At 73.3% G+C, this 55,963-nt stretch carries 52 protein-coding genes (1 of these 52 cut by a window edge); 34 read left to right on the plus strand and 18 right to left on the minus strand.

What is annotated here, in order from left to right:
- The first annotated feature begins 544 nt into the window (after positions 1-544).
- The 3 genes from repA (at position 545) to ACW9J6_RS12355 (ending at position 3,301) form a co-directional block, all read left to right on the plus strand.
- Positions 545-1,789, plus strand: coding sequence for a plasmid partitioning protein RepA (gene repA / locus ACW9J6_RS12345; RefSeq protein WP_457116775.1), 1,245 nt, complete (start codon positions 545-547; stop codon positions 1,787-1,789).
- A complete protein-coding gene (gene repB, locus ACW9J6_RS12350) occupies positions 1,786-2,814 on the plus strand; it encodes a plasmid partitioning protein RepB (RefSeq protein ID WP_457116776.1) in 1,029 nt (342 codons plus the stop codon). The genes repA and repB overlap by 4 nt, the downstream gene beginning before the upstream one ends.
- Positions 2,815-3,016: 202 nt before the next feature.
- Entirely contained in the window at positions 3,017-3,301 is a 285-nt protein-coding gene (locus ACW9J6_RS12355; protein WP_457116777.1) for a hypothetical protein, read from the plus strand.
- Positions 3,302-3,317: 16 nt separating this feature from the next.
- On the opposite strand, the gene ACW9J6_RS12360 is transcribed toward ACW9J6_RS12355, so the two are convergent.
- Positions 3,318-4,691, minus strand: coding sequence for an aminotransferase-like domain-containing protein (locus tag ACW9J6_RS12360; RefSeq protein ID WP_457116778.1), 1,374 nt, complete (start codon positions 4,689-4,691; stop codon positions 3,318-3,320).
- 316 nt (positions 4,692-5,007) lie between these two features.
- Here ACW9J6_RS12360 and ACW9J6_RS12365 point away from each other — a divergent pair, with 316 nt between their 5' ends.
- The 10 genes from ACW9J6_RS12365 to ACW9J6_RS12410 all read left to right on the plus strand — a co-directional run bounded on the left by ACW9J6_RS12365 (position 5,008) and on the right by ACW9J6_RS12410 (position 14,508).
- Positions 5,008-5,490, plus strand: coding sequence for an MSMEG_0572/Sll0783 family nitrogen starvation response protein (locus ACW9J6_RS12365; protein ID WP_457116779.1), 483 nt, complete (start codon positions 5,008-5,010; stop codon positions 5,488-5,490).
- A 7-nt stretch (positions 5,491-5,497) separates the two neighbouring features.
- A complete protein-coding gene (locus tag ACW9J6_RS12370) occupies positions 5,498-6,529 on the plus strand; it encodes a Nit6803 family nitrilase (RefSeq protein WP_457116780.1) in 1,032 nt (343 codons plus the stop codon).
- Positions 6,474-7,562, plus strand: coding sequence for an MSMEG_0568 family radical SAM protein (locus ACW9J6_RS12375; RefSeq protein ID WP_457116983.1), 1,089 nt, complete (start codon positions 6,474-6,476; stop codon positions 7,560-7,562). Before ACW9J6_RS12370 ends, ACW9J6_RS12375 begins: the two co-directional genes overlap by 56 nt.
- An 11-nt stretch (positions 7,563-7,573) precedes the next feature.
- Complete coding sequence (locus ACW9J6_RS12380) at positions 7,574-8,110, plus strand: MSMEG_0567/Sll0786 family nitrogen starvation N-acetyltransferase (protein WP_457116781.1); 537 nt, start codon at positions 7,574-7,576, stop codon at positions 8,108-8,110.
- Positions 8,107-9,072, plus strand: a complete 966-nt coding sequence (locus ACW9J6_RS12385; RefSeq protein ID WP_457116782.1) for a sll0787 family AIR synthase-like protein — start codon at positions 8,107-8,109, stop codon at positions 9,070-9,072. The genes ACW9J6_RS12380 and ACW9J6_RS12385 overlap by 4 nt, the downstream gene beginning before the upstream one ends.
- Complete coding sequence (locus ACW9J6_RS12390) at positions 9,069-10,241, plus strand: MSMEG_0565 family glycosyltransferase (RefSeq protein WP_457116783.1); 1,173 nt, start codon at positions 9,069-9,071, stop codon at positions 10,239-10,241. Before ACW9J6_RS12385 ends, ACW9J6_RS12390 begins: the two co-directional genes overlap by 4 nt.
- Complete coding sequence (locus tag ACW9J6_RS12395; protein WP_457116784.1) at positions 10,234-10,521, plus strand: MSMEG_0570 family nitrogen starvation response protein; 288 nt, start codon at positions 10,234-10,236, stop codon at positions 10,519-10,521. The genes ACW9J6_RS12390 and ACW9J6_RS12395 overlap by 8 nt, the downstream gene beginning before the upstream one ends.
- A gap of 77 nt (positions 10,522-10,598) precedes the next feature.
- Positions 10,599-11,846 (plus strand): MSMEG_0569 family flavin-dependent oxidoreductase, encoded by a 1,248-nt coding sequence (locus ACW9J6_RS12400; protein ID WP_457116785.1) that lies wholly within the window; start codon positions 10,599-10,601, stop codon positions 11,844-11,846.
- Positions 11,847-11,918: 72 nt separating this feature from the next.
- Positions 11,919-12,338 carry a large conductance mechanosensitive channel protein MscL gene (gene mscL, locus ACW9J6_RS12405; protein ID WP_457116786.1) on the plus strand — a complete coding sequence of 140 codons (420 nt, stop codon included), beginning with the start codon at positions 11,919-11,921 and terminating at the stop codon, positions 12,336-12,338.
- A gap of 169 nt (positions 12,339-12,507) precedes the next feature.
- Positions 12,508-14,508: a DUF4139 domain-containing protein gene (locus ACW9J6_RS12410; protein WP_457116787.1), complete on the plus strand. Its 2,001-nt coding sequence runs from the start codon at positions 12,508-12,510 to the stop codon at positions 14,506-14,508.
- A gap of 274 nt (positions 14,509-14,782) precedes the next feature.
- On the opposite strand, the gene ACW9J6_RS12415 is transcribed toward ACW9J6_RS12410, so the two are convergent.
- Both ACW9J6_RS12415 and ACW9J6_RS12420 read right to left on the minus strand, forming a co-directional pair.
- On the minus strand, positions 14,783-15,016 hold the full coding sequence (locus ACW9J6_RS12415; protein ID WP_457116788.1) for a hypothetical protein: 234 nt from the start codon (positions 15,014-15,016) through the stop codon (positions 14,783-14,785).
- 120 nt (positions 15,017-15,136) lie between these two features.
- The gene (locus ACW9J6_RS12420; protein ID WP_457116789.1) at positions 15,137-16,330 is read right to left on the minus strand and encodes a GNAT family N-acetyltransferase; all 1,194 of its coding nucleotides are present in this window, start codon (positions 16,328-16,330) and stop codon (positions 15,137-15,139) included.
- Positions 16,331-16,453: 123 nt separating this feature from the next.
- Between ACW9J6_RS12420 and ACW9J6_RS12425 the strand changes: the two genes are divergently transcribed.
- Positions 16,454-17,509 carry a polysaccharide deacetylase family protein gene (locus ACW9J6_RS12425; protein WP_457116790.1) on the plus strand — a complete coding sequence of 352 codons (1,056 nt, stop codon included), beginning with the start codon at positions 16,454-16,456 and terminating at the stop codon, positions 17,507-17,509.
- Here the strand turns inward: ACW9J6_RS12425 and ACW9J6_RS12430 are convergent, their stop codons facing one another.
- Both ACW9J6_RS12430 and ACW9J6_RS12435 read right to left on the minus strand, forming a co-directional pair.
- Positions 17,510-17,848, minus strand: coding sequence for a hypothetical protein (locus ACW9J6_RS12430; protein ID WP_457116791.1), 339 nt, complete (start codon positions 17,846-17,848; stop codon positions 17,510-17,512).
- A 109-nt stretch (positions 17,849-17,957) separates the two neighbouring features.
- A complete protein-coding gene (locus ACW9J6_RS12435) occupies positions 17,958-18,167 on the minus strand; it encodes a DUF2842 domain-containing protein (protein WP_457116792.1) in 210 nt (69 codons plus the stop codon).
- Positions 18,168-18,301: 134 nt separating this feature from the next.
- Between ACW9J6_RS12435 and ACW9J6_RS12440 the strand changes: the two genes are divergently transcribed.
- Together ACW9J6_RS12440 and trhA are read left to right on the plus strand one after the other, a co-directional pair.
- Positions 18,302-19,411, plus strand: a complete 1,110-nt coding sequence (locus tag ACW9J6_RS12440; RefSeq protein ID WP_457116793.1) for a COX15/CtaA family protein — start codon at positions 18,302-18,304, stop codon at positions 19,409-19,411.
- 68 nt (positions 19,412-19,479) lie between these two features.
- Positions 19,480-20,169 (plus strand): PAQR family membrane homeostasis protein TrhA, encoded by a 690-nt coding sequence (gene trhA, locus ACW9J6_RS12445; RefSeq protein ID WP_457116794.1) that lies wholly within the window; start codon positions 19,480-19,482, stop codon positions 20,167-20,169.
- Between the two features lie 283 nt (positions 20,170-20,452).
- Here the strand turns inward: trhA and ACW9J6_RS12450 are convergent, their stop codons facing one another.
- Genes ACW9J6_RS12450 through ACW9J6_RS12465 form a run of 4 tightly spaced genes read right to left on the minus strand, consistent with a single transcriptional unit; the run spans position 20,453 to position 24,449 of the window.
- The gene (locus ACW9J6_RS12450) at positions 20,453-21,319 is read right to left on the minus strand and encodes a PCC domain-containing protein (protein WP_457116795.1); all 867 of its coding nucleotides are present in this window, start codon (positions 21,317-21,319) and stop codon (positions 20,453-20,455) included.
- Positions 21,309-22,919 (minus strand): acyl-CoA synthetase, encoded by a 1,611-nt coding sequence (locus ACW9J6_RS12455; RefSeq protein ID WP_457116796.1) that lies wholly within the window; start codon positions 22,917-22,919, stop codon positions 21,309-21,311. Before ACW9J6_RS12455 ends, ACW9J6_RS12450 begins: the two co-directional genes overlap by 11 nt.
- Before the next feature lie 55 nt (positions 22,920-22,974).
- Positions 22,975-23,604, minus strand: coding sequence for a ribonuclease HII (locus ACW9J6_RS12460; protein WP_457116797.1), 630 nt, complete (start codon positions 23,602-23,604; stop codon positions 22,975-22,977).
- Positions 23,601-24,449 (minus strand): glycoside hydrolase family 25 protein, encoded by an 849-nt coding sequence (locus ACW9J6_RS12465; RefSeq protein ID WP_457116798.1) that lies wholly within the window; start codon positions 24,447-24,449, stop codon positions 23,601-23,603. The genes ACW9J6_RS12460 and ACW9J6_RS12465 overlap by 4 nt, the downstream gene beginning before the upstream one ends.
- Positions 24,450-24,626: 177 nt before the next feature.
- On the opposite strand from ACW9J6_RS12465, the gene ACW9J6_RS12470 reads away from it, so the two are divergent.
- On the plus strand, positions 24,627-25,070 hold the full coding sequence (locus ACW9J6_RS12470) for a DUF488 domain-containing protein (protein WP_457116799.1): 444 nt from the start codon (positions 24,627-24,629) through the stop codon (positions 25,068-25,070).
- A 7-nt stretch (positions 25,071-25,077) separates the two neighbouring features.
- Here the strand turns inward: ACW9J6_RS12470 and ACW9J6_RS12475 are convergent, their stop codons facing one another.
- Positions 25,078-25,425 carry a DUF6481 family protein gene (locus ACW9J6_RS12475; RefSeq protein WP_457116800.1) on the minus strand — a complete coding sequence of 116 codons (348 nt, stop codon included), beginning with the start codon at positions 25,423-25,425 and terminating at the stop codon, positions 25,078-25,080.
- A 205-nt stretch (positions 25,426-25,630) separates the two neighbouring features.
- Here ACW9J6_RS12475 and ACW9J6_RS12480 point away from each other — a divergent pair, with 205 nt between their 5' ends.
- The 13 genes from ACW9J6_RS12480 to ACW9J6_RS12540 all read left to right on the plus strand — a co-directional run bounded on the left by ACW9J6_RS12480 (position 25,631) and on the right by ACW9J6_RS12540 (position 39,791).
- Positions 25,631-26,677 (plus strand): HD-GYP domain-containing protein, encoded by a 1,047-nt coding sequence (locus ACW9J6_RS12480; RefSeq protein ID WP_457116801.1) that lies wholly within the window; start codon positions 25,631-25,633, stop codon positions 26,675-26,677.
- Entirely contained in the window at positions 26,623-29,448 is a 2,826-nt protein-coding gene (locus tag ACW9J6_RS12485; protein ID WP_457116802.1) for an ATP-binding protein, read from the plus strand. Before ACW9J6_RS12480 ends, ACW9J6_RS12485 begins: the two co-directional genes overlap by 55 nt.
- Before the next feature lie 160 nt (positions 29,449-29,608).
- Positions 29,609-30,028: a preprotein translocase subunit SecG gene (gene secG / locus ACW9J6_RS12490; RefSeq protein WP_457116803.1), complete on the plus strand. Its 420-nt coding sequence runs from the start codon at positions 29,609-29,611 to the stop codon at positions 30,026-30,028.
- A gap of 155 nt (positions 30,029-30,183) precedes the next feature.
- The gene (locus ACW9J6_RS12495; protein ID WP_457116804.1) at positions 30,184-31,812 is read left to right on the plus strand and encodes a CTP synthase; all 1,629 of its coding nucleotides are present in this window, start codon (positions 30,184-30,186) and stop codon (positions 31,810-31,812) included.
- Positions 31,813-31,871: 59 nt separating this feature from the next.
- On the plus strand, positions 31,872-32,273 hold the full coding sequence (locus ACW9J6_RS12500; RefSeq protein WP_457116805.1) for a DUF350 domain-containing protein: 402 nt from the start codon (positions 31,872-31,874) through the stop codon (positions 32,271-32,273).
- Position 32,274: 1 nt separating this feature from the next.
- Positions 32,275-32,889 carry a DUF1190 domain-containing protein gene (locus ACW9J6_RS12505; protein ID WP_457116806.1) on the plus strand — a complete coding sequence of 205 codons (615 nt, stop codon included), beginning with the start codon at positions 32,275-32,277 and terminating at the stop codon, positions 32,887-32,889.
- Positions 32,889-34,043 carry a glutathionylspermidine synthase family protein gene (locus tag ACW9J6_RS12510; RefSeq protein WP_457116807.1) on the plus strand — a complete coding sequence of 385 codons (1,155 nt, stop codon included), beginning with the start codon at positions 32,889-32,891 and terminating at the stop codon, positions 34,041-34,043. The genes ACW9J6_RS12505 and ACW9J6_RS12510 overlap by 1 nt, the downstream gene beginning before the upstream one ends.
- A 31-nt stretch (positions 34,044-34,074) precedes the next feature.
- Positions 34,075-34,527 carry a DNA polymerase III subunit chi gene (locus tag ACW9J6_RS12515; protein WP_457116808.1) on the plus strand — a complete coding sequence of 151 codons (453 nt, stop codon included), beginning with the start codon at positions 34,075-34,077 and terminating at the stop codon, positions 34,525-34,527.
- 22 nt (positions 34,528-34,549) lie between these two features.
- Positions 34,550-36,085 carry a S10 family peptidase gene (locus tag ACW9J6_RS12520; protein ID WP_457116809.1) on the plus strand — a complete coding sequence of 512 codons (1,536 nt, stop codon included), beginning with the start codon at positions 34,550-34,552 and terminating at the stop codon, positions 36,083-36,085.
- Positions 36,082-36,441, plus strand: coding sequence for a hypothetical protein (locus ACW9J6_RS12525; protein ID WP_457116810.1), 360 nt, complete (start codon positions 36,082-36,084; stop codon positions 36,439-36,441). Before ACW9J6_RS12520 ends, ACW9J6_RS12525 begins: the two co-directional genes overlap by 4 nt.
- Positions 36,442-36,530: 89 nt before the next feature.
- A complete protein-coding gene (locus ACW9J6_RS12530; RefSeq protein ID WP_457116811.1) occupies positions 36,531-37,631 on the plus strand; it encodes an OpgC family protein in 1,101 nt (366 codons plus the stop codon).
- Positions 37,592-38,458 carry an SGNH/GDSL hydrolase family protein gene (locus ACW9J6_RS12535; protein WP_457116812.1) on the plus strand — a complete coding sequence of 289 codons (867 nt, stop codon included), beginning with the start codon at positions 37,592-37,594 and terminating at the stop codon, positions 38,456-38,458. The genes ACW9J6_RS12530 and ACW9J6_RS12535 overlap by 40 nt, the downstream gene beginning before the upstream one ends.
- Before the next feature lie 202 nt (positions 38,459-38,660).
- Positions 38,661-39,791: a glycosyltransferase family 4 protein gene (locus ACW9J6_RS12540; protein WP_457116813.1), complete on the plus strand. Its 1,131-nt coding sequence runs from the start codon at positions 38,661-38,663 to the stop codon at positions 39,789-39,791.
- 172 nt (positions 39,792-39,963) lie between these two features.
- Here the strand turns inward: ACW9J6_RS12540 and ACW9J6_RS12545 are convergent, their stop codons facing one another.
- Positions 39,964-40,236, minus strand: a complete 273-nt coding sequence (locus ACW9J6_RS12545; protein WP_457116814.1) for a hypothetical protein — start codon at positions 40,234-40,236, stop codon at positions 39,964-39,966.
- 96 nt (positions 40,237-40,332) lie between these two features.
- Between ACW9J6_RS12545 and ACW9J6_RS12550 the strand changes: the two genes are divergently transcribed.
- The 4 genes from ACW9J6_RS12550 to ACW9J6_RS12565 all read left to right on the plus strand — a co-directional run bounded on the left by ACW9J6_RS12550 (position 40,333) and on the right by ACW9J6_RS12565 (position 45,866).
- The gene (locus tag ACW9J6_RS12550) at positions 40,333-41,022 is read left to right on the plus strand and encodes a 4-hydroxythreonine-4-phosphate dehydrogenase (RefSeq protein WP_457116815.1); all 690 of its coding nucleotides are present in this window, start codon (positions 40,333-40,335) and stop codon (positions 41,020-41,022) included.
- 147 nt (positions 41,023-41,169) lie between these two features.
- Positions 41,170-43,464, plus strand: a complete 2,295-nt coding sequence (locus ACW9J6_RS12555; protein ID WP_457116816.1) for an amylo-alpha-1,6-glucosidase — start codon at positions 41,170-41,172, stop codon at positions 43,462-43,464.
- Positions 43,461-43,949: a tRNA (N6-threonylcarbamoyladenosine(37)-N6)-methyltransferase TrmO gene (tsaA, locus tag ACW9J6_RS12560; protein WP_457116817.1), complete on the plus strand. Its 489-nt coding sequence runs from the start codon at positions 43,461-43,463 to the stop codon at positions 43,947-43,949. The genes ACW9J6_RS12555 and tsaA overlap by 4 nt, the downstream gene beginning before the upstream one ends.
- Positions 43,950-44,195: 246 nt before the next feature.
- Positions 44,196-45,866 (plus strand): methyl-accepting chemotaxis protein, encoded by a 1,671-nt coding sequence (locus tag ACW9J6_RS12565; RefSeq protein ID WP_457116818.1) that lies wholly within the window; start codon positions 44,196-44,198, stop codon positions 45,864-45,866.
- 732 nt (positions 45,867-46,598) lie between these two features.
- Here the strand turns inward: ACW9J6_RS12565 and ACW9J6_RS12570 are convergent.
- The 7 genes from ACW9J6_RS12570 to ACW9J6_RS12600 form a co-directional block, all read right to left on the minus strand.
- Positions 46,599-47,744, minus strand: a complete 1,146-nt coding sequence (locus ACW9J6_RS12570) for a GNAT family N-acetyltransferase (protein WP_457116819.1) — start codon at positions 47,742-47,744, stop codon at positions 46,599-46,601.
- Positions 47,741-49,066: a lipopolysaccharide biosynthesis protein gene (locus tag ACW9J6_RS12575; protein ID WP_457116820.1), complete on the minus strand. Its 1,326-nt coding sequence runs from the start codon at positions 49,064-49,066 to the stop codon at positions 47,741-47,743. The genes ACW9J6_RS12570 and ACW9J6_RS12575 overlap by 4 nt, the downstream gene beginning before the upstream one ends.
- A 455-nt stretch (positions 49,067-49,521) precedes the next feature.
- Positions 49,522-49,740 (minus strand): hypothetical protein, encoded by a 219-nt coding sequence (locus ACW9J6_RS12580; RefSeq protein ID WP_457116821.1) that lies wholly within the window; start codon positions 49,738-49,740, stop codon positions 49,522-49,524.
- 82 nt (positions 49,741-49,822) lie between these two features.
- A complete protein-coding gene (locus tag ACW9J6_RS12585; protein ID WP_457116822.1) occupies positions 49,823-50,671 on the minus strand; it encodes a 23S rRNA (adenine(2030)-N(6))-methyltransferase RlmJ in 849 nt (282 codons plus the stop codon).
- Between the two features lie 10 nt (positions 50,672-50,681).
- A complete protein-coding gene (locus ACW9J6_RS12590; protein WP_457116823.1) occupies positions 50,682-51,953 on the minus strand; it encodes a 2-oxo acid dehydrogenase subunit E2 in 1,272 nt (423 codons plus the stop codon).
- A 248-nt stretch (positions 51,954-52,201) separates the two neighbouring features.
- Complete coding sequence (gene mdeB / locus ACW9J6_RS12595; RefSeq protein WP_457116824.1) at positions 52,202-54,895, minus strand: alpha-ketoglutarate dehydrogenase; 2,694 nt, start codon at positions 54,893-54,895, stop codon at positions 52,202-52,204.
- A gap of 82 nt (positions 54,896-54,977) precedes the next feature.
- Positions 54,978-55,963, minus strand: the 3' portion of a protein-coding gene (locus tag ACW9J6_RS12600; RefSeq protein WP_457116825.1) for a patatin-like phospholipase family protein. The gene runs 202 nt beyond the window's last position; 986 of the gene's 1,188 nt are visible here — the last part of the coding sequence; its start codon lies off the right edge, out of view; its stop codon occupies positions 54,978-54,980.

Here is a 55,963-nt window from a genome sequence, read left to right on the forward strand (position 1 = left end):
TCAAGTTGAAGAGTTGATCATGCGCTCGATCACAACATTGACAGGGCACACTCAGATCAGGTTTCCCCGACCCGGTGAGCTCCTGAGAAACGTCGGATCAAACGCTATCCTTCTCCGCCAGGGCATCACGCCCCAGCCGCAAGGACAACGCCGTCCACGCTTCTCTTTCTCCGATGAACTTGTCAAAGAGCCTGTTCAACGGACGACCGAGCGATCCCGGGTAACCCACCCGGAGCCAGACCCGCAGTCTGTCCGAAAGAAGCAGAAGCGCCCGGGCCGCTGAAATGCAACGGCCGGCGCCGATGGGTGGTCGTATACGCCCCGCTCCCAGACCCGTCAACACCCCCTGCGAAGTTTTTGCGACAGCCCCCCTCCCCTCCCGGGAAGTGCCGTCGCGACGGCACGCGGCGGCCGTTGCGCAGGTGCAACGGCCGCCGCGCACGCGCGCCGTCGCGGGGGCGCGGGCCGGTTTCCCTTTGCGCGGCGACAGCGTGGCCGGCATTCTGTTACGGCCAGACCACGATTCGGCGCCTGGAAACCGTAAATGCCTGAAACACCGCAGGACGCGCCCCGCGCCGCCGAGGCGCCGCGGGCCTCGATCACCGGCCAGATCGCCGCCGATGGAGGCGCCCTCTCGGCGGAACTCAACGCGCTGCGCCGGACGCTCTTCCCGCCCGCCTCCGCCAAGGTGCTGCGTTCCTTCACGTCGGGCGAGGCGGCGCGGCTGATCGGCGTGGCGGACGGTTACCTCCGGCAGCTCTCGCTCGCCGGCAAGGGGCCGGAGCCGGAGGTGGGCCCGGGCGGGCGGCGCTCCTACACCCTCGACCAGATCAACGAGCTACGCCGCCTCCTCGACGACGGGCCGAAGGGCAACGGGCCCAAGGGAAAGGGCGCGGCCCGGGGCTACGTGCCCCATCGCGCCGAGGAGGAGCATTGCCAGGTGCTCGCGGTCGTCAACTTCAAGGGCGGGTCCGGCAAGACCACCACGGCGGCGCACCTCGCGCAGTACCTTGCCCTCAAGGGCTACCGGGTGCTCGCCGTCGACCTCGACCCGCAGGCCTCGATGACGGCCCTGCACGGCTACCAGCCGGAATTCGACGTCGACGCCAACCAGACCCTCTACGCGGCAATCCGCTACGACGAGGCCCGCCGCCCCCTCGCGGAGGTGGTGCGTCGGACCTACTTCGCCGGGCTCGACCTCGTACCGGCGAACCTCGAACTGATGGAGTTCGAGCACGACACGCCGAAGGCCCTCGCCGATCCCGGGGCTGAGCCGTTCTTCGGCCGCATCGCCACCGTGCTCGGCACCGTCGCAGAGTCCTACGACGTGATGATCCTCGACTGCCCGCCCCAGCTCGGCTTCCTCACCCTCGGGGCGCTCTGCGCCGCCACCGCGATGCTGGTGACGGTCCACCCGCAGATGCTCGACGTGATGTCGATGTGCCAGTTCCTGCTGATGGCCTCCGACCTCCTCGGCGTGGTGCAGGAAGCCGGGGCCGATCTCGACTACGACTTCCTGCGCTACGTGGTGACCCGCTACGAGCCTTCCGACGGGCCGCAGACCCAGATGGTGGCCTTCATGCGCTCCCTCTTCCGCGAGCGGGTCCTCACCCACACGATGCTCAAGTCGACGGCCGTGTCGGATGCCGGCCTGTCGAAGCAGACGCTCTACGAGATCGGCCGCGAGAGCTTCTCCCGCACCACCTACGATCGCGCCATCGAGGCACTGGACGGGGTCAACGGCGAGATCCTCGGCCTGATGCACCGCGCCTGGGGACGCCCCGCATGACGACCCGCAAGGACACGCTCCGCGCCGCCCTCACGGCCCGGGCCCGCGAGTTGCCACCTGACAACGCCGCCGAGGCCCCTCCCCCGCCGGACCTGCCCGAGCCGGCGCGCAACGCCGTGCGCTCCGGCGCGGTCGGGGCCATGGGCCGGGCGCTGGGCCGCATCGCCTCGGCGGCCGAGGAGGCCCGCGCCCTGGTGGCCGCCGGGGACAAGGTGGTCGAACTCGACCCCGCGCTGATCGACCCCTCCTTCGTGGCCGACCGGCTGGGCGTCTCCGACGAGGAGCACGCGTCGCTCACGGAGCAGATCCGGACCCACGGCCAGCAGGTGCCGATCCTGGTGCGGCCGCATCCGGGCCAGGCCGGCCGCTTCCAGGTCGCCTACGGCCACCGCCGCCTGCGGGCGGCGCGGGACCTCGGGCGGCCGGTCCGCGCGGTGGTGAAGGCGCTCTCCGACGAGGATCTCGTCGTCGCCCAGGGCCAGGAGAATTCCGCCCGCACCGACCTCAGCTACATCGAGCGCGCCGCCTTCGCGGTCACCCTGGAGGATCGCGGCTTCCCGCGCGCCACCATCATGGCCGCTCTGTCCATGGAGAAGACGCAGCTCTCGCGCCTCATCGCCATCGGCCGCAGCGTGCCGCAGGCGGTCATCGCCGCGATCGGGCCGGCCCCGCGGACCGGCCGCCCGCGCTGGGCGGCCCTCGCCGACGCGCTGGTCCGCCAGGACGCCGAGGCGGTGATCGCCCGAACGCTGGCGGACCCCGCCTTCGCGCGCGCCGACAGCGACGCCCGCTTCGCGCTCATCCTGGCCGCCCTCACCCGTCGTGACGCGGCCCCCGGCGCCGCGACCACCACCTCCTGGACGAACCCGGCCGGGCGCGCCGTCGTGCGGATCGAGCGCACGCCCCGCCGCACCCAGCTCACGGTGGACGAACTCGTCGAGCCGGATTTCGGGGCCTACCTCGTCGAGGCGCTGCCGGATCTCTACGCGGCTTTCCGGGTCCGGCGCGCGGGAGAAAAAGCGTGACTTTCATGCGTCGCGCTCCGATTCGGTTTACGTCGCGCAACGTTTCGGATTGTCAGATCTGAATCAATCGCTCTACCATTCGACTTAAGCCGGGGCGGCGGTCGCCCCGAGGTGCTGCGCCGGGGGGGCGTGGGCAACGATGGGATCTCAGTTTCCGCCGAGGCGACTCGGCAGCACGATCGCGCGTCAGAACCACGAGGCAGTGCCGGAGAGCACGCCGGCGGACTGGAGCGGCTTCGCGGACCTCGCCTGCGCCCTCTGCGCGCATGCCGACCAGCCCGCCTTGTCGGCGCTCGATGCGGGCCACGTCACCGTGATCAGCCAGGCGCTCGTCGCGAAGCTCTCCGGATTGAGGGACGCGGCCATCGCGTTGCGCGCCGGCATCGACCCGGCCGACCCGCGGATGCAGTCCCACCGCCTGTCCCTGGAGGCCTTCATCCGCGACGTGGACCGGCTCCTGGGCCCGGCGGACCGGATCGCGGTGTGATCCGGCCCGGACGGCATCAGATATAGGCCGAGGCCAGCGCCGGCGAGCGTTCGAGCGCGTGCGAGAGCCGGTCGAGGGACGCGGCGATCTCCGCCCGGCGGGCCGATCCGCCGAGGCAGATGCGCACCGCCTCCGGGGGCTCCGGACCGAGGCAGAAGGCGTCGCTCGCCACCACGGCGATCCCGGCGGCCCGCCCCTCGGCCGCGAAGGCCGAGCGGGTCCAGCCCGCGGGCAGCGTCATCCAGAGGTGGAAGGCGTTCGGGTCGGTGCGCAGCAGCTCCTCGGGCAGGATCGCGGCGGCGATGCCCTGCCGGGCGCGCGACTCCGCCCGGATGAACCCCAGCAGCGCATCCGCGCTCCCGTCCCCGATCCAGCGCGTGGCGAGCGCGGTGGTGATCGGCGAGGCCATCACGGTCGCGGCGCGCAGCTTGGCCGTGAGCGGCAGCGCCGCCCGGGCGCTCGGCGCCACCAGGTAGGCGAGCCGCAGGCCGGCCCCCAGGCACTTGGCGAGCCCGGACACGTGGTAGGTGATCTCGGGCGCGAGTTCGCAGAAGCTCGGCGGCGGCGCCGGGCAGACGAGGCCGTAGGCGTCGTCCTCGACGATGGCCACGGCGTAGCGCCGCGCCACCGCGACGATCGCCTCCCGCCGGGCGCGGCCCATCGTGCGGGTGGTCGGGTTCTGCAGGACCGGGTTGAGGTAGATGGCCCGCGGGGCGGCGCGCGTGCAGGCGGCCGCGAAGGCGTCCGGGTCGATCCCCTCCCGGTCGGCCGGCAGCCCAACCAGCTGCAGGGACCGGTGGGCGGCCAGCGCCCGCAGGCCCGGATAGGTCAGGGTCTCGGTGCAGAGCCGGTCCCCGGCCTGCGCCACCACGCCCAGGATCGCGTTGAGGGCCGCGTGCGCGCCCGGGCAGATCAGCAGCCGCTCCTCCGGGGCCGCGACCCCGCGCTGCGCCAGCCAGCGCCGCGCCGCCGCCTTGTCCTCCGGGCCGCCCCCGAAGGCCTGGTAGCGCAGCAGGCCCGGGAGATCCTCCGCCAGGCCCGCGAACCCCGCCTGGAGCCGCGCCAGCAGGGCGGGATCGTCCGGCTCCGGCGGCAGGTTCATCGAGAAGTCGGCGGCGCCCGGCCGTCCCGCCGCGCGGGCGGGCGGGGGCGTTCCGCGCACGAAGGTGCCCTGCCCCACCCGGGATACCACGAGGCCGCGCTTCTGCGCCTCCACGTAGCCGCGGGCCACCGTGGTGAAGTCGAGCCCGAGCCGCGCCGCCAGCGCCCGCTGCGGCGGCAGGCGCGTCCCGGGCGCCAAGCGCCGCGCCCCGATATCCTCCGCCAGCGCCTCGACGATCGCCCGGTAATGCGGGCGGCCCCACCGCGCCAGGTCCGGGTTCCAGCTCATCGCGGTCCTCGCTCCGTGCTCTCCGGTCAATCGTCCGATTGACGGGAGAGCAAACCCCGTGCCGCGCGGCCTATCGCAAGTCGTCGCTCCAAGAAGGCGCCCGCGTCGGTGCCCCTTGTCGATGCAGCTGGCGCGCGAAAACCATGCAGTGTGCGGAAAATCTGACGAGGCGGACGCTGTCAATTGACTGCATCTTGAATGTATTCGCGAATACGGGCGGAGTCGGCGCGCGTGCCGCCGATGCTGGCACGCGGCTTGCGCCGTCGCCCGGCAGCGGCGGGACACGCGCCGCCGCGCGCCACAAGCGGAGACCGCCATGCCTGCCGTCAGCGCCGAGCACCACAAGAAGGGCGACTACTTCGTCGACTACGAGGAGAAGGTCTTCGAGGACGTGAAGGCCGAGCCGGGGCAGAAGGCCCTGGTGAAGTTCCACACCGTCGCCTTCGAGGGCTCGATCGGCTTCGTGAACCTGCTCCAGGCCACGCGCCTGCTGCGCAAGGGCTTCGAGACCACGATCCTGCTCTACGGCCCGGGCGTGACGCTCGGCGTGCAGCGGGGCTTCCCGACCCTGGGGGACGAGGCCTTCCCGGGCCACCTCAACATGAACAAGCAGATCGAGAAGTTCATCGCCGAGGGCGGCAAGGTCTATGCCTGCCGCTTCGCCCTGCAGGCCCTCTACGGCCACGGCGAGCCCTCGCTGATCGAGGGCATCCGGCCAATCGCGCCGACCGACGTGCTCGACCTCGTGCTCCTGCACCACCGGGACAAGGCCTTCATCGTGGACACCTGGACGGTCTGAGGCGGCCATGGCCGAGACGCGGATCGTCCGGGCCGCCGCGGTCCAGATCGCCCCCGACCTGGACCGGCCGGAGGGCACCCTGGAGCGGGTGCTCGCCGCCCTCGCGGAGGCGGCCGGCAAGGGGGCGCGCCTCGTCGTGTTCCCCGAGACCCTCCTGCCCTACTACCCGTACTTCTCCTTCGTGGAGCCGCCCGCGCGGCAGGGCCCGGCGCATCTGCGCCTCTACGAGCACGCCGTGACGGTGCCCGGTCCCGTCACGGAGGCGGTCGCCGCGGCGGCGCGGCGGCACGGCACCGTCGTGGTGCTGGGCGTCAACGAGCGCGACCACGGCTCGCTCTACAACGCGCAGCTGATCTTCGACGCGGACGGGTCGCTGCGGCTGAAGCGCCGCAAGATCACGCCGACCTACCACGAGCGGATGATCTGGGGGCAGGGCGACGGCGCCGGGCTCGCCGTCGTCGAGACCGCGGTCGGGCGGGTCGGGGCGCTCGCCTGCTGGGAGCACTACAACCCGCTCGCCCGCTACGCCCTGATGGCGCAGCACGAGGAGATCCACGCGGCGCAGTTCCCGGGCTCCCTCGTCGGCCAGGTCTTCGCCGACCAGATGGAGGTGACGATCCGCCACCACGCCCTCGAATCCGGCTGCTTCGTGGTCAACGCCACCGGCTGGCTCGACGCGGCGCAGGTGGCCGCCCTCACCCCCGACGAGGGGCTGCGGGGGGCGCTGCGCGGCGGCTGCTGCACGGCGATCGTCTCGCCCGAGGGGCGCCACCTCGCGCCGCCGCTCACGGAGGGCGAGGGCATCCTGGTGGCGGATCTCGACCTCGCCCTCGTCACCAAGCGCAAGCGGATGATGGACTCGGTCGGCCACTACGCCCGGCCGGAGCTCCTGAGCCTCGTCCACGACGACCGCCCCGCCCTTCCTCGCGTCACCCCGCCCCGGAGGCTCGACCATGAGCGCGCAGCAAGTCCCGACGAGTGCGATGCCGACGGAGCGGCTGATCACCGAGCTGCAATCCTTCGGCGTGCGGCTGGCTGACCCGCGGGCCGGGGCGCCGAGCCGCCGCGGCGGGGCGGGCCCCTCCGACCACAAGGCCGTGACGGTGAACGGCCGCACCGTGATGGTGCCGGTCCACACGGCCGGGGCCTTCGAGTCCCCCTATCTGGTGGGGCGGCCCGACGACCACGGCGAGAGTGTCGTCGAGCGCGACGGGATCGTGGTCGGGCGGCTCAGCTTCCCGCAGACGCCGCGCTTCTACAAGCTGCAGACCCTCGACGGGATCCCCTACCCCCAGATCGCCGTGCTGCACGGGCGCGACGTGCTGGCGACGACGATCCTGCAGACCTGCATCCGCTACCAGAGCCGCACCAAGACCTGCCGGTTCTGCGCCATCGGCCAGTCGCTGGCGGCCGGCCGCACTCTGGCCCGCAAGACCCCCGAGCAGCTCGCCGAGGTCGCCCGCGCGGCCGTCCTCCTCGACGGCGTCACCCACATGGTGATGACGACCGGCACGCCCAACGTCACCGATCGCGGCGCCGCGCTCCTGTGCGAGAGCGCCTTCGCGGTGAAGGCGGCGGTCGACCTGCCGATCCAGGGCCAGTGCGAGCCGCCCGACGACGACCGCTGGTTCTCCCGCCTCCGGGCCGCCGGGATCGACGCACTGGGCATGCATCTCGAGGCGGTGACGCCCGAGGTGCGCGAGCGGGTCATGCCCGGCAAGGCGGGCGTGCCGGTCGCGCGCTACCTCGACGCCTTCGCGGCCGCCGTGCCGGTCTTCGGCCGCGGCCAGGTCTCGACCTACATCCTGGCCGGCCTCGGCGACCCGCCGGAGGCGATCCTGGCCATGGCCGAGCGGCTGATCGGGCTCGGCGTCTATCCCTTCGTGGTGCCCTTCGTGCCGATCTCCGGGACGCCGCTGGAGGATCACCCCGCGCCCGGCCCCGACGTCATGCACGCGATCCTGTCGCCCCTCTCCGCGATGCTGCGCCGGGCGGGCCTGAGCGCCGCCGGGATCAGGGCCGGCTGCGGGCGCTGCGGCGCCTGCTCGGCCCTGTCGGCCTACGAGCGCTGAGGAGGCGGGCGATGTTCGAGGGCGCCGCCCCCTACTGGCCGAGCCACTTCCGGGTGAAGCGCGCCACCGATCCGTGGGAGATCCGCGACGCGGCGGCGCTCCGTCGGCAGGTCTTCTGCGTCGAGCAGGGGCTGTTCGCCGGCGACGACCGCGACGCCCTCGACGCGATCGCGATCCCGATCTGCGCGGTGTCGAGCCTCGGCGTCGCACCGGACGAGGTCGTCGGCACGGTGCGGATTCACGCGTCCGGCGAGGGCCTGTGGTGGGGCTCGCGCCTCGCCGTGGCGCCCCGCTTCCGGCGGGTCGGGGCGCTCGGGGCCGGGCTGATCCGGGTCGCGGTCTCCACGGCGGCGGCGAGCGGCTGCACCCGCTTCCTCGCCCACGTCCAGGAGCGCAACGTGCCGCTCTTCGAGGCCCTGCACTGGCGCGCCCTGGAGACGATCGACCTGCACGGCCTGCCCCACCGCCGGATGGAGGCGGACCTCGCCCATTACCCGCCCCTCACCGATCCGGCGGGCCTCGTCACCCTGCTGCGGAGGGCGGCGTGAGCCTCGCCGCCGGGATCGCCGCGCAGATCCGGGGGGCGCGCGGCCTCGCCCACAAGCGCGACATCGACGCGGTGGTGGCGCGGCTCGGCCTCGCCGGGTCGGCGGTGCCGGTCGGCGACGATTGCGCGGCGATTCCCGACGGCGACGGCCACCTGCTCCTCGCCATCGAGGGCTTCCTCGACGGCTTCGTCGCCGCCGACCCCTACTTCGCGGGCCATTGCGGCGTGATGGTCAACCTCAGCGACGTCGCCGCCATGGGCGGCCGGCCGCTCGCCGTCGTCGACGCGGTCTGGGCGCGCGGCGAGGAGGGCGCGGATCCGGTGCTGCGCGGCCTCGCCGACGCCGCCCGCACCTACGGCGTGCCGGTGGTGGGCGGCCACACCAATCTGCGGGCCGAATCCGGCCACCTCGCAGTGGCGGTACTCGGGCGGGCGAACCGCCTCCTCACCAGCTTCGACGCGGAGCCCGGCGACGCCCTCGTGGCGGCGATCGACCTGCGCGGGCGCTTCCGCGACCCCGACCCCTACTGGGACGCGAGCAGCGGCAGCCCGGCGGAGCGCCTGCGCGGCGACCTCGCGCTGCTGCCCGCCCTCGCCGAGGCGGGCCTGAGCCGGGCCGCCAAGGACGTCAGCATGGCGGGGATCGTCGGGACCACCCTGATGCTGCTCGAAGGCTCCCGGGTCGGGGCCCGCATCGACCTCGGCCGGATCCCGCGGCCCGACGGGATCCCCCTCGCCCGCTGGCTCACCGCCTTCCCGAGCTTCGGCTTCGTCCTCGCCGTGAAGCCCTCCGACCGCGAGGCCGTGATCGGACGCTTCACGGCCCGCGGCCTCGCCGCGGCGGCGATCGGCACCGTCGACGCCAGCCGCCGCGCGCGGGTGAGCGATGGCGAGGCCGAGGAGACCGTGTGGGACTTCACCGCGGGTCCGCTCACGGGCTGCGTGTCCGGGAGGACGCCATGACGCCGTCGCTGCGGATCGCGATCCTGGCCCATTCCACCAACCCGCGCGGCGGGGTCGCGCACGCTCTCGCGCTGGCGGAAGCGCTCTGCGACCTCGGCCACGAGGCCGTGGTGCATGCGCCCGACGCCGCCGGGTCGGGATTCTATCGCACCGCCCGCTGCGGCACCGTCCGGATCGCGGCCAGGCCCGTGACGGGCGACACCCACGCCCTCGTCCACCAGCGGGTCACCGACTACCTCGCGTATTTCGGGCCCGAGGCCGCCGCGCGCTTCGACGTGTTCCACGCCCAGGACAGCATCAGCGGCAACGCGCTTGCGACGCTGACGCGGCGGCGCCTGATCCCGGGCTTCGCCCGCACCGTCCACCACCTCGACACCTTCGCGGATCCGCGCCTCACGGCCCTGCAGGAGCGGGCGATCCTCGGGGCGGGCCGCGTCCTCTGCGTGAGCCGCCTGTGGCGGGACGCGCTGGCGCGGGACTTCGGCCTGGCACCGACCCTCGTCGGCAACGGCGTCGATCGTGCCGCCTTCTCTGCGGTGCCGGATCCGGCCGATGCGGCTCTTCGTGCCGCCTGGGGGATCGGCGAGGGGCCGGTCGTTCTCTCGGTGGGCGGGTTCGAGGCGCGCAAGAACGCGCTCCGCCTCATCGCGGCCTTCGCGGACCTGCGCGCGACGCATCCCTCCGCCCAGCTCCTCGTGGTCGGCGGCGCCTCGCTCCTCGACCATTCGGCTTACGAGGCGCACTGCCACGCCGCGCTCGCGGCCGCTCGCCTCCCGGTCGGCCCGGGATGCGCGGTGATCCGCACCGGTCCGGTTCCGCAGGCGGCGATGGCCGGCCTCTACCGGATCGCCGACACACTGGCCTTCCCGTCGCTCACGGAGGGGTTCGGCCTCACCGTCCTGGAGGCGATGGCCTGCGGCACCCCGACCGTGGTGTCGCGGATCGCCCCCTTCACCGAGTACCTCCGCGAGGCCGACACGCTCTTCGTCGATCCGGAGGACCCGGAGGACATCGCCGCGGGCCTGCGCGCGGCGCTGCACCCGGAGACGCGCCGCCGCCTCGCCGCCGCCGGTTGCCAAGTGGCAACTGCCCATTCCTGGCGCGCCTGCGCGATCCGGCACGCGGATGTCTACGCTGCCCTCGCGCGCCCGGAGGTGGAGCATGCCTGAGATGCGCTTCCACATCCGCTGGCCCGACGGGCGCCGCGAGGCCTGCTACTCACCCTCGCTGGTGGTGAAGGAGCACCTCGCCGAGGGCACGGCCTACGCGATGGCGGAGTTCGTCGACCGGACCCGCGCGGCCCTCACGACGGCGAGCGAGCGGGTGCGGGCCCTCTACGGGTTCCCGTGCGGCCGCGCGCTCGGCCAGCTCGCCCGGATCGAGGCGGAGGCGGCCCGGCACGCGACCGGCACCGTGCTGGTCGAGGCATTCGAGGACGAGCGCCGATGAATCCTCCCCCCGGTGCGGGGGAGGGTGCCCGCGCGGCGCGCGACACGATGGTCCGATAGGGAAGGTGGAGGACGGACATGACCCATCACGCGAGCGTTCCGGTGGTCGTGGTCGGCGGCGGGCAGGCCGGGCTCGCGATGAGCTACCAGCTCAAGCGGCGCGGCATCGCCCATCTCGTCTTCGAGAAGAACCAGGTCGCCCATGCCTGGAAGACGCAGCGCTGGGACAGCTTCTGCCTCGTCACGCCGAACTGGCAGTGCCAGCTCCCGGGCTTCCCCTATGCGGGCGCGGAGCCGCACGGCTTCATGCCCCGCGACGAGATCGTCGCCTATCTGGAGGCCTACCGGCGCTTCGTCGATCCGCCCCTGCGCGAGGGCGTCGGCGTCACCCGGCTGCGCCGCGACCGCGCCGGCGGCTTCCGGGTCTCGACCGAGGCGGGCGAGGTCCGCGCCGAGCAGGTCGTGCTCGCGGTGAGCGGCTATCACCGGCCCGCGATCCCGGCCGCCGCCGGGCAGCTCGCCGCACCGATCGCGCAGATCCATTCCAGCGCCTACCGCAATCCCGGCCAGCTCCCGCCCGGCGCCGTGCTGGTGATCGGCTCGGGCCAGTCCGGCTGCCAGATCGCCGAGGATCTCCACCTCGCCGGCCGGCGGGTCCACCTCGCGGTCGGGAGCGCCCCGCGCTGCCCGCGCCTCTATCGCGGGCGCGACGCCGTCGACTGGCTCGCCGAGATGGGCCAGTACGACCTTCCGGTGGAGCGCCACCCGCTCAAGGAGGGCGTGCGGCGCAACGCCAACCACTACCTCACCGGCCGTGACGGCGGCCGGCCGATCGACCTGCGCCGCTTCGCCATCGAAGGCATGCGCCTGCACGGGCGCCTCGCCGCCATGGAGGGAACGCGGGTCACCTTCGCGCCCGACCTGAAGGCGAATCTCGACAACGCCGACGCGGTCTACACCGGCATCCAGGCGGCCATCGACAAGCACATCGCGCAGAACGGCATCGCCGCTCCGGAGGAGGCGCATTACACGCCGGTCTGGCAGCCGGGCGAGCCCGACCTCGCCCTCGATTGCGCGGAGGCCGGCATCACCGCGGTGATCTGGGCGACCGGGTTCCGGTCCGATTTCGGCTTCGTCGAGGGCCTGCCGCTCGACGCGCGCGGGCTGCCCCACCACACCCGTGGGGTGACGCCGGTCGAGGGTCTCTTCGTCGTCGGCCTGCCCTGGCTCCACACCTGGGGCTCGGGGCGCTTCTCGGGGATCGCCCGCGACACGGACCACCTCGCGGAGCGGATCGCCGCGGCGGCGCTGCCGCTCGCGAGCTGAAGCAGTCACGAACGCAAGGTAAACCCGGCTGCGCGGCCCGCCGAGGTGCGGGCTCTGTGCCGGAGGACCATCGTGCTCGAGGAATTCAAGACATTCGCCCTGCGCGGCAACGTCGTCGATCTCGCGGTCGGCGTGATCATCGGCGCCGCCTTCGGCGCCATCGTCACGTCGCTCGTTCAGGACATCATCATGCCGACGATCGGGGCCGTGACGGGCGGCCTCGACTTCTCCAACCACTACCTGCCGCTCTCGTCCAAGGTTCAGCCGGGACTGGCCTACGCGGACGCCAAGAAGCAGGGCGCAGTGATCGGCTACGGCCAGTTCCTGACGCTGACGGTCAACTTCGTCATCGTGGCCTTCGTGCTGTTCCTGGTGATCCGCGGCATGAACCGCCTGCTCCGCCGCGAGGAGGCGAAACCCGCCGAGCCGGCCGCGGAGGTGAAGCTCCTCACCGAGATCCGGGACCTGCTGGCGGCGCGGCCGTCCGCCTGACCGCTGCGCTGCCGCGCAGGGCCCGGCGGGGAGGGGGCCGGGCCGCGCGATGGGCGCGCGCCGTCCCGGCTTGATCGACCCGGTGCCGCGAGGCGGCCGAATCGGGCGGGGCGTGGTAGGCATCGGGACCTGAGCCGCGCCGGGAACCGGCCGCGAGGGAGACCACGTCGTGAGCCACTACCTGATGGTCGCCGGGACGCTGCTGCTCATGATCGCCGCCGCGCCGCCCCTGATGGCGGCGCCGGGCGGCATCCGCCGCGTCACGCTGTCGAGCGGCGGCCTCGCCGAGGTCACCGCGGTCCACCCGGTCGACGGGAGCGCGACCCTCGCCATCGACGTCCGGGCCGACCAGGTCGACGACATCCTCAAGAGCCTCGTCGTGCGCGATCCCGGGGGCGCGGTCGGCGGCATCCGGCTCGACGGGGTCGATCAACTCGACGAGACCCTGCGGACGATGCCCTTCTCGGCCGACGACCTGTCGTCGCCCGTGCGGCTGCTCGGCAAGCTCCAGGGCGTCCCGGTCAAGGTGCAGAGCGCCGGGCGCACGCTCGACGGGAAGGTCCTCGGCGTGGCCGAGCGCGACGCGGGCACCGAGACCGGTCCGGTGCGCGTGCTGTCCGTCCTGACCGAGACCGGCACGCTCGAATCCCTGCCGATCGACGACGGCGCCGCCGTGACGATCCGGGATCCGGCCGTGATGGCCCGGATCGCCGAGGCCGTCGCCGCCTCGGGCAAGAGCAAGGCCGGCGGGGCCCACCGGGTCGAGGTCGCCGTGACGGGGAGCGGCCGGCGCGAGGTCCGCCTGACCTACGTGGTCGCGGCCCCCGTCTGGAAGACGAGCTACCGCGTCGTGGACGGGGGCAAGGGGAGGGCGAACCTCCAGGCCTGGGCGGTGATCGAGAACGCGCTCGGCGGAGATTGGCAGGGCGTCGACGTCACCCTGTCGTCCGGCTCACCCGTGACGCTGCGCCAGCGCCTGCACCAGCGCTACTGGCGCGAGCGCCCGGAGGCGCCGATCCCGATCGAGGGCGTCGGGATGCCCGACCTCGACCCGGGGACGGTCGCGGCCAAGTCGCTCGCGGCCGAGTCACTCGCGCGCCCGCGGGCCGCGGCGGGCGCCGCCCCGATGCCCGCCCCCATGATGGCCGCCGGGCCGCCCGCCATGGCGAGCCGGGCGCCGGAGCCGACCTACGAGGCCGCGCCCGCCGCCGTGGCCGCCGGCGCCGCCGAGCGGGACGTGTCGGCGACCTTCACGCTGCCGCACCCGGTCGACCTCGAGACCGGACGCACCCTGTCCGTGCCGATCATCGACACCGAGGTCGAGGCCGAGCGCATCGCCCTCTGGCGGCCAGGCCAGGGGCCCCATCCCATCGCCGCCCTGATGATCCGCAACGGGTCGACCGCGACGCTGCCGCCCGGCCTCGCCACCGTGTACGACCGCGAGGCCGGCTATGTCGGCGACGCGCGGCTCCCCTCGATCCCGGTCGGCGAGCAGCGCTTCGCCAGCTTCGCGGCCGACCGCAAGATCAGCGTCCAGGGAGATTCCACGCCGAGCGCGCCGCTGACGCAGGTCACGGTGTCCGGCGGCGTCGCCCGCACCACCGTCACGCAGCGCGAGGTCACGACCTACACGGTCAAGGGCGCGCCGGATGCCGCCCGCGCCGTCATCATCGAGCACCCGCGCCGCCGGGGCTGGACCTTTACGTCGGCGGCGCGCGACAGCGAGACGCCGGACGCCTACCGGTTGCGGGCCGCGGTCCCGGCCGGCGGCACGGCGGAGATCCGGGCGGTGCTGGAGCAGGTCCGGGTCGACACCACCGGGCTGGTCGACGCGGACGAGGCGCTGCTCGTCAGCTGGAGCTCCCTCGCCACCGATCCGCGCCTGGCCGCCAAATTCAAGGACCTCGCGGCCGCTCGCGCCGAGATCGACCGGGCGGAGGGCGAGGTCGCGGCGTTCGGCGAGCGCAGCGCCAGGATCACGTCCGCACAGGAGCGCATCCGCGGCAATCTCGGAGCGGTGCCCAAGGACAGCGAACTCGCGCGGCGCTACCTCGCGCTCATGGGCGAGCAGGAGGACGAGCTCGCCAGGATCGAGGCGGGCCGGACGAAGGCCGCGGGCCGGCTCGACGCGCTGCGGGCCAAGCTCAAGGCGATGATCGCGGCGTTCTGAGACGGAGGGTGGCCGGACGCCTTGGGACGGGCTGTCCGGGCAATCAACTTGGCTCAGGCGCCTACAATACTTTCCCCTTTTCCGGACGACTGCAGCGTCAGCGGAAGGAGATCCGGAAAAGGGGAGGGGAGGGGAAGCTGGGGAGGATTCAGTTCCGCTGGATCAGGCCGCTCGCTCCGCCGGCGCTTTCGAAGAGACCCGCGCCCCGAAACGACAACGCCCGCGCCACGGCCGAGCCGTCGCGCGGGCGCCCGCCGCGGAGATCGCGGAGGGATCAGCGCATGTGGCGGTGGTGACGGCGCATGTGGTGGCGCATCATGCGGTGCTGGCGCGGGGCCATCCGCACGGCCGGCGTGCCGCCCGGCGCGCCCATCGCGCGCTCGCGCCCGGCGAGCGGGCCGCCGGCCTGGGAGCCGCTGTTGTTGTAGGGCGAGCCGCCCTGGGCGAGGGCGGGCACCGCGGCGGCGGCCAGAACGGCGGCGAGCGCGAGGGTCTTCAGCTTCGTCATGGGTTCATTCGTCCTTCGCGGCCCGTCCGTCGGACCGCTTCGGCGATATGACGCGCTTGGCCGAGATTGGTTCACGCCGAAGGGCGATTCGTTTGCAAAAAATCTCGTAGGGAGAAGATCCTACTCTGCGCCACGGCCGAGCCGGCGCAGGCGCTCGGCCATGGCCCGCAGCCGCGGGTTGCGCTTGACCCCGCGCTTCACCCGGATGCCGAGCCGGGTCGCCCCGGCGAAGACGCGTCCGGGCGCGGTCACCGGCACCAGCCCGTCGACGAGGCGAATCGTCTCGTCGCAGACCTTCGCCTTGTAGGCCGCCTCGCCGACGCCGAGATCGAGGGCGAGGCGGCCGCGCGCCGCCTGATCGCGCAGGAGGGCGTGCAGCAGCAGGTCGCCGGGGCTGAACCGCGCCAGGGCCGGGTCGGGGTCGAAGGAGGTGAGCATCGCGCTGAAGCGGCGGGCATCCGCCGCGCCGATGAAGGTCGCGAGGATTCGCCCGGTCGCGTCGAGGCGCAGGGCGTGGCATTCGAGCGCCGCCGGCCCGTTCGGACCGGGGCGGCAGGCCGCGGCCAGGAAGGCGCGCGCGGCCGGCGCGGCGAAGGGGTCCGGCAGGCGCATCTGCGCGAAGCGGACGGCCTTCTGGTCGAGATAGGCGCGCATCACCGCCTCGGCCTCCTCGGCGGTCGCGGCGAGGCGATGGCGGGCGGGGCCGTGGGCGGCGGCCAGCCACTTCTCCTTCTGGCGCAGCTTGCGGCGCGCGTCGCCGCTGAACAGGCGCGCCATCGTGGCGTCCGGGTCGGGGCCGAGACGCAGGCCGTAGGCGTCGCTCGGCGAGGGGGTCCCGCCCTCCGCGAGCGGGTTGGCGACGCCGTCGAAGGCGCTCGGCTGATTGAAGAAGGCGAAGACGTCGACGCCTTCGGCCCGGCCGAGGCGGCGCAGGGCCGTCCGGATCGCCGCGGCCGGGAGCGCGGCGGCCTCCCGGCAGGCGAAGACCGGCATGTGGTAATTCGCGTGGCGGCCGCCGAGGAAGCGGGCGACCCGCAGGCCGCGCTCCCGGCGCACCCCGAAGGGCAGGAGCAGCCGCGGGCGCCCGGCGGGGTCGCGCAGCACGACGATCAGCGGGCGCGCGCCGTCGGAGCCGATGCAGGCGGCGGCCCAGTCGACGCGCTGGTAGGGCGTCATCACGACGCCCGGCGAGGCTTCCAGGTCCCGCCACACGGCCTCCGCCGCTTCCAGGCGCGCATGAGCCTCCGGGACGAGGCGGACCGGCGCCACGGCCCTGGACGATGCCGTCGGCAGTTCGACCACCAGTCCCGCCATGACCCCGACAGCCTTCCGCCACGCCTGCGAGCCTGCACCCTAGCTGATCGGCCCGTGTTGCGGGATGATTTCTCGGCAGATCGGTAACGAATCCTTGGCGCCGCGTGCCCTAGCCTCCGGCGCATGGTGTCCGACCGCGCCCGACAGCGCCTGTTCCGTGCCGGCTTCGGCGTCATCGCGGCGACCGGCGCCGACCGCTGGCTCGCGCCCGCCGCGCGGGGATGCGGCGTGATCCTGACCTTCCACCACGTGCGGCCCGAGGCGCCCGGGGCCTACGCGCCGAACCGCCTGCTCGCGATCACCCCCGGCTTCCTGGAGCAGGTGCTGGTGACCTTGCGCGGGCGCGGCTTCGACCTCGTGGGCCTCGACGACCTGCCGGCGCGGCTGCGGGATCCGGGCGCGCGGCCCTTCGCGGTGCTCACCTTCGACGACGGGTACCGGGACAACCGCGACCACGCGCTGCCGGTGCTGCGGCGGCACGGCGCGCCCTGGACGCTCTTCGTGACGACGGCCTTCGCGGAGGGGACCGGCCGCCTGTGGTGGTTCGAGCTCGAACGGGCGATCGGACGCCTTCCCCGTGTGCGGGTGCCCGAGGCCGGCCTCGACCTGCCCGCCGGAAATCCGTCCGAGAAGAGCGAGGCCTTCGCGCGGGTCTACCGGGCCCTGCGCGCGGGGCCGGAGGCGCGGCTGCTCGCCGTGATCGCCCGGCTCGCCGGCGAGGCCGGCCTCGACCCGGCGGCGATCACCCGGGACCTCTGCCTGAGCTGGGACGAGCTGCGCGCCCTCGCCGCCGGGGCGCCGGACCTCACGATCGGCGCCCACACCCTGACGCACCCGATGCTGGCCAAGCACGAGGCCGCCGCCGCCCGGCGGGAGATCGCGGAATCCCGCGCCGTCATCGCGGCGGCGCTCGGTCGGGCGCCGGCGCATTTCTCCTACCCGGTCGGCGACCCGACCTCGGCCGGGCCGCGGGATTTCGCGCTCGCCCGCGAGGCGGGGTTCGCGACCGCGGTCACGACGCGGCCGGGCCATCTCTTCCCCGCGCACGCGGCGCATCTCCACGCCCTGCCGCGGGTCTCGATCAACGGCTGCTTTCAGACGCGGGCGGCGCTCGCGGCCCTGCTCTCGGGCGTGCCCTTCCTGGCCTGGAACCGCGGCCGGCGGCTCAACGTGGCCTGATCAGCGCCGACGGTGGCGGCGGCTCACCGTGAAGCTCGCGCTCTGGCGGCCGTGGCGGTAGTGCCGCCCGTAATGGCGCCGGCCGCGGCGGCGCGGCGTGACCTCGGCCTCGGCCTCGGAGGCGGCGGGCAGGCGCACCGGCGTGGTCTCGGCGGCCGCGGCCGCGGCGGCCGACGACCCCTTGGTCGGGGCCGCGGGACCGAACAGCGACAGGCACTGGTTGTAGGCGAGGTCGCCCCGGATCCGCTCGCAATCGGCGACCGAGCGCGGCGCGCCCTGCGCGAGGGCGGATCCGGCGAGCGGGCCGAGGAGAAGGAACATCGCGAGGGCGTGGCGCATGGCCCGGGAACTGCCTTGATCGGGAGGGGTGGGGCGCGGGGAGATCCGCGCGGTGCGGCCCGTCGGACGGTCTGTCGCCGAGGAGTGCGGCGAAAAACCGGTCGGTGCGTCAAGGGGCGTCGGGCCGGTTCATCCAGCGGATCACCGGCATCAGGGGGACGATCCACAGGATGCCGAGGGCCGCGTAAAGGACGGCCTGGATCAGCGGCGGCGTCTCGGCGATGCGGCTGTCGGCGAGCGCCATGGCGATCGGGGCGTAGATCATCACGAAGGCGATCATCGCGATCGTGCCGATGAGCGAGCGGGTGCGGCGGCGCATCGCGGGGCTCCGGGGGAGGGGAGGGGAGTTCCCGCCGCCCTAGAGCATTTCCCGACGCGGGGGCAACCGGCCCGCCCCGGGTGCGGCACCGCAGAGCGTTGCGCCGGATCGCCGCCGGCGCCAAGAGCCGCCCCATGACCGGCCCGACCCTGACCGCCGCCCTCGCGCCCGCCGCCGTGCCCGCGCAGAGCCTCGCCCCGATCCGTCCGCGGCGCGCCGTCCGCACCTGGCTCTTCTGCGTGGCCGCCCTGGTCATCGCCATGGTGGCGGTGGGCGGGGCGACCCGGCTCACCGGGTCGGGCCTCTCGATCACCGAGTGGAAGCCGGTCACCGGCGCGATCCCGCCGCTCTCGGGGGCGGCCTGGGAGGCGGAATTCGCCAAGTACCGGGCGACGCCGCAATACGACATCCTGAACCGGGGTATGACGCTCGCCGAGTTCCAGTTCATCTACGCCTGGGAATGGGGCCACCGCCTGCTCGGGCGGCTGATCGGTCTCGTCTTCTTCCTGCCGCTCGGCTGGTTCTGGTGGACGGGCCGGCTGGACCGGCGCCTCGGGCTCGGCCTGCTGGCGCTCGGGGTGCTCGGCGGCCTCCAGGGCGCGGTCGGCTGGATCATGGTGGCCTCGGGCCTCGAACCCGGCATGACCGCCGTGGCCCCGGTCCGACTCGCCGCGCATCTCACGCTCGCGAGCGGCATCCTGGCGGGGCTGGTCTGGCTCGCCGCCGGCCTCGACCGCCCGGCCGAGGCGCCGCTGCCCGCGGGCCTGCGCCGCACCGCCCGGGCGCTGCCCGCCCTGGTGCTGCTGCAGATCGCCCTCGGCGGCCTCGTCGCGGGCTCGAAGGCGGGCCTGACCTACAACACCTGGCCCCTCATGGACGGGGCCTTCATCCCGCCCCTCGACGGGCTGTTCGCGGTCCGGCCCCTGATCGAGAACGTCGTCGACAACGTCGCGCTGGTGCAGCTCGACCATCGGCTCGTCGCCTACGCGGTCCTGGCGCTCGCCGTCCTCCACGCCATCGCCTTCGCCCGCGCGCGGCCGGGCAGCCCGGGCGCCCGCCGGGCCCGGGCGCTCGCCGGCCTCGTCGCCGCCCAGGCCGTGCTCGGGATCACGACGCTCGTCCTCGCGGTGCCGCTCTGGGCCGGGCTCGCCCATCAGGTGCTGGCGATGCTGGTGCTGGGCATGGCGGTGGTCCATGCCCGGATCGCCTCCCTCGGACCGGCGCGGCTCCCCGCCGCAGGGTGACCGGCCCGGGTTTTGATGGTTACCTGGAGCGTGGCGGCGCGGGGCCGCCGGCGAGACCCGGAGCCCTCATGAGCACCACGACCGGACACGCCGAGGACGGCCGCCCTCCCTCCCTGACCTGGACCTACACGCCGGGCGAGATGCTGGCGGACGGGATCGTCCACGTGATCGGCGTCGTCCTGGCGGTGATCGGGGCGGTCGCGCTGGTGACGGTCGCCGCGCTGATGCTCGCGCCGGGCGGCACGCTCTCGGTCGCCGTCTACGCGGCGGGGCTGGTGGCGATGCTGAGCGTCTCGGCGGCCTACAACATGTGGCCGGTGGGCCGCCGCAAATGGCTGCTGCGCCGGGCCGACCACGCCACGATCTTCCTGATGATCGCCGGCACCTACACGCCGCTCGTGACCCTGGTGGGGAGCGGCGGCGTCGCCTGGGGCCTGCTCGCCGGGGTCTGGCTCGTGGCGGTGGCGGGCGTGGCGATCAAGCTCGCCTTTCCCGGGCGCTTCGACCGGCTCGCGGTGGCGCTCTACCTCGCGCTGGGCTGGAGCGGGGTGGCGGCCTACGATTCGGTGATCGGGCAATTGGTGCCGGACGCGCTGGCGCTCCTCGCGGCCGGGGGCTTCCTCTACTCGGCGGGGGTGATCTTCCATCTCTGGCGGCAGCTGCCCTTCCAGAACGCGATCTGGCACGGCTTCGTGCTCGCGGCCGCCTGCTGCCACTACGGGGCGGTGCTGCGCAGCGTGATCGAGGCGGCGGCGTGACGTGAGGATGGGTGGGCGCCGGATCATGAACCCGTGAGGCGCCCCACGCACGAGCTCCCCTGTCCCGGACGACTGTAGCGTCAGCGGAAGGAGATCCGGGAACCAGCACAGCGACTCGCCGCGAAGCGGCTCAGAATCCCAGCACCGTTGCTGAGAGCAGCCGCTTCGCGGAGTCTTGCGCTGGTTTCCGGGTCGCATTCCGCTGACGCTGCATGCGCCCGGAAAAGGGGAAGGCCGAGTGGTCTCTACTTCTCCGAACTGATCGAAGGATAGTTCGGTGTCCCTAGAGCGCCTCCAGCCCCAGCTCGAAGGTGATGCACACGGTGTTGCGCCCGCGGGCGAGCACGCCCTCGTGGATCGCCCCGTCCACGTCCACGACGGCGATGTCGAGATCGGCGACGGGGCTCCCGTCCGGTCCCGCCGCGACGCTCCCCTCGCGGATCAGCACCTCGCTCGCGTCGGTCGGCACCACGCGCCCGTCCGCGAAGGCCGGCCGCACGATGCTCCCCAAGCCCCGCACCCGGGCGCGCCGCATTCCGAGCGCCGCGCAGGTCGCCTCGATGGCCGCGAACAGCTCCTCGTTCGGCTGGATCTTCAGGAGGATGCAGCCGCGCTCCGCGGCCTCCACCGCGCCCGGAACGGGCGTGAACAGCGCGAAATTCGTCTCCGCATCCGGCAGGACGCTCCAGGCGGCCTCGGCGCAGCCCCAGGCCTCCGCCCGCGGCGGGGTCGCGACCACGACCTCGGCCGGCAGGAGGTGCCCCGCCCGGCGCCGCCCGTCCGCCTCGATCCAGGTGCCGTGAACGTGCAGGAACGGCACGCCGTCGCGGTGGCCGAAGGTCGCGCTCGCGCGCTCCAGCCGGGTCTCGCCCGGGGGCCGGAAGGTCTCGCTGTAATAGGCCGCGTGGGCCGGGTCGCGCGACAGGGCCGGCATCACGTAGGCGAAGGGCGAAAAGGAGCCGCCGTCGAGATGGACCGTCGCCCCCGCCATCCCGGCCGCCGCCAGGGGACCGGCCAGCGCGTCGAGGAGCGTCGTGCCGCGCGCCAGCGCGAAGGCGCGGTGCCGCAGGGCGCCGGCGGCGGCGGTCCGGCGCTCGGCCCGCACCGGCCCCGGCTGCGCGAGGAAGGAGCGCACCGGGTCAGGCCGCATGGCTCGGCCGGCCGCCGAGGGGCAGGAGCCCCGCCGCCTCCAGATCCTCGCGCACCAGCGTCTTGGTGATCTTGCCGTAGCCGGATTTCGGCAGGGCCGGGCGCAGGAAGACGCGCTTGGGCAGCTTGTAGCGGGCGACCCTGTCGGCAAGGAAATCCAGGAGTTCGCCCTCGCCGAGGGCGGCGCCCTCGCGCAGCACGCAGACGGCGACGCCGATCTCGCCCCAGACCGGGTCCGGCACGCCCAGCACCGCGGTCTCCGCCACCGCCGGATGGGCCAGGATCTTCTCCTCGATCTCGCGCGGATAGATGTTGGAGCCGCCCGAGATGTACATGTCGGAAGCGCGGCCCGTGATGGTCAGGAAGCGCTGGGCGTCGAGGAAGCCGAGGTCTCCCGTCCGGAACCAGCCGTCGCGAAACGCCTCCGCATTGGCCTTGGGGTTATTCCAGTAGCCGGCGAAGACCGCCGGGCCGCAGACGCAGATCTCGCCGGTCTCGCCGGGCGCGCAGGCGCGGCCCTCCGGGTCCTGGATCTGCACCTCCATGCCGGTGCGCTCGATGCCGCAGGTGCCGATCCGCACGCCCGGCCCGTCCTCCGGGTCGTGGAGGTGGGGCGGCAGCACCGTGATGTTCCCGGTCACCTCGCCGAGCCCGAAATACTGCACGATCACCGGGCCGAGCGCGGCGAGCGCGCGCTTCTGATCCTCGCGGTACATCGGCGCGCCCGCGTAGATGATGTAGCGCAGGGAGGAATGGTCGTGCTCGGCCACCGCCGGGTGCTCGACCATCATCTTCAGGATGGTCGGCACGGTGAACAGGTTGGTGACGCGGTGGCGCGCGACGAGCCGCCAGACCTCGCCCCCGTCGAAGCGCTCGGAGGCCGGCAGCACGCTCGTCACTGCGCGGGCGATCTGGGCGAGCGCGTGGACGCCCGCCCCGTGGGAGAGCGGCGCCACCACGAGGGAGACGTCGCGCTCGGGCCGCGTGTCCGGCATCAGGTCGCAGAGGTGGTTGGTGATCACGAAGGCCATCTGGCCGTGGGTGAGCACCGCCGCCTTCGGCTTGCCCGTGGTGCCCGACGTGTAGAAGAACCAGCAGGGATCGTCGTGCTCGACCGGTGCGTTCGCCACCAGCCCCTCCGGGGCCTCGGCGAGGAGCGCCTCGTAGGGGAGGCCCTCCGCGTCGCCCTCGCCCAGGGTCACGACGAGCGCGAGGTCGGGCCGGGCCGCCCGCACGGCCGCGACGTGGTCGGGATTGTCCGCCTGGCACAGGAAGGCGCGGGCGCCCGACTGCTCGGCCAGGTAGGCGACGTCGCCGGGCATCAGGCGGTGGTTCGTCGGCACGAACACGGCGCCGAGCCGGAAGGCCGCCTGCATGATCTCCAGGATCGGGTTGCCGTTGCGGGCATGGACCAGCAGCCGGTCGCCCTTGGCGATGCCGCGGGCGGCCAGCGCGGCGGCGAGGCGCGAGACGCGGGCGTCGTACGCTGCCCAGGTCCAGTGCCGGTCGCCCCAGACGATGGCCGCCCGCTCGGGATGGCGCTGCGCCGCCTGGGTCAGGCAGTGGGCGAGGTTCATCACCCGGCGGGACATCGGGATCATGGGGCGCCTCCCGGCACGGTTGTTGTCATGGCGGCTTCATCCGCCGGCGGGTTCTTCAGGACCCGCCCCGATCCCCGTTATGGCACGCCGCGGCGCGGCCCCGGAAGCTGCGGCGATGGTGGGGGCTCATGCCCTGGCTGAGCATCGCGGCCCGGTGCGCCGCGGTGCCGTAGCCGACGTTGCGCTCCCAGGCATAGGCGGGGTGGCGGCGCGCCAGCACGGTCATCAGCCGGTCGCGCAGGACCTTGGCGAGGATCGATGCGGCGGCGATCTGCGGCACGAGCCGGTCCCCGCCGATAACGGCCTGCGCGCGGCCGTCGAGGCCCGGCGGCACGTCCCGCCCGTCCACCGCCACCGGCCCGGCGGACCCGAGCCGCCGCACCGCGCGCGTCATGGCATCGAGAGTCGCGGCGCGGATGTTGATGCGGTCGATCAGGTCCCGCGAGGCGCCCGCATAGGCGATCTGCGCCACCGCGGGCAGGCGCGCGGCGAGGCCCCGGCGCGTCGCCGCGTCGAGCCGCTTGGAATCGTCCAGGGCCTCGAGGAGGTCGGGAGGGAGGGCGGCGGGGTCGAACCGCACCGCCGCGACGATCACCGGGCCGCAGAGCGCCCCGCGCCCGACCTCGTCGCAGCCGATCAGGACCGGGTAGCGCGCCGCCTCGCGCGCGAGGAACGGACGGCTCACTTCTCGGTGCAGAGCCCGGCGGCGGAGAGGCGGCGGTGGTAGCGCGGGTCGCAGTCGGTGGCGAGGAAGGAGGCCCATTCGGAGGGCGAACCGTAGAAGGCGTTGCGGTCCACGTCGCCCTGCACGCCGGGTACCCGGCCCGTCGAGGTGAACTGCCAGAGCATCCAATCGCGGTTGGCGAATCGCTCCTCGGGTTCCGCCGCCGTCGAGCGCACCCAGTGCGGGTAGTCGGGCAACTCGCCCTCCAGCACGTCGCGGTGGAAGGTGATGTCCGTGTAGATGATCGGCCGCTTGCCGGTGTAGCGCTCCATCTCGGTGAGCATGGCCTGGGTCATCGCCAGGGCCTGGGCCTTCGGCAGCCGCTTCGGGCAGGTGGCCGAGTGGCCGTTCCACTCCACGTCGAGGACCGGAGGCAGGGCGGTCGGGTCGTTGGGGACGTTGCGCTTGAACCAGGCCATCTGCTCCTCGGGGGAGCGGCACCAGAACACGAAGTGGTAGGCGCCCCGCGGCACGCCGGCCTGGGCGGCGCCGGCCCAGTTCTCGCGGAAGCGCTCGTCGAGGTGGTCGCCGCCCTCCGTGGCCTTGATGTAGGCGAACTGCGTGCCGGCCCCCCGCACCGAGGCCCAGTCGATCGGCCCCTGCCACTTGGAGACGTCGATGCCCTGGATCGGGTGCTGCTTGGCCTTGGCCACGCCCGGATGAGGCTTGGCGTCGCCCTTCGTCGGGTAGTAGCTGCCGGAACTCGCGCAGGCGCCGAGCAGCGCGAGAACCGACGCGGCCGCGGCGCGCTTGGTCCAGGCGGAGCAGCGCGCGGCGAGGGAGAGGGGCTTCGACTCCAGCGGCATCGACGTGCGACCTGAACTGACGCAGAACACAATGGCTATTCGATGCGATGGGGCGGGTTAATGAAGGCTTGACAGTATTGCGGGCGAATCCCGGGAACCGTTGCCGGACAGCCACATCCGGGGTGGTGAGGCAGGGGCGGCAAGCCGTTCCGCAGCGTGGTCGCAGAGGGCGAAGGGGTGGAGAAGGTTCTGTTCACCATCGGGTACGAAGGCGCCGATTCCGAGCGCTTCGTCGGGGCGCTCACCGGCGCCGGGGTCGGGGTGCTGGCGGACGTGCGGGCGGTGGCACTGTCGCGCAAGCGCGGCTTCTCGAAGAGCGCGCTGCGCGACCGGCTCGCCGAATCGGGCATCGGCTACGCGCATCTGCGGGCGCTCGGCACGCCGAAGGCCGGGCGCGAGGCGGCGCGCGCCCATGACGCCGCCCTGATGCGGCGGATCTACTGCGCGGAGGTGCTGGACACCGGCGCGGGCGAGGAGGCCCTGGCGGACCTCGCGGCGCGCGCCGCCGAGGCCCCGACCTGCCTGCTCTGCTTCGAGCGGGACCCGGAGCGCTGCCATCGGCGCGTTCTCGCCGAGCGGCTCGCTCCGCGGGGCTTCCGGGTCGTCGACCTGTTCGCCTGAGCGCGGCCTACTTCTTGCGCGCCTTGCGGGCGGCGTAGCGGGCGTCGCGGGCGGCCTTCTGCTCGGCCTCCGCGGCGCGCTGGCGCTCCGCCTCCTCCTCCGCCTCGCGCTCGGCGCGGGCGCGGGCCTCCGCCTCCTCGGCGGCGCGGCGCTCGGCCTCGGCCTTGCGCTCGGCCTCGCGCTCCGCCTCGCGGACCGCGCGGGCCTCGGCGACACGCGCGCGCTCGGCCTTGCGGGCCTGCACCGCCGGGTCGTCCTCGGAGGGGCGGGCCTTGAACTTCTCCAGCATCGCCTTCTTCGCCTCGGCTGATGCGCCCTGGCGATTGCCAAACTGCTGGTCCTTGAAGCCTGCCATCGGGGGAATCTCGTTCGGGTCCTGCTCGGGGGCGCCGGGCGCCGGTCTGGGGTGTGACAGTCCTGTAGCGCCCGCCGCGCCCGGATTCAAAGCCAAAGGAACGTGGGGACCCGAGAGAATGCGCGGACGTAAGGGGAGGAGTTGTCAAGGTTTGCCTCCCAGGATGCCGCCGTCGCTGGACCGAAGCGGGCACCAGGGGAGACGGATGCGTGCGGTCGTGCTCGACGATGCGGAACTGAACAACCTCCTGATGGTGGAGGCCCTGCGGCCGATCGCGGGTTGCGTGCCCGACGTCTTCACGCGGCCCGCCGACGCCCTCGAGCACATCCGCCGGCACGGCCCCGAGATCGGCATCGTGCTCACGGATTACGAGATGCCCGAGATGGACGGCCTCGCCTTCATCCGGGCGGCCCGGGCGGTGCCGGGCTTCGCGCACGTGCCGATCGTGATGGTGACGAGCTTCGACGCCCGGGCCCTGCGCCGCGAGGCGCTGGAGGCGGGCGCCACCGACTTCGTCAACAAGCCCTGCGACCCGGTCGAGATCCGCGCCCGCGTCACCAACCTGCTCGCCCTCAGCCGGGCCTATCGCGAGCAGGAGGAGCGGGCCGAGTGGCTCGCCCGCGAGGTCGCCAAGGCGGTCTCGATCATCGAGGCCCGCGAACGCGAGATCGTGACCCTGCTGATGCGCGCCGCCGAGCACCGCGACACCGATACGGGCGACCACGTGGCGCGGGTCGCCGGCTACGTGACGCTGATCGCCGGGGCGATGGGCTTCCCGCCGGCGCGCTGCCGCCTGATGAGCCTCGCCTCGACCATGCACGACGTCGGCAAGATCGCGATCCCGGACGCGATCCTGCTCAAGCCCGGCCCCCTCGATCCCGAGGAGCGGCACGAGATGGAGCAGCACGCCCTGCGCGGGCAGCGGATGCTCGAAACGAGCAGTTCCGAGGTGGTGCGCCTCGCCGCCGAGATCGCCGGCAGCCACCACGAGCGCTGGGACGGGACGGGCTATCCGCACGGGCTTGCCGGCGAGGCGATCCCGCTCGCGGGCCGGATCGTCGCGGTGGCGGACGTGTTCGACGCGCTCACGAGCGAGCGCCCCTACAAGGCCGCCTGGACCCTCGAGGCGGCCCGCGACCACGTGGTCGCCCAGGCCGGGACGCATTTCGATCCGGCGGTGGTGAGCGCCTTCCTCGCTTGCTGGGACGACGTCGCGGCCCTGGCCGGGCCGGACGCCGCGCGGGCGGCCTGACCGTGATGGCGCGCCCGGCCTTCGGCCGCCGAACCGGCCTCGATTCCGGCGCCCCGGGGCGCGGCGCCCATCCCGGCGACCCCCGCCCACGCGTCGGGTCCCGGCGCGGGGCATCCCTGGCGACGCGCCTCAGCCGCGCCGTGGTGGGCGCCGTCCTCGTCGCGCTCGCGGTGAGCACGGCGCTGGGCACGTGGCGCGAGGCGACGCGCTACGTGGCGGACAAGCGCGACTGGCTGCACGGCATCGCCTCGGTCTTCGCGAGCGCCGGCGCCCGCGCGGCCGCCGAGAGCGACGCGGCCGCCGCCCACGCGGCCCTACGGGCCATCGCCGACGAGAAGGGTATCGTCTACGCCGCCCTGACGCTGGCGGACGGCATGCCGCTCGCCGAGCAGGGCACGGGCCTGCGGCTGGCGCGCGACCTCGACCTCGACCGCCAGGAGGGCGTCTCGCCCCTGGATCTCCTGGGGACGCACACGATCAAGCTGAGCGTGCCGGTGCGCGAGAACGCCGTCCAGGTCGGGCGGGTCACCCTGATCGCCGAGACCACCGACCTGATCGACCGCCTCTACGAGGTGCTGGCCAACGCGGCGATGACGGCGGGGCTCGCGGTGGTGGTGGGGCTCGCGGTGGCGTGGCGCCTGCAGAGCGCGCTGACGGGCCCGCTCGTGGCCCTCGCGCGCGCCATGACGACCGTGCGCGAGAACCACGACTACGCCCACCGGGTGAGCGTGGCGGGCGACGACGAGGTCGGGGCGCTCGCCGCGACCTTCAACGGCCTGCTCGACGCGGTCGACGAGCGCGACCGCAGGCTCGCCGCCCACCGGGCCCGCCTGGAGCAGGAGGTGAGCGACCGCACTGCCGACCTCAGCGAGGCCAAGGAGGCGGCCGAGAGCGCCAACGCGGCGAAGTCGACCTTCCTCGCCACGATGAGCCACGAGATCCGCACGCCGATGAACGGCATGCTGGTGATGGCCGAGTTGCTGGCCTCCGCCGACCTGCCGGCGCGCCAGCGGCGCTACGCGGAGGTCATCGCCCGCTCCGGCCAGAGCCTGCTGGCGATCATCAACGACATCCTCGATCTCGCGAAGGTCGAGGCCGGCAAGCTGGAGCTGGAGCGCATCCCGGTCGATCCGGCCGAGGTGGCGGACACGGTGGTGACGCTGTTCGGCGAGAAGGCGCGGGCCAAGGGCCTCGACCTCGCGGCGCTTGTGGCGCCCGACGTGCCGCGGGCGATCGCCGGCGATCCGGTCCGCCTCGGTCAGATCCTCGGCAACTTCGTGAGCAACGCGCTGAAATTCACGGAGCGCGGCCACGTCCTGATCCGGATCGAGCCCCGCGACGACGGCCGGCTGCTGCGGCTCTCCGTCACCGATACCGGCCTCGGCATCCCGCAGGACAAGCTCGCCTCGCTCTTCACGGCCTTCGCGCAGGCCGACCAGTCGACCACCCGCCGCTTCGGCGGCACCGGCCTCGGCCTGTCGATCGCCCAGCGCCTCGCCGTCGCCATGGGCGGCCGGGTCGGCGTCGAGAGCCGGCCGGGGGAGGGCTCGACCTTCTTCGCCGAGATCCCGGTCGCGGTGCTGGACGCCGCCCGCCCGCCGGCCCGCGCGCCCGCGGTGCCCCCGCTGGTGGCGGTCTCGGTCGCCGGGGAGGCCACCCGCGCGGCGCTCCTGTCGGGCCTCGCGGCGGCGGGCTTCGTCCCCGGGGGCGAGGGGGCGGGCATCGCCATCCTGGATGCGGCCGACCTCGCGGCGCGGGGCCGGCCGGCCGGGGCCGCCCGCGTGCTGGCCCTGGCCCCGATGGCCGATGCGAGCGGCGCCGACGTGCTGGCCCGGGGCCTCGCCGACGAGGTGCTGCGCTGGCCGCTGGCGCAGGCCGAGTGGCGCCGGGCGCTCGCGATCCTGGCCGAGGGCGGCACCTTCGAGAAGGCCGAGGGGGCCGAGGCCGCCGGCCCCGCCGCGCATTTCCCGCAGGCCCGGGTGCTGGTGGCGGACGACAGCCCGGTCAACCGCGAGGTCGCCGTGGAGGCGCTGGGCCGCTGCGGGATCACGCGGGTCGTCACGGTGGAGAACGGCCGGGAGGCGGTGGCGGCCGCGGAAGCGGGCGGCTTCGACCTGATTCTGATGGACGGCAGCATGCCGGTGCTCGACGGCTTCGACGCGGCCCGCGCCATCCGTGCCCACGAGGCGGAGAGCGGCGCGGCGCGGGTGCCGATCGTGGCGCTCACCGCCCACGTCATCGGCGAGGGCGCCGAGGCGTGGCGGCACGCGGGCATGGACGGGATCCTGGCCAAGCCCTTCACGCTCGCCGACCTCGCCCGGATCCTCGAACGCCTGGTCCGGGCCGATTCGATCCCGGCCGAGGCATTCGCCGCGCCGGCGCCCGCTCCGGCACCGGCGCCGGCACCGGCACCGTCCGGATTGCTCGACGCCGGGACGCTCGCCAGCCTCGACGAGATGGCGCAGGCGAGCGGGCCGGCCTTCATCGCGCGGGTCCTGAGCCTGTTCCGCGAGCACGCCCCGCCGAGCCTCGCCGCCCTACGGGCGGCCGCGGACCCGCCCGCCGTGGCGCGGGCGGCGCACGGCCTCAAGTCGATGAGCCTGAATGTCGGGGCGGGCGCGCTGGCGGCGCAGCTCGGGGAGATCGAGCGGGCCGCGCGGGTGAGCGAGCGCATGCCGGAGGCCGCGACGCTCGACGCGGTGGACTCCCTCCTGGCGGCGAGCCTCGCGGCCCTCGACGGGCATTTCGCGGCGCTGCCGGCGGCGGCCTGAGGAGGGGAGGGGCCCCGCGGCCCGCGCTCCCCGACACCGCGCCGCGCTTGGCCTGCCGGCCGATCTCGTGTAGGAGCGCCCCGAATTCGAGGCCCGGGCGCCCGCGCGGCGCGCCGGCCATTGGCACGTTGGGGCCTGCGCGCCGCCCCCTGGAAGCCCGATGCAGACCGTCCTGATCGTCGTCCACCTGATCATCGTCCTCGCGCTGATCGCCGTCGTGCTGCTGCAGCGCTCCGAGGGCGGGCTCGGCCTCGGCGGCGGGGGCAGCGGCACGCAGGGGTTCCTGACCGGCCGCGGCCAGGCCAACGCGCTCACCCGCGCCACCGCCGTCCTGGCCGCCCTGTTCTTCACCACCAGCATGGTGCTGGCGATCCTGTCGCACCGCACCGCCGCGCCGCGCTCGATCTTCGAGGGTGCCGGCCAGACCCGCGCCCCGGCGGCGGGCCAGCCGGCGACGCCGCCCGCCGGCAACCTCCTCGACCAGCTGCGCCAGCAGCAGGGCGACGCGCCGAGCGCGCCGGCCTCCCCCGCGGCGCCCGCCCCGGCGCCCGCGGAACCAGCCGCGCCGCAATCGCGCTGACGCGGACGGACCGTCCGATCCGATCATGACGCGGGGCGGGCTCACGCCCGCCGCCCTCCCGCCTGTGGATCCGGCCGGCCTCCGCCGCCCGGGTCCCGTTCCGTTTGAGCCCCGGCGTTGGCCTTTCCGGCCCGCCGCTGTATGGAGCAGGTCCCATGACGCGGTACGTCTTCATCACCGGCGGCGTGGTCTCCTCCCTGGGCAAGGGCCTCGCCTCGGCGGCGCTGGCGGCGCTCCTGCAGGAGCGCGGCTACAAGGTCCGCCTGCGCAAGCTCGACCCCTACCTCAACGTCGATCCGGGCACGATGAGCCCGACCCAGCACGGCGAGGTCTTCGTCACCGACGACGGGGCCGAGACCGACCTCGACCTCGGCCATTACGAGCGCTTCACCGGCGTGCCGGCGACGCGGGCCGACAACATCACCACGGGGCGGATCTACCTCGACATCATCACCAAGGAGCGGCGCGGCGACTATCTCGGCGCGACGATCCAGGTCATCCCGCACGTCACCAACGCCATCAAGGAGTTCGTGCTCGACGGGAACGAGGATTACGACTTCGTGCTCGTCGAGATCGGCGGCACGGTCGGCGACATCGAGGGCCTGCCGTTCTTCGAGGCGATCCGCCAGCTCGGCCAGGAGCTGCCGCGGGGGCTGTGCGCCTACATCCACCTGACGCTGCTGCCCTACATCCCGTCCGCGGGCGAATTGAAGACCAAGCCGACCCAGCACTCGGTGGCGGAGCTGCGCTCGATCGGCATCCAGCCCGACATCCTGCTCTGCCGCTGCGACCGGCCGATCCCCCGCGAGGAGCGGCGCAAGCTCGCCCAGTTCTGCAACGTGCGCGAGTCGGCGGTGATCGAGGCGCGGGACGTGGCCTCAATCTACGACGTGCCGCTCTCCTACGGCGAGGAGGGGCTGGACCGGGAGGTGCTGGCCCTGTTCGGCATCGAGGCGGCGGCGCCGCCCCGTCTGGAGCGCTGGCGCACCATCTCGGAGCGGGTGAAGAACCCCGAGGGCGAGGTCTCCATCGCCATCGTGGGCAAGTACACGGGCCTCAAGGACGCCTACAAGTCGCTGATCGAGGCCCTGACCCACGGCGGCATCGCCAACCGGGTCAAGGTCAACCTCGAATGGATCGAGGCCGAGATCTTCGAGCGCGAGGACCCGGCGCCGTTCCTGGAGGGGCTGAACGGCATCCTGGTGCCGGGTGGCTTCGGCCAGCGCGGCGCCGAGGGCAAGATCCGGGCGGCCCGCTACGCCCGCGAGAAGAGGATCCCGTATTTCGGCATCTGCTTCGGCATGCAGATGGCGGTGGTGGAGGCGGCGCGCTCCCTCGCCCAGATCCCGGAGGCGAACTCGACCGAGTTCGGCCCGACGCCGGAGCCGGTCGTCGGCCTCCTCACCGAGTGGATGCGCGGCAACGAGCTGGAGAGGCGCGCGGCCGAGGGAGATCTCGGCGGCACGATGCGGCTCGGCGCCTACGCGGCGAATCTCGCGCCCGACACGCGCATCGCCCGGATCTACGGCACGACCGAGATCCGGGAGCGCCACCGCCACCGCTTCGAGGTCAACATGGCCTATCGCGAGCGGCTGGAGGCCAAGGGCCTGCGCTTCTCCGGCACCTCCCCGGACGGGCTCCTGCCCGAGACCGTGGAGGTCGAGGGGCACCCCTGGTTCATCGGCGTGCAGTTCCACCCGGAGCTGAAGTCGCGGCCCTTCGAGCCGCACCCGCTGTTCCAGTCCTTCATCGAGGCGGCGGTGGTGCAGAGCCGGCTGGTGTGATCCGCTAGGCCCGTGTACGCAAGGTCCCCGAAGTCCGCGGCGGCCGAGGGGGCAGCGGAATGCTGACGTCGATTTCCGGCCTGGGCGCCTTCCTGGCCTATTTCGCGACGGCCGCGGGGCTCGTCGCGGCCTACCTCGTCATCTACATGCTGGCGACCGCGCACGACGAGCTGGCGCTGATCCGCGGGGGCGTCACGGCGGCCGCCATCGCGCTCGGGGGCAGCCTGCTGGCCTTCACGCTGCCCTTGGCGGCCGCGATCATCAACGCCCAGTCCCTCCTCGACTGCGCGGTCTGGGGCCTCGTGGCGCTCATCGTGCAGATGGGCGTCTACTGGATCGTGCGGATCGCCCTGCCGGGCCTGTCGGCCCAGATCGCCGCGGGCGAGACGGCGCCCGCGGTCTTCCTCGCCGCGGCCTCGCTGGCGGCCGGCATCGTCGACGCCGCGTCGATGACCTACTGAGATGATCCCCGACCTCAAGCGCTCGCAGGCCGTTTCGCTGGCCCTCCTCGTGGGTGCGGGCGCCACGGCCTGGGGCCTCGCCCGGCGCGATCCCTCGCAGCGGGAGGAGGACGCGCTCATCTACGCCGACCTCGCCGCCTGCACGGCGCAGGGACTGCGCCCGCCGGAGGCCTGCGAGGCCGCCGACCGGGAGGCGCGCGCCCTCTACCCGCGCGTCGCACCCCGCTACGCCTCGAACGCCGAGTGCGAGGCCCATCACGGCTGCGGCGGCTGCACGGCGGGCGGCTTCGTCGGGAACGAGGCCGCCGGCTTCTTCATCCCGGTCCTGTCGGGCTTCCTGATCGGCCGCACGCCGGAGCAGAACCTGCCGGTGCAACCGCTCTTCCGCCACGCCCCGCGCGCCTGCGGCAGCGGGGCCGCCGCGACCGGCAGCTACTGCACCAGCAGCGGCGGCCGCGTCTGGGCCGCGTCGAGCCGGTCGAGCACCGCGCGGGTCTCCTCGGCGGTGGCGCGCAGCCCGCCGACCACGCCCCGGGTGATCGCCAGCGGCGGCTTCGGGGGCACCGGTCACGCCATGACCGCGGCCCATGGCGGGGCAGGGGCAGGGGGAAGCTGATGCGTCGCCTCGACCTCGGCGAGCGGCCGGACTGGCGCCACAGGGCCGCGGCCGCGGGCTTCACCTTCCACAGCTTCGACGGCGCCCCCTACTGGGACGAGAGCCACGCCTACGCCTTCACCCTCGACCAAGTCGAGCGCGGGATCGAGGCGCCGAGCGCGGACCTCCACGCCCTCTGCCTCGACTTCGTCGACCGGGCCGTGGGCGACGAGGCGGTCCTCGCCTCCCTGGGGCTGCCCGCGCACGCCTTCGACGTCGTGCGCGAGAGCTGGCGGCGGGGCGACCCGTCGCTCTACGGCCGGCTCGACCTCGCCTATGACGGGCGCGGGCCCGCGAAGCTCCTCGAGTACAATGCCGACACGCCGACCGCCCTCTACGAGACCGGCGTCTTCCAGTGGCTCTGGCTGGAGGACCTCCTCGACTCGGGCCGGTTGCCGGCCGGCAGCGACCAGTTCAACGCGGTGCACGAGCGCCTGATCGCGCGCTTCGCGGCGATCGGCGGCCCCGTCGCCTTCACCTGCATGGCCGAGGCGCCCGAGGATCGCGGCACCGTCGCCTACCTGCAGGATTGCGCCCATCAGGCGGGGCTCGCCACCCGCTTCGTGCCCCTCGACGGGATCGCCTTGCGCGAGGACGGCGCCTTCTCGGACGGGCTCGGAGCGGATCTCGGCAGGTTGTTCAAGCTCTATCCCTGGGAATGGGCCTTCCGGGACGCCTTCGGGGCGCGGCTCGCCGGGACGCCGACCCGGTTCCTGGAGCCGCCCTGGAAGGCCGTGCTCTCGACCAAGGGGCTGCTGCCGCATCTCTGGCGGCTCGCGCCCGGCCACCCGAACCTGCTGCCGGCCTATTTCGAGGACGACCCGGCCAAGGCCGGGCTGGGGACGAGCTTCGTCAAGAAGCCGATCCTGTCGCGGGAGGGGGCAAACGTCCTGATGGTGCGCGACGGCGCCGTCCTCGCCCGGGAGGAAGGGCCCTACGGCGCCGAGGGCTTCGTCCGCCAAGCCCTCGTCGACCTGCCGGTCTTCGCCGGGGCGCGGGTGCTGGCCGGGAGCTGGATGGTCGGGGACGCGCCCGCGGGCCTGTGCCTGCGCGAGGGCGAGGACTGGATCACCGGCAACCGCGCGCGGTTCGTGCCGCACGCGATCCTGCCGTGACGCCGCCGCGCCCATACCCTATCTCCCCGGCGTGACCGAGATCCTGTTCTACCACCTGCAGCGTCAGCCCCTCGAATCGGTGCTGCCGAACCTCCTGGAGAAGTCCCTGGAGCGGGGCTGGCGCGTCGTCGTCCAGGCGGCGAGCGAGGAGCGGCTCGCCGCCCTCGACGACCAGCTCTGGACCTTCTCGGAGGAGAGCTTCCTGCCCCACGGCACCGATCGCGAGCCCGATTCCGGCACGCAGCCCGTGGTGCTCACCCTGCGCGAGACCAACCCCAACGGCGCCTCGATCCGCTTCCTGGTCGAGGGCGCGCCCCTGCCGGAGGACGCGGATGCCTACGCGCGCATCTGCATCCTGTTCGATGGCACCGACCAGGAGGCCCTGCTCCACGCCCGCGAGCAGTGGCGCCACGCCAAGGAGGCCGGCCACGGCGTGGCCTATTGGCAGCAGGACGAGAACGGTCGCTGGCAGAAGAAGGCGTGACGGCGCGCAAGGAGAGACCCCGATGATCCGCATCCTGATGCTGCTCGCCGCCCTCGCGGCGGCGCCCGCGCTCGCGCAGCAGCAACCGCCGCGCCCGCCGGAGGCCCGCGCCGCCGAGGCGAGCCGCCCGACCGAGGGGCGGCGGCTGCCGCCCGACGCGGTGACCCAGCACAGCCTCACCCTCGGGGACGGGCGGGTGCTGGCCTTCACGGCGACCGCCGGCAGCCTCGCCCTCGTCGACGAGAGCGGCAAGCTCCAGGCGGAGATCGCCTTCACGGCCTTCACGCTGCCCGACCGGGAGCGGGCGACCCGGCCCGTCACCTTCGCGATCAACGGCGGCCCGGGGGCGGCCTCGGCCTATCTCAACCTCGGCGCCGTGGGGCCCTGGCGCCTGCCCCTCGACGGGACCAGCATCAGCCCCTCCGCCCCGCCCGTGCCGGTGGCGAACGACGAGACCTGGCTCGACTTCACGGACCTCGTCTTCCTCGATCCGGTCGGCACCGGCTACAGCCGCGCCTCGGGCGACGACGCCAAGCGCTACTACGCGGTGGACGCGGATGCCGCGGTCCTGTCCGCGGCGATCGCCCGCTGGCTGCGCAGCAACGACCGCCTGACCTCGCCGAAATTCTACCTCGGGGAGAGCTACGGCGGCTTCCGCGGGCCGCTCATCGCCCGCAAGCTCCAGGACGATGTCGGGGTCGGGCTGTCGGGCCTCGTCCTGCTCTCGCCGGTCCTGGATTTCGCCTGGCTGCAGCCGCCGCGGCACAACCCCCTCGGCGACGTCACCCGGCTGCCCTCGCTCGCCGCCGCCGGCCTGGAGCGGCGCGGCGCCACCCCGGACGCCGCCGCGATGGCGCAGGCCGAGTCCTACGCCACGGGCGACTACCTCGCCGACCTGCTGCGCGGCCCCCGGGATGGTGCCGCCCGCGAGCGCCTGACCGAGCGCGTCGCCGCGCTCACCGGCCTCGACGCCGCCCTCGTGCGGCGGCAGGGAGGGCGGATCTCAGCCAGCAGCTACCAGCGCGAGAGCGGGCGGGCCGAGGGCCGGGTCGCCAGCGCCTACGACACCGGCATCACGGGCTGGGACCCGGAGCCGGACGCCGCCTATGCGGGCTTCGAGGACCCGGTCCTCACCGCCATTCAGGCCCCGCTCGCGAGCGCTGCCGTCGACCTCACCGCCCGCACCCTGAACTGGCGGGTGACGAACCTGCGCTACGAACTCCTGAACGGCAGCGTGAACCGGCAGTGGAACTGGGGCTCGGGTCGCCAGCCGCCCGAGGTGGTGAGCGACCTGCGCCAGGCGCTCGCCCTCGACGGGTCGCTGCGGGTGCTGGTCGCCCACGGCTACACCGACCTCGTCACGCCCTATTTCGCCTCCAAGCTGATCCTCGACCAGCTCCCCGCCTACGGGACGGGGCGCCGGCTCAGCTTGGCGGTTTTCCCGGGCGGCCACATGTTCTATTCCCGCCAGGCCTCGCGGGCGGCGCTCCGGGGCGAGGCGCTGCGCCTCTACGAGGCGGCGCTGGCGGCGCGGCGGGACAGCAGCGAGGGACGATGACGAGGATCCGGGGCCTCGCCGCGATGATCGGCGCGGCACTGCTCTCGGGCTGCGGCGGCGGCCCGGAGCGCGCGTCACCGGTCGCGGCGATCCCGCCCCCGCGGCCGCCCGCCTATTCCGGGCCGGTCCTCGCCCCGGACGGCAGCTGCACCGGGCCGGCCCCCAGCGCGGCGGCGGAGATCGCGCCCGGCATCGGCGAGTGCGAGCTCGTGCGCCTGAAGGGCAAGCCCCCGACCGACGTCCTCGTCGGCGAGAGCGGGCGCGGCCAGCGCGAGGTGCAGGTGCTCTACGCCGAGCCCGGCGGCAAGGAACTCTACTTCTTCGTCAACAACCGGCTCGACCGGGTCGTGAAGTAGCCCGCGCGGGGCGGGACCCGCGGCCCCCGTCCGCGGCCGTCGCGGCCGGCCGTTGCAAGCAAGACGCTCCTGCGAGGAACGAGTCCCTGATGGCGCGCGACCCGAACGCGATCGACTTCTGGCGCGGCTTCGCCCTGATCACGATCTTCATCAATCACATCCCCGGCAACGTCTTCGAGAACTTCACCTACTCGCAGTACGGCACCTCGGACGCGGCCGAGCTGTTCGTGTTCCTGGCGGGCTGGTCGATCGGGATCGCGATCCGCGGCCGCAGCGGGCAGGTGGAACCGGCGGGGCGCACGGTGCTGCGGCTGCTCTCGCGGATGGTCGAGGTCTACCGGGCGCAGCTGGTGATCACGGCGATCGCGCTCGCGCTCCTGGCGGGGGCCGCCCTCGTCCTCGACAACCCGCTCCTGCTCGAATGGCACAATGCCGGCCCGGTCTTCACCGACCCGGTCCAGACCACCGTCGGCTGGGTCACCCTCCTGCACCAGCTCGGCTTCTTCAACATCCTGCCGCTCTACGTGGTGCTGCTCGGCCTCGCCCCCGTCTTCGTGCTCACGGCGCGGCTGAGCCGGCTCGCGGCGCTCGGCGCCTCGCTCGCCCTCTACCTGACGGCGCTCGTCCTCGAACTCAACATCCCGTCCTGGCCGCAGGAGGGGCACTGGTTCTTCAACCCCCTGTGCTGGCAGCTCCTGCTGGTGCTCGGCTTCCTGGCGCACGAGTGGCGGCGCGAATCGGCGGCCTTCCTGACGTGGCGGCGGCGCCTGCGCCCCCTCGGGATCGGCATCGTGATCCTCGGGGCGGTGCTGGCGTGGTTCCACATCCGGCCCGATCCGCTGACCGTGCCGGAGCCGCGCCTCCTCTTCACCTTCGACAAGTCGCACCTGCCGCCGGCCCGGCTGATCCACTTCATCGGCGTGATGCTCGCCTTCCAGGGCGCCTTCGAGTGGATTTACGCGCGGTCCGCCTGGCTGGGGCGCCACCTGGCCGCCCTGGGCCGCAACTCGCTCGCGGTCTTCTCGGTCGGGTCGATCGGCAGCCTCGCGGGGCAGCTCGTCAGGTTCTGGACAGGAGGCGGTTTCGCCGTCGACCTTCTTGTCGTAGGATCTGGCATATTAGTACTCGCGTTCACCGCATGGTTCGTCGAATGGCGCTCCCGTTCTCCTCGGTCCTCCGTCTCGGCCTGACCGGTCTGTTCGGGCTCGCCGCGCTCTGCACGGCGGCGGCGCAGGGATCGACGGTGCCGACGCCGGCCGCGAAGGTGGTGGCGCCGGGTCCCGACGTGCCGGATCCGAGCCTCTCGCCCGAGTGCCGCGTGCCCGGCTCGAAGCTCTACACCCTGGCCAAGCTGCGCGCCGTGAAGAAGGCCCTGCAGGAGCAGCGGGCGATCCACGTGCTCTCGCTCGGCTCCAGCTCCGGCGGCCTCGGCGGGGCGACCTATCCGGTGAAGCTCGAATCGGCCCTGGAGCAATCCTTTCCCGACGTGACGGTGGACGTGGACAGCCGCGGCCTGCAGGGCGAGATCACCTACGGGGCCACCGAGCGCGTGCGCAACATGATCGCGGAGATAGAGCCGGACCTCGTCGTCTGGCAGGTCGGCTCCAACGACGCGCTCGCCCGGGTCGACGTCGAGGCCTTCGCGGCCTCCCTGTCCGAGACGATCGACTGGATCAAGTCGCACGGCATCGACGTGGTGCTGGTCGACCCGCAATACACCGCGAGCCTCGCGCAGGACGGCTACTACAACACCTTCGTGCGCACGATCCAGCGCGTGGCCTCCGAGAAGCAGGTGCCGCTGGTGCTGCGCTTCGAGGCGATGCGCTACCTCGCGGGCCACGCCAAGGGCGACGGGCTGATCGGTGCCGGCTTCCACCTCGCCGATCTCGGCCATCGCTGCATGGCCGAGCACGTGACCCGGGCGATCACCGTGTCGCTGCTCCAGCCCGACGTCACCGGGACGGCGGGCCCGCCCCCGCCCCCGGCGCCGACCGCCGCGGCCAAGCCGAACCCCTGAGGCCGCGCCGTCCGGCGGGCCGCTGCGACGCGACGCGCGGGTCCACACCGCCCCTGTGCACAGCGGGGGTGACGCGCCGACAGCCCTCGTTTTGTGCGCCGCACCGGAACCATAACCGCAGCGTCGCGGTTCTGTTCATGTCCCGCTCAGGCCCGATCGTGCTTGATCCCCGCCAACGATTGGCGTCTCAGGAGAACTCGTCGTGCGCATAGCCCAGATCGCTCCCCTCGCGGAGGCTGTCCCGCCCAAGTTCTACGGCGGCACCGAGCGCGTGGTCTCGTGGCTGACCGAGGAGCTGGTCCGGCAGGGCCACGACGTGACGCTGTTCGCGAGCGGCGATTCTGAGACGAGCGCCAAGCTCGTCGCCTGCGCGCCCGAGGGCCTGCGGCTGGCCGGCATCCGCGACCACGTCGCGAGCCACCTCGCCATGCTGTACCACCTGCGTCGGCGCGCGGACGAATTCGACATCATCCACTTCCACATCGACCTCCTGCAGTACCCGCTGTTCGAAGACCTGAACCACAAGTGCGTCACGACCCTGCACGGTCGCCTCGACGTGCCGGACTTCATGCCGGTCTACCGCACCTTCACGGGCATGCCGCTGGTCTCGATCTCCGACCATCAGCGCGGGCCGATGCCGTCGAACGCCAACTGGCTGGCGACGATCCATCACGGCCTGCCGGCGGAGAATTGCCGCTTCTCGGCGACCCCGAAGGACGGCGGCTACCTCGCGTTCCTGGGCCGCATCTCCCCCGAGAAGCGCCCCGACCGCGCCATCGAGATGGCCAAGCGCTCGGGCGTGAAGCTCAAGATCGCCGCCAAGGTCGACAAGGCCGACCAGGAATACTGGGATGAGGTCATCGAGCCGATGACCCATCACCCGCTCGTCGAGTATATCGGCGAAATCAACGAGGACCAGAAGCACGACTTCCTCGGCAACGCCCTGGCGCTCGCCTTCCCGATCGACTGGCCGGAGCCGTTCGGCCTGGTGATGATCGAGGCGATGTCGGCGGGCACGCCGGTGATCGCGTGGCGCAACGGCTCGGTGCCGGAGGTGATCAAGGACGGCGTGTCGGGCGTGGTGGTCGAGTCCATGGACGAGGCCGTGGCCGCGGTCGAGACCGTGAAGGGCATGAGCCGCCAGGCGGTGCGCCGCTACTTCGACACCCGCTTCACCGCCACCGTGATGGCGAACACCTACGTCAACGCCTACGAGTCGCTGATCGCGGCGGACGCGGCGGCGATCAAGATCCCGGGCCTCGTCCGCGAGATCGGGGCCTCCGCCACCAACGGCGTGCACGGCGCGGTGCCGGCCGGTCTCTGGCCGCTCTAAAGCCGCCTCACCGACCCTCACGACGCCACGCGGGGCCCGTTCCGAAAGGAGCGGGCCCCGTTTCCATTCCGGTCAGCGTGGAGCCGCCCCGATGAAAGGAGAGGCGCACCCTCGTCGCGATCCGCTACGGGACGGTGCAAGGTGACCTGGGCGGTCTGCTTCCGGGTGGCGATCAGCCGCCCGTCGAGATGCGGCCCACCACGATCTCGCGCCACAGCGCCACGCCGCGGGTGTTGACGCCGCAGCAGGCCACCGTCCCGGCCCATTCCCGATCGGCCTTGGGGACCATCTCCCCGACGAGCCTGCCCTTCCCGGCCACGGATCCAGATGCCGCACCGGCGACGCGGCCGAGACGCTTTATCAAGGCGACCCTGACGGCGTTCACGCCGTCGCGGCCGATCATGGCACGGCCTACGATCCGGCCGGCACGGGTCTCGCGTCGCACGGGAGCCTCGCCCGCGCCCTCCGGCAGGCCCGGGCACTGGCCGGGGCGCCGCCCGCCCGGTCCCGACCGGTTGCCAACGCCACCCAGGAGACGGCCATGCCCGACTTCGTGTTCATGCTGACGCGGCACGACCGCACGGTGGCGGATGCGGGCGAGCGCCTCGCCGAGGCCCTCGACGCGGGCCTGCGCCACGTCGGGTTCAAGGATGTCGGGCTGCCGCTCCCCGCTCTCGACCGCCTCGCCGCCACGATCCGGGCGGCGGGCGGGACGGCCTATCTCGAGGTGGTCAGCCTCGACGAGGAGAGCGAGCGGCGCTCGGCGCGGGCCGCCGTGGATCTCGGCGTCGACGTGCTGATGGGCGGCACCCGCCCGCACGCCGTGCTGCCGCTCCTCGCCGGGACCGGGATCCGCTACTACCCGTTCCCGGGCCGGGTCGTCGGCCATCCGAGCCGGCTCGACGGCAGCCCGGAGGCGATCGTCGCGAGCGCTCAAGGTCTCGCCGCGATGCCGGGCGTGCACGGCCTCGACCTCCTCGCCTACCGCTTCGCCGGCGACGTGCCCGACCTGATCGCCCGGGTCTGCGCCGCGGTGGACAAGCCCGTGCTGGTGGCGGGCTCGATCGACCGAGAGGAGCGGATCGCCGCCCTGGTCCGGGCGGGCGCGGCCGGGTTCACCATCGGCACGGCGGCGCTCGACGGGCGGTTCCCGTCCGCGGAGCCCGGCCTGCGCGGCCAGATCGCGGCGGTGCGGGACCTGCTGGCGCGGGCCACGCGCCCGGGGGCCTGACCGCCGTCGTCTCGTGATGCTGTCGCGCGGAACCCCTGGTACAGGCCGCAGGATGGCCCACATTGGCGGGCGTATGGGGCGGGACGCGCCCCGATTCGCGCCTCGCCCGGACCCTTCCTGCCCCTTGCACCCCGGAGACCCGCCCCGATGGCCGCGACCGTCCAGGACCTCCCGCTCCCTCCCGGCGCCCTCGACGACGAGCCCCTGCCGCAATACCACATCGAGGCCCAGACCTCGCTGGTCGAGCGGCCGCTGCGCTCCCTCAAGCACGGCGACGCCTTCGCGGTCCTCGACAGTTACGGCGATATCGGCGTCTTCCCGGGGCCTGAGGGCCTCTACTTCCAGGACACGCGCTTCCTCTCGCGCCTCGAACTCACCGTCGAGGGCCAGCGCCCGCTGCTGCTCGGCTCGGTGATCCAGGACGACAACGGCGCGCTCTCGGTCGACATGACCACGCCCGACATCCGCCTCGACGCGGGCGACGAGACCGCGATCCCCCGCGAGATCATCGCCCTCGAGCGCACCAAGTTCATGTTCCGGGGCACCTGCTACGACCGGATCGGGTTGCGCAACTACGACACCAAGCCCCGTCACCTGCGCCTCGCGCTGACCTTCGACGCGGATTTCCGCGACCTGTTCGAGGTCCGCGGCAGCACCCGCGAGCAGCGGGGCCAGCGCAGCGTCGCGGTGACGAGGCCCGACGAGGTCACCTTCCGCTACCAGGGCCTCGACCAGCGCCTGCGCACCACCCGCCTGCGCTTCGGCCCCGCCCCGGCGGTGATCGAGCCGCACCGGGCCGAGTTCGCGATCCGCCTCGCCCCGGGCGGCCGCACCTCGATCTTCGTGCGGGCGGTGTTCGACGCCACCGACGTCAAGGACGAGACGCGCGTCGCCGTCACCGGCAGCGCTCTGCCGATCACCTCCTCGGTCTACCCCAATCCCCGCCGCGAGGAGGGGCATGCCAAGGGCGAGGGCATGGCCTTCGCGCTCGCCTACCGGGACGCCCGCCGCGACCTGCGCGCCGCCACCGCCGACATCACCACGATCGAGAGCTCGAACGACCAGTTCAACGAGGCGGCCTGCCGGGCGACCGCCGACCTCTACATGCTGGCCACCCGCACCACCCACGGGCTCTACCCCTACGCCGGCATCCCCTGGTACAGCACGGTGTTCGGGCGCGACGGCATCATCACCGCCATGATGACGCTGTGGATCGACCCCAACATCGCCAAGGGCGTGCTGCGCTACCTCGCGGCGACGCAGGCGAAGACCAACAATCCGGCGGCCGATGCCCAGCCCGGCAAGATCCTGCACGAGACCCGCCACGGCGAGATGGCCAATCTCGGCGAGGTGCCGTTCTCCCACTATTACGGCACCATCGACGCCACGCCGCTCTTCGTGATGCTGGCCGGCCAGTACTTCGAGCAGACCGGCGACAGGGCGACGATCCAGTCGATCTGGCCGAACATCCTGGCGGCGCTCGAATGGATCGACACCTACGGCGACCGCGACGGCGACGGCTTCGTCGAGTACGCCCGCGAGACCGACAAGGGGCTCGCCAACCAGGGCTGGAAGGACAGCCACGACTCGATCTTCCACGCGGACGGGCGCATGGCGCAGGGGCCGATCGCGCTCTGCGAGGTCCAGGGCTACGTCTTTGCGGCCAAGCGCGCGGCCTCGAAGCTCGCGGGCGTGCTCGGCCACGACGCGCTCTCGGAGCGGCTGAAGGATTCCGCCGAGCGCCTGCGCGCGGCCTTCGACAAGGCCTTCTTCCTGCCCGAGATCGGGACCTACGCCCTTGCGCTCGACGGCGAGAAGCGGCCCTGCGCGGTGCGCGCCTCGAATGCCGGCCACGCCCTCTTCACCGGCATCGCGCTGCCCGAGCGCGCGGCGGGCGTCGCCGAGGTGCTGATGTCGAAGGACGGGTTCAACGGCTGGGGCGTGCGCACGGTCGCGCAGGGCGAGGCCCGCTACAACCCGATGTCCTACCACAACGGCTCGATCTGGCCGCACGACAACGCGATCTGCGCGCTCGGCCTCGCCCGCTACGGCCACAAGGACGCGGCCGCGCGGGTCTTCGAGGGCCAGCACGGTGCCTCCCTCTACCAGGACGGGCGGCGCCTGCCGGAACTGTTCTGCGGCTTCACCCAGCGCAAGCAGCGCGGGCCGACGAACTATCCGGTCGCCTGCAGCCCGCAGGCCTGGGCGGCGGCGGCGCCCTTCGCCTTCCTGGCGGCCTGCCTGGGGCTGGAACTGCGCCACGACCGCAACCGGATCCGCTTCCGCGACCCGATCCTGCCGGCTTTCCTCGACCGGGTGCTGATCCGCAACCTGAAGCTCGGCTCCTCGCGCATCGACCTGCTCCTGCACCGCCACGGCGCCGACGTCACGGTCAACGTCCTGCGCCGCACCGGCGACGCGCAGGTGGTGCTGATGAAGTGAGAGGGGATTTCGGCCTGCGGCCCGGCGAGGAGGGCATCCCCCTCCCGCCGGATTTCGACGCCGGCCTCCACTTCATCGGCCGCATCCGCACGCCGTGGACCCGGCGGGAGGATTGCCCGAAGAACGCGGCGCAATCCTCCGAGCCCTGCGGGATCGAGGTCGATCCGCTCTACGCGCCGGGGCTCGCGGGCCTCGACGGCACCACGCACCTGATCGTGCTCTACTGGATGGACCGGGCACCCCGCGGCCTGCTGCTCCAGCAGCCGCGCCACGCGCCGGAGCGGCGCGGGACCTTCGCCCTGCGCTCCCCGGCGCGGCCGAACCCGATCGCCCTCTCGGTGGTCGACCTCCTGGCCATCGAGGGAGCCCGCCTGACGGTGCGCGGCCTCGACTGCCTCGACGGCACCCCGCTCCTCGACCTCAAGCCGTACTTCGCCTCGACGGACAGCAAGCCGGGAGCGCTCGTGGGATGGCGCGAGCGCTGACGCTGCGGATCGGGCCAGCCCGCGCTGCGGCACCCGTCGACGCGAATTCGCTCTAAGCTTGGCTCTTCTCGGCTTAGCGGCGCAGGATTCATTCACTTCGAACAACGATCGGGGTATCTGTGGAAGTCGCGGCGTATAAATCTCGCATCATCTCGACTTATATCGTTTGACATATTTATTACAGTCACGTTTTGGCAAGATATCCTGGGCACTGTACCGGTCGATGCGTCGTCTCCCGGTACGGTCATGCGGATCAGAAGCAAGCTCCTCGTCCTCCTGTCTGCGCTGGGCGGCGTCACCCTGCTGGTGGCGGCGATCGGCGCACAGTCGCTCTCGGCGACCGACGCGGAGGTGGCGGCGCTCCACACCGCCTCGACCCGGTCCCTCTACAGCGAGCGGCTGAACCGGCTGGTGACGGCCGTGGTGATGGATGCGCGGGGCATCTACGCGGCGCCGACCGTCGCGGAGGCGCGGCCCTTCGCGAACGGGATGGTCGCCTCCCTGGACGCCATCGACGGGCTGCTCGCGCGCTGGACGCCGCTCGTGCCCGAGGAGGACCGGCCGCTCCTCGACGCGGTGCTGCGAGGGTCGGCGGCCTTCCGGGGCTTCCGCCTGGAGACGGTCCGGCTCGCCCGGGAGGTCTCCCCGCAGGCCGCGAACCTCCAGGGCAACAACGAGGCGAACCGCGAGAACCGCAAGGCCTTCCAGGCGAGCATCGACGCCCTGACGGCACGCAGCCGGGATTCGGAGGCGGCGATCGAGGCGCGCACCCGGGACCTCTTCGCCGCGCGCCTGCGGCTGATGCTCGGGCTGGCGCTCGGCGGCACGCTCCTCTCGGTGGGGATCGGCGCCCTGGTGGCGCAGCGGCAGATCGGCCGGCCCCTGCAGCAGGTCACCCAGGCGATCCGGGCGCTCGCCGCGGGGGATTACCGGCTGCCGGCGGTCGCGCGGCGCCGCGACGAGATCGGCGAGATCTGGGACAGCATGGCGGTTTTCGCCGAGACGATGCGGGAGGCCGAGGGCCTGCGCGGGAGCGAGGCGGCGGCCGAGCGGCGGGCCGCCGAGGCGCGCCGGGCGCAGATGACCCTCCTGGCGCAGCGCTTCGAGGCGAGCGTCGGCGGCCTCGTGGGGCAGCTCGCCGGCGCGGCCCGCGACATGGATGAGGCGGCCCGCACCATGGTGGGTGAGGCGGACCGCTCCGCCCTGGGCACGCGCAGCGCCGCCGGCGCGGCCGAGCTGACCTCCGCCAACGTCGCCACCGTGGCGGCGGCGACCGAGGAGATGTCGGCTTCGATCCAGGAGATCGTGCAGCAGGTGGGCGCCTCGTCGCGGATCGCCGGCGAGGCCCTGGACGATGCCCGTCGCACCGACGCGACGGTGCAGGAACTGGCGGCGAGCGCCGAGCGCATCAGCCACGTGGTCTCCGTGATCGCGACCATCGCCAGCCAGACGAACCTGCTGGCCCTCAACGCGACGATCGAGGCGGCCCGGGCCGGCGAGGCGGGGCGGGGCTTCGCGGTGGTCGCCGCCGAGGTGAAGGATCTCGCGGGCCAGACCGCGCGGGCCACCGAGGAGATCGGCGGCCATATCGGGGCGATCCAGGCGGCGACGCAGGCGGCGGTGGCGGATCTCGACCGGATCGGGCGGGTGATCGCCGAGATGTCGCGGGCCGCGACGGGCATCGCCACGGCGGTCGAGCAGCAGGGCAGCGCCACCCGCGAGATCGCCCGCAGCGTCCAGGACGCCGCCTCAGGCACCGCGGAGGTGACCGGCACCGTCTCGGAGCTGCGCCGCGGCGCCGCCACGGCCGGCGAGGCGGCCGCGCGGGTGCTGGAGGCGGCCCGCGCCCTCTCGGGCTGCTCGGAGAGCCTCGGGCGGGAGGTCAGCGGCTTCCTGGTGGGGCTGGAGGCGGCGTAGGGGGCCGCCGGTCGCCGCCTCGGGGCCGCGATCGGGACGGGTGTCGTGATCTGCGGCGAAGACATCCAATGTTTGATGCTGGCACTCCAGGACAGGCGCGGGGAACCCCTCTCCCGTGCGGGCTACCGTGTGTGCACATCTCCGTAGCCAGCTCATCGGCTGAACGAATCTGGAAGGCACAACACCCCTCATGCTGAGGTGCTGCGTAGCAGCCTCGAAGCACCCCTGACCATAGATCCAGCCCGAGACCTACTTGGACAGACTGTTCTGGAGTGCTTCGAGGCTCCCTGCGGTCGCACCTCAGCATGAGGAATTGGGTTTGTTGCCATTGGCCGGGTCTGATGCTGCGGCTCACCATCGCCTGACTGGATGATATCGCCCGATCTTCAGCCTGCTCGGCGTCGGTCGAGCCTTCTGAGGCTATGCAGGCGATCGTGCAGCGCGTGCGGATGAGCGATGACGGGTCGGCCTGATGTCGAATCGATGTGATCGATCATCCCGTTGATACAATACGCGTTTTTCGATGCTGTGTGCACACGCTGGCCTGCACGGGAGAGGGGATCCGGCGCCAAGATCTTCGACACGGGACGCTTCGAATCTTACAACAACCACAATGCCTTGCGAGCGCGTTCGACTGAGCCCGCGCGGCGCTCGAGCAAAGCCGGTTTCCGCATTGCGACGTAACGTACTGGAAACCGTATGAGCCGCGTGCGAGCCTGGGACGACGCCCGGTCACCCCCGCCCCATCGCCCGCCGCATCACGGCCCGCACGGCCACCGCCCGCTCCCGCAGGGCGGCCTCGCGCGCCCAGTCGGCAGCGAGGCGCGCGGCAGGCGGGCCGCCCGGCGCCGCGGCGACGAGGTCGAGGATCGGGGTGCGGCCCGGATAGAGGTCCGCCAGGACGCGGTTCTCCTTGGTCACCGAGTCGAGCCGCTCGGCCTGTCGCTCCTCGTGCAGCGCCCGCACGATCTCGGCCTCCAGGAGCGCGCCCGGCGCCAGGGCGGCGTGGCGCTCGTCGTAGGCGGCCTTGAGCAGGAACACCGTGCCGCGGCAGACGAGGGAGACGCTGGCGGCCACCGGCAGGCCGTCGAGGCGCAGGAGATCGGCCCGCGCCGTCACCGGTCCGCCGCCGGGGCCGAACAGCTCGGCCGCGAAGGCCGCGGTGGCCGGCCGGCAGGCCAGCGCCGTGCCGATCCGGCCCTTCCAGCCGGCGCGCTCCAACTCCAGGAAGGCCGCCACCGCGCCCGCGAGGTCGCCCTCCGGCCCGATCGTCTCGAAGGAGACCGCGCCGAGGTCGTCGAGCCGCCGCCGCCGCCGCCGCAGGTCCTTGAGGCGGCTGCGGCCGGGCAGGGCCGCCAGGTAGGCGGCGTGGTCCGGGAAACGGTCGAGGACCGGCCGGTCGAGCCGCGCCACCGTGGCGGTGGACCAGCCCGCCGCCGCCAGGGCGGCGAGGAGCCCGCGTCCGGCGGGCGTCTCGGCGGGCAGGAGCGGCCAGCGCCAGGCCCGGGACACGCGCGCGAGCCCCTGCACCAGGGCGGCGAGCGCCGGCTCCAGGGCGGGGCCGTCCGCCACGAGGGGCGCCGTCGCCGTGATGGCCGCCGCCGTGAAGGGTGCCGCCACGGGCCGCAGCAGGAGGCGGGCGCGCCGGAGCGGCAGCAGGGCGAGGAGGGCCGGCCCGTGCCGGACGACGCAGCAGGCGAGGTCCGCCGGGGCCTGCCCGTGGGCGAGATGCGCGGCGATCATCCGCCGGCCGTAATCCGGCGACGGGGCGGCGGCGCGGGCGACGAGGTCGTCCCAGGCGGCGGCGTCGAGCGCGGCGGCGGGCACGATCTCGGCGGTCAGGGCGGCGCCCGCGCGGGCGAGGACGGGTGCGTTCACGGCAGGCCCCGGGCGAAGGCGGCACTCGACAGGCCGAGGCGCCGCCGCGCCGCGCCCCAGAGGACGATCCCCCGCAGGGCGACCGCGAGGGCGGATGCCAGCGCCGCCCCGGGGGGACCGAGGGCGGGCACGAGGACGAGCATCAGGCCGATGGCCAGCGCCAGCACGGCGGCGGTGAGTCCGGCGCAGAGCCGCTCGGCACCGAGCATGGCGAGCAGGTCCTCCGCCGGCCCGAAGACGGCCGCGATCCCGTGGCCGGCGAGCAGGATGGCGAGCAGCGGCAGCGCCCCGCGGAACTCCGCCCCGAACAGTCCGAGGAGGAGCGGGGCCGCGGCGAGGAGCCCGAGCCCGGCCGCCAGGGTGACGAGGAGGATGAGGCGCGACCAGTGCCGCACGAGGCGCGCGAGGCCCGCGCGGTCGCCGCGCGCCTCGGCCTCGGCGAAACGCTGCGCCGTGACCGAGGAGGCCGCGTAGGAGACGAAGGCGACGACCTGCATCAGCCGCGTCGCCGCGAAGTAGAGCCCGACGGCCTCGGGCGGCAGCAGGAAGCCGAGGACCAGCACGTCCGCGAAGGCGAAGCCCGAGCCGGTGAGGTCGATGAGCGCGAGGGGCAGCGCGACGCGCATCCAGCCGCGGGCCGTCCCGGCGCGGGGTCCCGGGGCCAGGATGCGGGCGAGGCGCCGCAGGAGCACGGCGCCCTGCGCTACGAGCGACAGGGCGGTCGCGGCGAGCGTGCAGGCCACCGCCACGGCCGCGACCGGGGGGGCGCCGGCCGCCACCGCGATCAGCATCGCGGCCATCACCAGGCCCTGGCGGACGAGGTAGGGCGGCGCGATGGCAAGGAGGGTCCAGTTCTGGCCGCGGGCCACGCCCTCGCAGAAATCCTGCAGGGCGAAGAGCGGCAGGACGAGGGCGCCCAGCAGCAGCGGGGTCCGGAGGGAGGCGTCGGCGAGGCCGGGCTGCAGCGCGAGGACGCCCTCCCCGAGGGCGGCGAGGAGCGCGGCCGCGCCGAAGGAGACCGCCACGCCGAAGGCCAGGAAGCCGCGGGCGCGGTCGGGCGCGCCGGTCGCCCGGTATTCCGGCAGGAAGCGCGAGGCGGCGTGGGAGAGGCCCCAGGTGGAGGCGTGGCCGAGGAGGGCGGTCCAGACCCAGACCGAGGCGAAGATGCCGTACTCGCCGGGCCCCATCAGGCGGGCCATCAGCACCTGGGCGGTGAGGGCGCAGCCGGCCGAGGCGACGCGCAGACCGAACACCGCGGCGGCCGTGCGGGCGAGGCCCGGCAGGCCCGGCGGCGCATCGCTGAGTGAGGCCCCGGCCGCCATGGATGCCTTCCGGCTCGCGCGGCGCGCAGGCCGCCGCGGGCCTGACCGTAAGCCGTGCGCCTTGCGGGCGGGTTAAGCGGGATGCGGCCCCGACGGCGCCGTCCGCCATCCTGCCGATCCGACGTCGACCGGATCGGTCACCGCCCAGCTGCCGCAGCGGCGCGACCGCTCGCATCACCGCGCAAGGCATGAGGGACGCCAAAGAATCGCATCAGACCACGCCCATGGCAGCAAACACTCTCCCTCATGCTGAGGTGCGACCGGAGGGAGCCTCGAAGCACCCCTGACCGTTGATCCAAGACGAAGGCTGCCTGGACAAACTGTTCTGGGGTGCTTCGAGGCTCCCTCCGGTCGCACCTCAGCATGAGGGGGCCTGTGCCTTCCAGATCCGTTCCGCTGATAAGCCGGTCGCAACCCTGTGCGCACTGGCAGGAGGGTCGCAGCCCCGCCTCCACTCAGGCCAGGATGTCGAGCACCCGCTTCTGGATCTCGTTGGCCTGCCGCAGCACCGCCGCCTCGACCGAGACGTCCGTCCTGGCCGTCGCCAGGGTGACGGCGGCGTCGAGCGTTCCGCCGTCGGCGGCCCCACCCTCGGCGATCCGCGTCGCGGCCTGGTCGGCGCGGCCGGTCGCCGCGAGGAGGCCGGAGGTGGCGCTGGAGAGGGCGGAGATCATGGGGCAGGCTCCCGTCGGAGCGGAAAGTCGAGCACACCGCCCTTAAGATCCCGTCAGCAGGATCGGACAAAACCCCGGGACGTCACGCGGCCGGACCGATCGGCTGGCAGCGGAAGGCGCCGTAGCCCCCGCGGGCGAGCCGCTCCGCCAGCGCCGGCAGCACCACCTCCATCTCGCCCGCCAGCGTGTAGGGCGGGTTCACCACGATCAGGCCGCTGCCCGACAGGCGGGTCGGATCGTCCGGGCGGTCGATCAGCAGGTCGATGCGCAGGGCCGGGCGGGGGAGGGCGGTGGCCAACGCCGCCGCCATCCGGTCGACGGCCGCGATGTCCTTGATCGGATACCACGCGAGGTAGAGGCCGATCGGCCACTTCGCCACGGCCTTGGCGAGATCGCGCCCGAGCCGGTCGATCTCGCCCGGCACCTCGTAGGGCGGGTCGATCAGGGCGAGGCCGCGCCGCTCCTTCGGGGGGATCAGGGCGGGCAGGGCCGTCCAGCCGTCGAGGGCCATCACCTTGGTGCGCCCGTCGCGGGCGAAGCGCTCGGCGAGCAGCGCCCCGTCGGCCGGATGCAGTTCCACGAACACGCCGCGGTCGCCCGGGCGCAGGAAGTGGCGGATCACCGTGGGCGAGCCCGGATAGGAATCGGGTCCGTGCCGGGCCTGCGTGGCGGCCACCGCCTCTCGGTAGGGCGCGAGCAGGGCTTCGACCGGCTCCGGGAAGGGCTCGGCGAGGCGGCCCCAGCCGTCCCGCCACTCGCCCGTGCGCGCGGCCTCGTCGGCGGTGAGGTCGTACCAGCCGATCCCCGCATGGGTGTCGATGGCCCGGAACGGGGCCTCCTTGCGCAGCAGGTAGGCGAGCACCCGGGCGAGGACGAGGTGCTTGAGGACGTCGGCATGGTTGCCGGCGTGGAAGGCGTGGCGGTAGTTCACGCGGCGCGTTCTACAGGATCGCCCGGCGGATGTCGGCCAGCGTCTCGGCCACGTGGCGCAGGAAGCGCGCCGCCGCGACGCCGTCCACCACCCGGTGGTCCCAGGACAGGCTGAGCGGCAGGATCAGCCGCGGCTGGAACAGTGACCCGTCCCAGACCGGTTCGATCCGGGCCGGCGCCGCGCCCAGGATCGCCACCTCGGGAGCGTTGATGATCGGCGTGAAGCCGTCCCCGCCGACGCCGCCGAGCGACGAGACCGAGAAGCAGCCCCCCTGCATCGCCTCCGGCTTCAGCGTGCCGGCCCGCGCCTGCGCGGCCAGTTCCGCCATCTCGGCCGCGATCGCCACGATGCCCTTGCGGTCGCAGTCGCGCACCACCGGCACGACGAGACCGCGGGGCGTGTCGGCCGCGAAGCCGACATGGACGTAATCCTTCAGGATCAGGTCGCTGCCGTCGAGGGAGGCGTTGAAGCGCGGATGGGCGCGGAGCGCCGCGGCGGCGGCCTTGAGCAGGAAAGCCGTCATCGTGACCTTCACGGCGGGCGTGCGCGGCTCGCCGTTCATCTCGCGCCGAAACACCTCGGTGTCGGTGACGTCCGCGTGGTCGAAGTTGGTGACGTGCGGGATCGTGAGCCAATTGCGGCTGAGCGCGGCCCCGGAGATCGACTGGATGCGCGAGAGCGCCTCGCGCCGCACCGGCCCGAACTTCTCGAACTTCACCTGCGGCCAGGCCGGCAGGCCCGCGCCGATGCCGGAGGCCGGGGCCGGCAAGGCGGCCGGCGGCGGGCTCGCGAGGCTGCCGCGCACGAAGGCCTGGACGTCCTCGCGCAGGATGCGGCCGGACGGGCCGGAGGCCGCGACGGCGTCGAGAGGCACGCCGAGTTCCCGCGCGTAGGCGCGCACGGCCGGCGTGGCGTGGACGTCGGGGCCAGCCCGCGGGGCCGGGCGCGGCGGGGGAGGGGGCTGAGGTGCTGCCGGCTCCGGCGCTGCGGCGGCGGGCGCGGCGGGGTCGGGCTGCGCCGCGACCGGGGCGGGGGCCTCGCCCGAGGTGTCGACGATGAGGATCGGGGTGCCCGCCGAGACCTTGGTGCCGATCGCCACCAGCAGCTCGGCCACCACGCCGGCCACGGGCGAGGGCACCTCCATGGTGGCCTTGTCGGATTCGAGGCTGATCAGCCGGTCGTCCACGGCGATGCGGTCGCCGGGCTTCACCAGGATCTCGATGATCGGCACGTCCGTGAAGTCGCCGATGTCGGGGAGGTTGACGGGCAGGCGGGTGCTCATGGGGGCGGGGTCGTCGGATCCGGGAAAGATGAGGGGAGGGCTCGCGCCAAACCCCTCCCCCCTCTGCGGGGGAGGGTGGCCTGCGGAGCAGGCCGGGAGAGGGGAACCACGCTTCAGACTGAACCTGAAGCGGGGTGAAGAACGCCACCTGGAGAAGCGTTGCGCTGCCCCTCTCGGCGGGACTTCGTCCCGCTGCGCTCACTGCGTTCGCCACCCTCCCCCGCAGAGGGGGGAGGGTTCGGGTGCGCTCACACCGTCCAGGGTGCGGGCGCCTCGGGGTCGAGCCCGTAGCGGGCCACCGCCTCGGCGACCTTGGCCCGCGGCAGCGCGCCCTCGTCGGCGAGGGCGGCGAGGGCCGCCACCACGACGTGCTGCCGGTCCACCTCGAAGAAGCGGCGCAGGCGGCTGCGGGTGTCGCTGCGGCCGAACCCGTCCGTGCCGAGGGCCACGAAGCGGCCCTCGACATGGGGCGCGATCAGCTGCGGGTAGGCCCGGACGTAGTCGGTGGCGGCGATCACCGGGGCGCGGCCCGGCAGCAGCGCCGCCACGTGGCTGCGCGGCGCCTCGGTCCCCGGCTGCAGCCGCGCCGCCCGCTCGGCCGCCTGCGCGTCCCGGGCGAGTTCGCTGAAGCTCGTGGCGCTGAACACCGCCGAGCCGATCCCCCATTCCTCCGCGAGCATCCGCGCCGCCGCGATCACCTCCGGCAGGATCGCCCCGGAGCCGACGAGCCGCACCGCCTCGCCCTCGCCGAAGGCCGTGGTCCGGTAGAGGCCGCGGATGATCCCGTCCTCCACGCCCGCCGGCATCGAGGGCTGGGCGTAGTTCTCGTTCATGGCGGTGACGTAGTAGAACTCGTCCCGGCCCTCCTGCATCATCCGCCGGGTGCCGTGGTCGAGGATCACCGCCATCTCGTAGGCGAAGGCCGGGTCGTAGGCGCGGCAGTTCGGAATGGTTGCCGCCACGAGGTGGCTCGACCCGTCCTGGTGCTGCAGCCCCTCGCCGCCGAGGGTCGTGCGGCCGGCCGTCGCGCCGATCAGGAAGCCCCGCGCCCGCTGGTCGGCCGCCGCCCAGATCAGGTCCCCGACCCGCTGGAAGCCGAACATCGAGTAGTAGATGTAGAAGGGCAGCATCGCGAGGCCGTGCACGCTGTAGGCGGTCGCGGCCGAGACCCAGGACGAGATCGCCCCGGCCTCGGTGATGCCCTCTTCGAGCAGCTGCCCGTCGCGGGATTCCTTGTAGAACAGCATCGAGCCCGCATCCTCGGGCTCGTAGAGTTGGCCGAGCGGCGAGTAGATCCCGACCTGCCGGAACAGGTTCGCCATGCCGAAGGTGCGGGCCTCGTCGGCCACGATCGGCACGATGCGCGGCCCGAGCGCCTTGTGGCGCAGCAAATTGCCGAGGATGCGGACCGCCGCCATGGTGGTCGACATCTCCTTGCCGTCGGCCTCCAGCGCGAAGCCGCCGCTGGCCGCGAGGTCCGGCACCGCCACCGGGTCGGCAGTGCGGCGGCGCTTGGGCAGGTAGCCGCCCAGGGCCTCGCGCCGCTCGCGCAGGTAGCGCAGCTCGGCACTCTCCTCCGGCGGCCGGTAGAAGTCGAGGCGCTCGACCTCCGCGTCGGAGAGCGGCAGGGCGAAGCGGTCGCGGAACGCCTTGAGGGCGTCGGTGTCGAGCTTCTTGGCCTGGTGGGCGGTCATGCGGGACTCGCCCGCCCCGCCCATGCCGTAGCCCTTCTTGGTCTTGGCGAGGATCACGGTCGGGCGGCCCTTGGTCGCCTTGGCCGCCGCGAAGGCCGCGTAGAGCTTGCGGAAATCGTGCCCGCCGCGCTTGAGCCGGTCCACGTCCGCGTCGGACATGTGCGAGACCAGCGCCTTCACCTCCTCGTCCTCACCGAAGAAGTGGGCGAGGTTGTAGGCGCCGTCCTTGGCGCCCAGCGTCTGGTACTTGCCGTCGACGGTGGCGGCGAAGCGGCGCAGCAGGGCGTGGTTGGTGTCGCGCGCGAAGATCGCGTCCCACTCCGAGCCCCACAGCACCTTGATCACGTTCCAGCCGGCGCCGCGGAAGAGGCTCTCCAGTTCCTGGATGATCTGCCCGTTGCCGCGCACCGGCCCGTCCAGGCGCTGCAGGTTGCAGTTGATGATGAAGGTGAGGTTGTCGAGCCTCTCGCGCGCGGCGAGGGAGAGGGCGCCGATCGATTCCGGCTCGTCCATCTCGCCGTCGCCGAACACGCCCCAGACGTGGCGCCCGGCGGTGTCGACGAGGCCGCGATCGGCGAGGTAGCGCATGAAGCGCGCCTGGTAGATGGCGTTGATCGGCCCGATGCCCATCGAGCCGGTCGGCACCTGCCAGAAATCCGGCATCAGCCAGGGATGCGGGTAGGAGCACAGGCCGGTGCCGGCGATCTCCTGCCGGTAATGCTTGAGATGCTCCTCCGACAGCCGCCCCTCCAGGAAGGCGCGGGCGTAGACGCCGGGGGCCGAGTGGGGCTGGAAGAACACGAGGTCGGCGCCCGCCCCGGTCTCGTCGCCCGCCTGGAAGAAGTGGTTGAAGCCGAGTTCGAACAGTTCCGCCGCCGAGGCGTAGCTCGCCACGTGGCCGCCGAGCTCGCCGTAGGCCATGTTGGCGCGCACCACCATGGCGAGGGCGTTCCAGCGCATGATGGAGGTGAGGCGCTCCTCCATCCCGAGGTCGCCCGGATAGGGCGGCTGCTTCTCGAGCGGGATGGTGTTGCGGTAGGGCAGGTAGGGCGGGGCCTCGTCGACGAGGCCGATGGCCCGGGCCTTCTCCTCCAGGCGGTCGAGGAGGAAGCGCGCCCGCTCCGGCCCGGCGTGGCGCACCACGGATTCGAGGGAGGCGAGCCAGTCGGCGGTCTCACCCGGATCGGCGTCGGCGACGCCGCGCGGCCCCACGATCGGCGCGGCACTGGGCTTGGCGCTGGCGCTCATCGGCAATCCTCCCGGGCGTTTCAGGTCTTGAGGCTGAATCGCCCATGCGGGGGAGAACCGCAAGCGCCCGCGACGCAGAGGGCTATTGCAGCGCCGCCTGCACCTCGACCTGCGTGTCGCGCGGCAAAGTCGATTCCCAGACCGACCCGGCGCGGGCCTTCTCGTAACCGTCGTTGAACAGGGTGCGCATGTAGGCCGTATCGAAGCCCTGCTGGGCCGCGACTTCCGGCAGGCGCCGGTCGATATAGGTGAAGTTGAAGCCGATGCCGTTGCGGCGCGAGAAGGCGGCCGTGCTGGTGAGCGCCGCCCGCGCCCGGGCGCGGCCCACCGTCGAGAGGGTGCGCGACGCGATGGCGAGCGCCCGGTTCTCGACGAGGTCGAAGCTCGGCTCGATGCGGCCGTTGATGACCACGTAGATGGTGGGCCGCCCGCGGCGGCTGCCGACGCGCACGCCCTGCGCCAGGAAGGATTCCGGCAGCGTGAAGACCGGCGTCGCCACGGCGCCGTCGACATGCATTTCCTGGAAGCCGTGGTTGCCGGCCTGGGCGTCGATCAGCATCGGCGAGAACACCGCCGGCACGCTCGCCGAGGCGGTGAGCACGTCGCGGAACAACTCGACGCTGTTCGGCGCGCCCCCCGCCGCGATGGCGCCCATGTCCCAGATCACCGCGCGCTGCGCGTCGATGTTGGTGGTGACGACGAGCAGCCGGCGGCCCTTGCGATGCTCCTCGGCGACCTGCGCCACGAGCTCCGGCGAGACGTAGCGCCCGACGAGGTCGCGCAGGCGCTGGTCGCCGAACAGCCCGTCGCCCAGCAGCACGTTGAGGGGGTTGGGCGACTGGACCAGGGTCGAGGCGACCCCGCTGGTGTAGATCTCCCGCAAGGTCGGGTCGTAGGCCGGCCCCAGGAAGGCGAAGGGGGCGATCAGCGCTCCGGTCGAGACGCCCGAGACGAGGCTGAAGACCGGCCGCGTGCCGCTCTCGGTCCAGCCGTTGAGGACGCCCGCCCCGTAAGCTCCGTCGCCGCCGCCGCCCGACAGGGCGAGGTAGGTGAAAGGCTCCTTCTGGG

This window comes from Methylobacterium sp. JK268, assembly GCF_054052225.1.

Excerpts from the sequence above, each read along its gene's own strand:
- repA (WP_457116775.1), top strand. The coding sequence starts at position 545 with ATGCCTGAAACACCGCAGGACGCGCCCCGCGCCGCCGAGGCGCCGCGG.
- repB (WP_457116776.1), top strand. The coding sequence starts at position 1,786 with ATGACGACCCGCAAGGACACGCTCCGCGCCGCCCTCACGGCCCGGGCC.
- ACW9J6_RS12360 (WP_457116778.1), bottom strand. The coding sequence starts at position 4,691 with ATGAGCTGGAACCCGGACCTGGCGCGGTGGGGCCGCCCGCATTACCGG.
- ACW9J6_RS12365 (WP_457116779.1), top strand. The coding sequence starts at position 5,008 with ATGCCTGCCGTCAGCGCCGAGCACCACAAGAAGGGCGACTACTTCGTC.
- ACW9J6_RS12370 (WP_457116780.1), top strand. The coding sequence starts at position 5,498 with ATGGCCGAGACGCGGATCGTCCGGGCCGCCGCGGTCCAGATCGCCCCC.
- ACW9J6_RS12375 (WP_457116983.1), top strand. The coding sequence starts at position 6,474 with ATGCCGACGGAGCGGCTGATCACCGAGCTGCAATCCTTCGGCGTGCGG.
- ACW9J6_RS12380 (WP_457116781.1), top strand. The coding sequence starts at position 7,574 with ATGTTCGAGGGCGCCGCCCCCTACTGGCCGAGCCACTTCCGGGTGAAG.
- ACW9J6_RS12390 (WP_457116783.1), top strand. The coding sequence starts at position 9,069 with ATGACGCCGTCGCTGCGGATCGCGATCCTGGCCCATTCCACCAACCCG.
- ACW9J6_RS12395 (WP_457116784.1), top strand. The coding sequence starts at position 10,234 with ATGCCTGAGATGCGCTTCCACATCCGCTGGCCCGACGGGCGCCGCGAG.
- ACW9J6_RS12400 (WP_457116785.1), top strand. The coding sequence starts at position 10,599 with ATGACCCATCACGCGAGCGTTCCGGTGGTCGTGGTCGGCGGCGGGCAG.
- ACW9J6_RS12415 (WP_457116788.1), bottom strand. The coding sequence starts at position 15,016 with ATGACGAAGCTGAAGACCCTCGCGCTCGCCGCCGTTCTGGCCGCCGCC.
- ACW9J6_RS12420 (WP_457116789.1), bottom strand. The coding sequence starts at position 16,330 with ATGGCGGGACTGGTGGTCGAACTGCCGACGGCATCGTCCAGGGCCGTG.
- ACW9J6_RS12425 (WP_457116790.1), top strand. The coding sequence starts at position 16,454 with ATGGTGTCCGACCGCGCCCGACAGCGCCTGTTCCGTGCCGGCTTCGGC.
- ACW9J6_RS12430 (WP_457116791.1), bottom strand. The coding sequence starts at position 17,848 with ATGCGCCACGCCCTCGCGATGTTCCTTCTCCTCGGCCCGCTCGCCGGA.
- ACW9J6_RS12435 (WP_457116792.1), bottom strand. The coding sequence starts at position 18,167 with ATGCGCCGCCGCACCCGCTCGCTCATCGGCACGATCGCGATGATCGCC.
- ACW9J6_RS12440 (WP_457116793.1), top strand. The coding sequence starts at position 18,302 with ATGACCGGCCCGACCCTGACCGCCGCCCTCGCGCCCGCCGCCGTGCCC.
- trhA (WP_457116794.1), top strand. The coding sequence starts at position 19,480 with ATGAGCACCACGACCGGACACGCCGAGGACGGCCGCCCTCCCTCCCTG.
- ACW9J6_RS12450 (WP_457116795.1), bottom strand. The coding sequence starts at position 21,319 with ATGCGGCCTGACCCGGTGCGCTCCTTCCTCGCGCAGCCGGGGCCGGTG.
- ACW9J6_RS12455 (WP_457116796.1), bottom strand. The coding sequence starts at position 22,919 with ATGATCCCGATGTCCCGCCGGGTGATGAACCTCGCCCACTGCCTGACC.
- ACW9J6_RS12465 (WP_457116798.1), bottom strand. The coding sequence starts at position 24,449 with ATGCCGCTGGAGTCGAAGCCCCTCTCCCTCGCCGCGCGCTGCTCCGCC.
- ACW9J6_RS12475 (WP_457116800.1), bottom strand. The coding sequence starts at position 25,425 with ATGGCAGGCTTCAAGGACCAGCAGTTTGGCAATCGCCAGGGCGCATCA.
- ACW9J6_RS12480 (WP_457116801.1), top strand. The coding sequence starts at position 25,631 with ATGCGTGCGGTCGTGCTCGACGATGCGGAACTGAACAACCTCCTGATG.
- secG (WP_457116803.1), top strand. The coding sequence starts at position 29,609 with ATGCAGACCGTCCTGATCGTCGTCCACCTGATCATCGTCCTCGCGCTG.
- ACW9J6_RS12495 (WP_457116804.1), top strand. The coding sequence starts at position 30,184 with ATGACGCGGTACGTCTTCATCACCGGCGGCGTGGTCTCCTCCCTGGGC.
- ACW9J6_RS12500 (WP_457116805.1), top strand. The coding sequence starts at position 31,872 with ATGCTGACGTCGATTTCCGGCCTGGGCGCCTTCCTGGCCTATTTCGCG.
- ACW9J6_RS12505 (WP_457116806.1), top strand. The coding sequence starts at position 32,275 with ATGATCCCCGACCTCAAGCGCTCGCAGGCCGTTTCGCTGGCCCTCCTC.
- ACW9J6_RS12510 (WP_457116807.1), top strand. The coding sequence starts at position 32,889 with ATGCGTCGCCTCGACCTCGGCGAGCGGCCGGACTGGCGCCACAGGGCC.
- ACW9J6_RS12520 (WP_457116809.1), top strand. The coding sequence starts at position 34,550 with ATGATCCGCATCCTGATGCTGCTCGCCGCCCTCGCGGCGGCGCCCGCG.
- ACW9J6_RS12525 (WP_457116810.1), top strand. The coding sequence starts at position 36,082 with ATGACGAGGATCCGGGGCCTCGCCGCGATGATCGGCGCGGCACTGCTC.
- ACW9J6_RS12530 (WP_457116811.1), top strand. The coding sequence starts at position 36,531 with ATGGCGCGCGACCCGAACGCGATCGACTTCTGGCGCGGCTTCGCCCTG.
- ACW9J6_RS12535 (WP_457116812.1), top strand. The coding sequence starts at position 37,592 with ATGGCGCTCCCGTTCTCCTCGGTCCTCCGTCTCGGCCTGACCGGTCTG.
- ACW9J6_RS12550 (WP_457116815.1), top strand. The coding sequence starts at position 40,333 with ATGCCCGACTTCGTGTTCATGCTGACGCGGCACGACCGCACGGTGGCG.
- ACW9J6_RS12555 (WP_457116816.1), top strand. The coding sequence starts at position 41,170 with ATGGCCGCGACCGTCCAGGACCTCCCGCTCCCTCCCGGCGCCCTCGAC.
- ACW9J6_RS12565 (WP_457116818.1), top strand. The coding sequence starts at position 44,196 with ATGCGGATCAGAAGCAAGCTCCTCGTCCTCCTGTCTGCGCTGGGCGGC.
- ACW9J6_RS12575 (WP_457116820.1), bottom strand. The coding sequence starts at position 49,066 with ATGGCGGCCGGGGCCTCACTCAGCGATGCGCCGCCGGGCCTGCCGGGC.
- ACW9J6_RS12580 (WP_457116821.1), bottom strand. The coding sequence starts at position 49,740 with ATGATCTCCGCCCTCTCCAGCGCCACCTCCGGCCTCCTCGCGGCGACC.
- ACW9J6_RS12590 (WP_457116823.1), bottom strand. The coding sequence starts at position 51,953 with ATGAGCACCCGCCTGCCCGTCAACCTCCCCGACATCGGCGACTTCACG.
- mdeB (WP_457116824.1), bottom strand. The coding sequence starts at position 54,895 with ATGAGCGCCAGCGCCAAGCCCAGTGCCGCGCCGATCGTGGGGCCGCGC.